The sequence below is a fragment of the Dietzia sp. NPDC055343 genome, from assembly GCF_053645265.1.
In genome coordinates, this window is the sequence record NZ_JBSHMJ010000001.1 from 1 (window position 1) to 57,671 (window position 57,671).

A 57,671-nucleotide genomic window follows, 5' to 3' on the forward strand; every position below is an offset into this window, starting at 1 on the left:
GCCCGGTCCCATTCCGAACCCGGAAGCTAAGCCTGCCAGCGCCGATGGTACTGCACTCGCGAGGGTGTGGGAGAGTAGGTCACCGCCGAACACAATTTGATAGACAGCGGGAGGGACACCACGTCCCTCCCGCTGTTTCTATTTGTCATGAATGTCTATCTGTAAACCCGAACCCGAGCCGGCACCCCGGCGGACGTAAGGTGAACGACGTGAACGAACCCCGGTCAGACAGCGCAGACCAGTCGCCCAGCCGCGGTGACCGCGACGTACCCCGTCGTGGTGACCGGGCCGAGACCTCCGGTCGACGGGACAACAGCTCCTACGGTGAACGTCGCGGCAATCGGTACGACGGCACCGACCGCGGCGCCGGCGATGGCGGAGCGCGTCGCGGCCGGCCGTCGGACGGTGAACATTCCGGCTCACGCGCCAGCGATGATCACCGGGGCGGCGGCGACCGTCGTGCCGCGGGCGCCCGCCGGGAGGACGGTCCTCGTCGTGACGGGGGCGGCCCCCGTCGTGCTTCCCGGCCGAACGACCACCGGGGCGGGTCGCGGACGCGGAGTGGCGGCGTCCGCTCCGAGGGCGACCGTCGGCACGCCGGAGACCGGCGCGAGGGTTCTGATCGCCGATATGGTTCGGATCGCTCCGGGGCGGGGCGTCCCGGCCAAGATGCACGGGCCGCGGCCCGAGCTGACGAGCCTGCGCTTCCCGAGGACATCGAGGCCGCGGATCTGGACATGGAGATCCGACGGGATCTCCGAAGCCTGGACAAGGCCAATGCCGAGATCGTGGCGAAGCATCTCGTCGCGGCGATGTTCTTCGTCGACGAGGACCCCACGCTGGCTCTGGCCCACGGTCGAGCTGCCAAGAACCGTGCCGGCCGCATCGGCGTCGTGCGGGAGACGCTGGGCGTACTGGCGTATCGCGCTGCGGAGTGGGCTGAGGCTCTCGGGGAGCTGCGTGCCGCTCGACGAATCTCGGGCGGCCCCGGACTGCTGGCCATGATGGCGGACTGCGAACGTGGTCTCGAGCGACCTCAGCGGGCTATCGAGATCGCCCGCGGTGAGGAGTCGCGCATGCTCGAGGGCGAGGATCTCGTGGAGCTCCGCATCGTGGAGGCCGGGGCCCGCGTGGACATGGAGCAGCTCGATGCGGCCCTGGTGACGCTGCAGGACGCCGGAGTGTCGGCGGAGGCGCAGGGTGAGTCCGCCGCGCGTCTCGACTACGCCTACGCCGAGGTGCTGCTCGCCGCGGGTCGCAAGTCCGAGGCCGCGGAGTGGTTCGGGTACGCGGTGGCGGCGGACCCGGAGCAGAACACCGACGCCGAGGCGCGACTCGCAGAGATGGGGGACTGATTCGGCGGTGAGTACGTCCAGCCTGTCCAGACTTCACGATGCTCTTCTCGTCGACCTCGACGGCACCCTGTTCCGGGGGAGTGAGCCCATTCCGGGTGTGGCGGAAGGTCTCGAGCAGTCCGGCCTTCCCGTCGTCTACGTGACGAACAACGCGAGCCGCGCCCCGGCGGATACTGCCGCTCACCTGCGGGACCTCGGCTTCGCGGCCGGGGCGGACGAGGTCATGACCAGCGCGCAGGCCGCGGTCGTCATGGTCGCGGCTCAGGTGCCTGCCGGTTCCAAGGTGCTCGTCGTGGGCCACGACAGCTTCCGGGACCTCGCGCGACAGGCGGGTTTCGAGGTGGTCCTGTCTGCGGATGACAATCCCGACGCCGTGCTTCAGGGACTTTCCAGGGAACTGACCTGGGGTGAGCTCGCCGAAGGCTGCCTCGCGATCCGCACGGGGGTCCCGTGGGTGGCCTCCAATACCGATGCGACCCTGCCGACCGAACGGGGACTGTTGCCGGGTAACGGTTCGCTCGTCGCCGCGATGGAGACGGCGACCGCCCGCAAGCCTCTGGTGGCGGGTAAGCCCGCGGCCGGGGTGCTCCGCGCCGCCGCCGACCTAGCCGGCTCGACGCGTCCGCTTGTCATCGGTGACCGTCTCGACACCGATATCGAAGGTGCCGTCGCAGCGGGTATGCCGTCGCTGATGGTCCTGACCGGAGTCCACGGTGCCACGGACCTGCTGTCGGCGCCGCCGGCTCGTCGGGCTACCCATCTCGCCCGGGATCTGACCGCGGTGAACGTGGAGGGCGAGGACTTCCTGATCGCCTCCGCAGCCGAGATCGGCGTGTCCGCCCGGGATGGGGTCCTCCATGTGGACTCGGTGCCCGATCACCTCGGGGATGTGCCGCTCGCCCGTTCCGTGATCCGGATGGCCTGGGCGCAGGATGTCGACCGTGTGGACGGCGATACCCCGGGCATCACGTCCCGGTTGACGGATGCGGGTTTCGTCGTCGGCTAGCGTGGAGTCGTGAGCTCTCCCGCACCGCACCCTCGACCCGGGCCCTCGGGGCCCGACATCGACGCGCTCCGCGTGGCATTCGACGACCTCCTCGTTGAGTCCGCAGGGCTGGCCGGCCAGAGCGGCGGTGAGGAGATCGGCGCCGTTCGAGACGACCAGGTGGCGGCACTCGATGCGGCGCACGAGTTGCTGTCCGACGCGCTCTCGGCACTGGACTCCCAACGCTGATGGCCGCACGCCGTATGCGACTCGACGCCGAGTTGGTCCGCCGAAAGATGTGCGACAGCCGGGAACGGGCAAGGGATCTGATCGCCGCCGGCCGGGTGATCGTCAATGGTGTGGCGGCGAGCAAGCCGGCGACCCAGGTGGAGCCCACCACCTCCATCGCGCTGACCGCCTCCGACGAACCCGACTGGGCCTCGCGCGGCGCCCACAAACTGCTCGGCGCCCTAGACGCCTTCGACGTCGTCGTCGACGGGGCCCGCTGCCTGGATGCGGGAGCGTCGACCGGTGGGTTCACCGACGTGTTGCTCAGTCGTGGGGCCGGCCGTGTCGAGGCCGTGGACGTCGGGTACGGCCAGTTGGTGTGGAGACTGAGGAGCGACGAGCGCGTCGGTGTCCACGACAAGACAAACGTTCGATCGCTCACCCCCGAGGACATCGGGGGACAGGTCGACCTCGTGGTCTCGGATCTCTCGTTCATCTCTCTGGCCCTGGTCCTGCCGGCGTTGGCCCGCTGCGTGCGCCCGGAAGGAGTCCTGCTGCCCATGGTCAAGCCCCAGTTCGAGGTAGGACGCGACAGGGTCGGGCAGGGAGGAGTCGTCCGCGATCCGGCGCTGCGGATCGAGGCGGTGACCGAGGTCGCCAGAGTCGCTGCGGAGAACGGGCTCGAGGCGATGGACTGCGTTGCGAGCCCACTGCCCGGCCCGTCGGGCAACGTCGAGTACTTCCTGCACTTGCGTAAGGTCGACGCCGGACAGACCGTGGAATGTGGTGACTCCGCGGTGGCCGCGATCCGTAAGGCTGTAGAGGAGGGGCCCAGATGAGCACATCGGAGCCGTCAGGCCAGGGTCGTCGGATCCTGCTCGAGCCAAACTTCGGCCGCCCGGACATCGTGGCGACCGTGGCGCAGGTCGTCGAGGCGTGTGCGGGACACGGGATCGCCGTGCGGATGCTGGAGGACACCAGTGCTCATGTGGCCACCGGTATCGGCGTGGAGACGGTTCCGGACACGCCGGACGCTGCGGACGGGTGTGAACTCGTCCTGGTGCTCGGGGGTGACGGGACCTTCCTCAGGGCCTGCCAGTACGCCAACGCGGCAGACGTGCCGGTGCTCGGGGTGAACCTCGGGCACATCGGCTTCCTCGCCGAGTCAGAGGTCGAATCCCTCAGCGGTGTGGTCGAGCAGATCGCCGCCCGCGACTACCGGGTGGTCGAGCGGATGACCGTGGAGGCGACCGTTATCCACGGCGACGAGGTACTCGGTCGGGACTGGGCGCTCAACGAGGTCAGCATCGAGAAGACCTCCCGTCAGGGGGTGCTCGAGGCATCGGTGGAGATCGACGGCCGGCCGGTGAGCGACTTCGGATGCGACGGCATGCTCGTCTCCACCCCGACCGGCTCCACGGCGTACGCGTTCTCCGCCGGCGGTCCCATCGTGTGGCCCGAACTCGACGCGATCCTCGTCGTCCCGAACAATGCCCACGCGCTGTTCGCCCGCCCGATGGTGGTCGCTCCCACCTCGCGGGTCGCGGTCGAGACCGGCGTGCGGTCCGGTTCTTCGGCGGTGGTGCTCGACGGGCGCCGGACGATCGACGCGCCGGCGGGTAGCCGGGTCGAGGTAATCCGAGGTCGGCGGCCGGTCAAGTGGGTCCGACTGGACGAATCACCGTTCACCGACCGGCTGGTGACGAAGTTCGAGCTTCCCGTCACAGGGTGGCGCGGGCGGTCAGGTGTCCGTCCCCTCGCCTAGGGTGGGTGCGTGCTCACGGAACTCCGGATTAGCGGCCTCGGCGTCATCGACGAGGCCGTCGCCGACTTCTCGCCCGGCCTGTCGGTTCTCACCGGGGAGACCGGGGCGGGAAAGACGATGGTGGTCACGGGCCTGAGGCTGCTGGCTGGCGGCCGCGCCGACCCCGGTCGCGTACGCCGTGGTGCGGACAAGGCGCTCGTTGAAGGCCGGTTCGACCTCACGGCGGCTTCCACGATGGACGAATCCGATCGGCGGGAACTCGACGGACTGCTCGAGGACTCGGATGCCGAGTTCGATGAGGACGGCAGCGTCATCGCCGTGCGGCGCGTAGGTGCTGACGGTCGCTCGCGCGCCCGGCTCGGGGGCCGATCGGTTCCCGCCGGGACCCTGGGACGCTTCTGTGCCCCGCTGCTCGCGGTTCACGGACAGAATGACCAGCTTCGCCTGCTGCGGGCGGATCATCAGCGTGATGCCGTCGACACCCATGGCGGGGACGCGGCCAGGGCTGCCCTCGAGGCCTATCGCGAGACCTTCCGCCGCTGGCGCCGGGCCGAGGCGTCGCTGGCCGAACGCACGGGCAGAGCCCGCGAGCTCGCGCGCGAGGCGGATCTGTTGCGGATGGGGCTCGAGGAGATCGACGCGTTGGCCCCGCAGTCGGGCGAGGGCGCCGAACTCGACGCGCTCATCCGTCGGCTCACCGATTCGGAGGAATTGCGGGAGATCGCCGGCCGGGCACACGAGGCCCTCGCCGGCGACGGCGAGACCGCGGAGCCGATGGTCGGGGTCCTCGATCAGCTCCGTCAGCGGCTGTCGGGCGCTGACGACCCGGCGCTTGATCCCATCGCCACCAGCATCGGCCAGGCCGTGGCGGCCCTCGGCGACGCAGCCACCGAACTCGGCCTCTACCTCGCTGAACTCCCGGTCGATGCGGCGGATCTCGACTCGGCGCTCGAGCGCCGGCACGATCTGCGGGCATTGACCCGCAAGTACGGCACCGATGTCGACGACGTGATGGACTGGGCCGAGAAGGCCAGGGTCCGGTTGACCGAGGTCGACACCTCGGACTCCGCGGTCGCCGAGCTCGAGGCCACCGTCGCGCGGCTGGCCGCCGAGCTGGCCGACCGGGGCGCAGCGCTGACGGACGTGCGGCGTGCAGCGGGCGCGGACCTCGCGGACCGCGTCTCCGCCGAAATGGCGGACCTGTCGATGGGCGGAGCGCGGCTCACGGTCCGGGTCACCCCTTCAGGGGACGGCCTGGAAGGGGCGACCGAGTCCGGTCTCGACGATGTCGTCCTCGAGCTGGACGGCCCCTCGGGCGCGGTGCCGCTGGGCAAGGGGGCGTCCGGAGGCGAACTCTCTCGCGTCATGCTCGCCCTCGAGGTGGTGCTCGCCGAGCGCTCCGGGGGAGGGACCCTGGTGTTCGACGAGGTCGACGCGGGGGTCGGCGGACGAGCGGCGCTGAGTATCGGTAAGCGTCTGGCCAGGCTCGCCCGAACCCATCAGGTCATCGCTGTCACGCACCTCGCACAGGTGGCCGCCTACGCGGACACCCACCTGGTCGTGCACAAAGACTCCGACGCGGACGCGGGCGACACCGTGGTCTCGGGCGTCCGTGCGGTCGCCGATACCGACCGGGTCACCGAGCTGGCACGGATGCTGGCCGGCATGGAGGACACGGACACCGGGCTCGCCCACGCCCGCGAGCTGCTGGAGACCGCCCAGAGCCAGAAGTCTCAAGCTCTGGTCGACCGTTAAGCCGACACGCCGGGTCGACCTCCCTGTTCACAGGAATCACACGCGTGATACTCGTGCACATGAAGATGTCGGGTCTGCTCAACCGTCGTTCCAATGATCTCGCCGGTGTCGTCGGTGCTGTCCGCCAGGTCCCCGCGGGGGCACCGGCTCCGAAGAGGCTCGGCGGCAAGGACGTCGTCGTGCTGGACCTCAACCGCACGTCCGCTGCGACCGCCCGGGCGCTGGTCGACGCCGGGGTGGCCGCGGTCGTCCACGTCGCTCGTCCGGGAGAGGAGATGTTGCCGCGCGCGGCATTCCGCATCCTCGCCGGATCCACGGTGCCGGTGATCGAGGACGCGGACCTGTCCGAGGTGGCGGACGGCACCCGTGTCCGCATCGACGAGGGCGTGGTCTACGCGGTCAAGACCGACGAGGAACTGGCCACCGGACGCGAGGCCGACTCGACCGATCTGCTCGCCGAGGTCGACGCGGCAGAGAGCTCCTACGTCGAATCCGCGCTGGCTCACCTGGCCAATTCCACCGAGTTCCTGAGCATCGAGCACCAGCTCCTCCTGGACGGGGAGGGGCTACCGGAGATCGACGTGGACTTCGTCGACCGTCACGTGGTGGTGGTGACCGGCTCGGAGGCCTCGAAGGATCAGTTGGCGGACCTCAAACCGTTCATCCGCGAGTACCGGCCCGTCCTGGTGGGTGTCGACGGCGGCGCCGAGTTGCTGCGCGCAGCGAAGCTGACCGCCGATCTCGTCGTCGCCACCCCCACCGCGGTCTCCGACGAGGTTCTCACCGACGGCGCCGTCCTCGTGGTGCCCGCGGATCGCGACGGTCGCGCGGAGGGCCTGGAGCGCATCTCCGAGCTGGGGATCGGTGCGACGACCTTTCCCGCCGCGGCGACCGCCCGCGACATGGCGCTGCTGCTCGCCTACCACGGCGGCGCCGAGATGATCGTCGCCACCGGCGAGGCCCGGGGGCTCGAGAACGCCTTCGGCGCGTCGTCGTCCCCGTCGTCGACCATGGTGGACACCACCGTGGCGTCCCGCCTTGTCCATGCCGAGGCCTGCGCGACCCTCTACCGCTCGCGTGGTGCCGGGATCGGCCTGGCGCTGGTCGTGCTGGCCGCTCTCGTCGCCGTCGCGGTGGTGGTGCTCATGCGCGATTCCGCGCAGGACCTGCTCGTCTGGGCTGTCGAGAGCTGGAACTCCTTCGCGCTGTGGGTCCAGGGGCTCATCCGGTGATCTCCCTGCGTCGCCACGTCCTCACCCTGGTCGCGGTCTTTCTCGCGCTCGCGGTGGGGGTGGTACTCGGATCGACGTCCGTGGCGACGTCCATCCGGGACGCGGTGGTCGACAGGGAGGAGACGACCGCCGGGCAGCTCGAGGCCGCCCAGCGGGAACTGGACCAGAGCCGACTGGCGAACGATCGACTCGGCGCCCTGGCCGCCGATCTCACCCCCGCTGTGGTCGACGGTCGACTCGCGGACCGGCCTGTGCTCGTCGTGGTGGCCCCCGGTGCTTCGGCCGAGGACGTCGACGCGGTCACCGAGGCGATCTCCCTGGCGGGTGGGATAGATGCCGGCCGGATCCGACTGACGGACCGGGCTGTCGACCCGGAGGCCGACTCCGAGTTGGCGGCCCTCGTGGCCAATCTCCCCATCGGGGACGCACCCGCCGGGGACGCCGACATGGGAGCCCAACTGGGTACGGCTCTCGGGCGGGCCGGCCTTCTGCGCGGCGAGGACGCCGAGCCGCACCTCGACGACGAGGACCGGGCGACAGTGCTCACCACGTTGGCCGACGCGGAGATGATCGCCTACGAGCCGGGGACCATCCGTCCCGGCCAGCTGGCCGTGCTCGTGACAGGGCCCGGGGGCGACGAGGCGGCTGCTGTGCGGACCGCCTCCCTGGCCCGGACGCTCGACAGCGAGGGCGCAGGCGTGGTCGTGGCGAGCGCGATCGGTGCCGGGGCGGGTCAGGACGCCGTCCTGGTACTCCGGTCCTCGGGGCAGGAGGACGCGTCGACCGTGGACAACGCGGGCACCGCGGCCGGGCGCCTGGCCACGGTCCTGGCGCTGGCGGAACAGCTCGAGCGCGGGCAGGGTGACTATGGCCTGCGACACGATGCGACCGCTGCGGCGCCGTCGCTCCCCCCGACGCAGACTCGGTGATAGCCTGAAGCCCCGTGGGGTGCACCGGAGCCGCACCAGCTTTCATCCATTCCGGAGTCTTGACACGGGAGTCCCCTTGGCACTGAACCGAGCCGGATCGCGGTCCGCGACCAAGCATATTTTCGTCACCGGTGGCGTGGCGTCGTCGCTGGGCAAGGGGCTCACCGCCTCGAGTCTGGGGCAGTTGCTCACCGCCCGCGGGCTCCGGGTGACCATGCAGAAGCTCGACCCGTACATCAATGTCGATCCCGGTACGATGAACCCGTTCCAGCATGGTGAGGTGTTCGTCACCGAGGACGGCGCGGAGGCGGACCTCGACCTCGGACACTACGAGCGGTTCCTCGATCGGGATCTGAGCGCCAATGCCAACGTGACCACCGGTCAGGTGTACTCGGCGGTCATCGCCAAGGAGCGTCGCGGCGAGTATCTCGGCGACACCGTGCAGGTGATCCCGCACATCACGGATGCCATCAAGGAGCGCATCATCGCGATGGGCGCCCCCGACGCCGAGGGCCGGACCCCGGACGTGGTGATCACCGAGGTCGGTGGGACCGTCGGCGACATCGAGTCGCAGCCGTTCCTCGAGGCATGCCGGCAGGTGCGCCACTCGGTCGGCCGCGAGAACATCTTCTTCCTCCACGTCTCCCTGGTGCCGTACCTCGCGCCGTCCGGTGAGCTCAAGACCAAGCCCACCCAGCACTCGGTGGCAGCCTTGCGCTCGATCGGCATCGTGCCGGACGGGCTGGTGCTGCGATGCGATCGTGACGTCCCCGACGCGCTCAAGGCCAAGATCGCGCTCATGTGCGACGTCGACCTGGAGGGTGTGGTCTCCACCCCTGACGCGCCGAGCATCTACGACATCCCCAAGGTGCTGTTCTCCGAGCACCTGGACACCCACGTGATCCGCAAGCTCAACCTGCCGTTCCGCGACGTGGACTGGACCGTCTGGGGCGACCTGCTCGCGCGCGTGCACGAGCCGCGCGAAGAGGTCGAGATCGCTCTTGTCGGCAAGTACATCGACCTGCCGGATGCCTACCTCTCGGTCACCGAGGCCCTGCGTGCGGGTGGCTTCGCCCACCACGCCCGGGTCAACATCCGGTGGGTCGAGTCCGACGTCTGCGCGACCGAGGCGGGCGCGCGGGAGGCACTGCGGGGCGTCGACGGCATGCTGATCCCCGGCGGGTTCGGTATCCGTGGCATCGAGGGCAAGCTCGGCGCCATCTCGTGGTCGCGCAAGAACCGCATCCCGTTGCTCGGGCTGTGCCTGGGCCTGCAGTGCTCGGTCATCGAGGCCGCCCGCTCGGTCGGGCTCGAAGATGCCTCGTCCACCGAGTTCGAGCCGGACACCCAGCACCCGGTGATCTCGACGATGGCCGATCAGGTCGACGCGGTGTCCGGCAACGCGGACCTGGGCGGCACGATGCGACTGGGCGCCTACCCGGCCGTTCTCGGCAAGGGCTCCCTCGTGGCGGAGGCCTACGGTGCCACGGAGATCTCCGAGCGCCACCGTCACCGCTTCGAGGTCAACAACGCCTACCGCGACAAGGTCTCCGAGTCGGGTCTGCAGTTCTCCGGCACGTCCCCGGACGGCCACCTGGTCGAGTTCGTCGAGTACCCGCGTGACCAGCACCCGTTCTTCGTGGCCACGCAGGCCCACCCGGAGTACAAGTCCCGGCCCACCCGTCCGCACCCGCTGTTCGCGGCGTTCATCAAGGCTGCGTTGGACTACGAGAACGAGATGCGTCTGCCCGTCGAGCCGTGGCGCGAGGGTCAGCAGGGCGAGACCGCCGTGGCGGACGACGACGGCTGAGCCATGTCGGATCCAGGTACTCCCGGTTCGCATGACTACCGGACGGTGGCGAGTCGCGAGATCTTCGACGGCCGCGTCGTCCGCCTGCGCGTCGACACCCTGACCATGCCGGGCGGGGGCACCGCGGACCGGGAGATCTGTGGCCATGACGACGCGGCGGCCGTAGTCGCGCTGGACTCCGAGGGGCGGATCGTCCTGGTCCGCCAGTACCGCCACGCCGTGGGAGAACGCCTGTGGGAGCTGCCCGCAGGCCTGTGCGATGTCGAGGGCGAGCCGCCGGTGGAGACCGCGCGGCGCGAACTCGTCGAGGAGGCCGGGGTCGAGGCCGACGACTGGCGGTCGGTCGTGGAAATCGTCCCGTCCCCGGGTTTCAGCACCGAACGTGTCCACGTCTACCTGGCCACCGGCCTACGTGACGTCGGTCGGCCGGAGGCCCGGCACGAGGAGGCGGACATGGAGGTCACGCGCATGCCGCTGGCAGACGCCGTCGACGCGGTCCTGGACGGTCGGATCGTCAACGGCATCGCCGTGGCGGGCATCCTCGCGGCCCGGACGCTGCTCGACCGAGCCTGACGGCTCGTCAGAGCATGGTCGAGACGGTGACCGTGGAGTCGCAGATCCGCGGGTATCTCGATCACCTCGTCGTCGAACGGGGGGCCTCGACCCACACCCTCGCCGCCTATAGGCGCGACCTCGACCGGTACCGGCGGCACCTCGACGCGGCGGGGGTGACGGACCTCGGGGCGGTGAGCGAGTCCCACGTCGAGGACTTCCGCACCGCCCTGTCCACCGCGGACCCCGAGGCCGGCCGTCGAGCACTCGCGCCCAGCTCGGTCGCGCGGGCACTCGCGGCGGTGAGGGGCCTGCACCGTTTCTCGACACGGGACGGGGCGACCCCCGTCGACGCGGCTGCGGCGGTCACACCCCCCAGCCCGCCCCGCAGGCTCCCCAAGGCCGTACCGGTGGACCGGATGATCGCGATGATCGAGGCCGCCGGCGGGACGGAGACCGATACCGAGCCCGCCCGCCTTCGTGACCGCGCCATGCTCGAGTTGCTCTACGCCTCCGGGGCACGCGCCGCCGAGCTGATCGGACTGGACGTCGATGACCTCGACGGACTCGACCGGCCCGAGGGGGGTGCGGTGATCCTGCGCGGAAAAGGCGGTAAGGAACGCATCGTGCCCCTGGGGCGGCCGGCGTGCGAGGCGGTGAACGCCTACCTCGTGCGGGCCAGGCCCGCACTGGCGGTGAAGGGCGGAGCCGCCCTGTTCCTCAACACCCGCGGCGGCCGTCTCTCCCGACAGACACTGTGGAACGTCGTGTCCGCTGCGGCGCGACGCGCGGGCTTGGCAACCGATGTCTCGCCGCACTCTTTCCGGCACTCGTTCGCCACCCATCTTCTCGACGGCGGCGCGGACATCCGGGTGGTCCAGGAGCTCCTGGGACACTCGTCGGTCACCACGACCCAGGTGTACACGCTCGTCACCGTCGACACGCTGCGCGAGGTCTGGGCCGAGTGTCACCCGCGGGCACGGTAACGTGGCCGGGGATACGGCCCGGGTGCGGGTGAGGGCGACGAGAGGAGACGCGGGTGGCGCAGAACACTGGGGCGATGGACCCCGCACTGTTCTCCCGCGCGGAACTGTTGGGAGCCGACGACCCGGCAGCAGGTGAGGGTTTCTCCGCGATCCCCGACCCCGAGCCGCTCACCACGCACGGCCCGGCGATCGTCCTGTCGATGTGCAACCAGAAGGGCGGCGTCGGCAAGACCACCAGCACCATCAACCTCGCGGCCGCGCTCGCCGAGTACGGGCGTCGGGTGCTCGTGGTGGACCTCGACCCGCAGGGCGCGCTCTCCGCGGGGCTGGGGATCCGGCACCACGAACTCGAGTTGACCGTCTACAACCTGCTGGTCGACTACAGCGTCTCCACGGAGGAGGTGCTGGTGCGCACTCGGGTCGAGGGCGTGGACCTCATCCCGGCCAACATCGACCTGTCGGCGGCCGAGATCCAGCTGGTCAACGAGGTCGGGCGCGAGCAGGCCTTGGGTCGGGCGCTGTACCCGGTGCTGGACCGCTACGACTATGTGCTGGTCGACTGCCAGCCCTCGCTCGGACTGCTCACGGTCAACGCGCTGGCCTGCTCCGACGGCGTGCTCATCCCCATGGAGTGCGAGTACTTCTCGCTGCGTGGTCTGGCACTGCTCACCGACACGATCGACAAGGTGCGCGATCGGATCAACCCGCGCCTGCACCTGACGGGCATCCTCATCACCATGTTCGACCGCCGCACCGTCCACGCGCGCGATGTGCTGGGTCGGGTGGTCGAGGTGTTCGGCGACAAGGTCTTCGACACCCTGGTCACCCGGACCGTCCGGTTCCCGGAGACGACCGTGGCCGGCGAGCCCATCACGACGTGGGCGCCGCGTTCGGGCGGCGCCCAAGCGTACCGGGCGCTGGCCCGCGAGGTCATCCAGCGCGGTAGATGAGCGGCCCGGTGTCCGACGTACAGGCCCCTCAGGGGGAGGGGACACCGACGGTCGACGAGGCGGTCGCTCCGGGGGAGGCGGTCGCCCGCGCTTTCACCGTTCACCTGACCAACTTCACGGGCCCGTTCGACCTGCTCCTCAAGCTGATCGATTCCCGCCGCCTCGACGTGACCGAGGTGGCGCTCCACGCCGTCACCGACGAGTTCATCGCCCACACGCGGCAGCTGGGGGCGGAGGCCGGACTCGAGGAGGTCACCGAGTTCCTCGTGGTGGCCGCGACGCTGCTCGATCTCAAGACCGCGCGCCTGGTGCCCTCGGGTGAGGTCCAGGACCCGGAGGACCTGGCACTACTGCAGGCCCGCGATCTGTTGTTCGCCCGGCTACTGCAGTTCCGGGCGTTCCGGCGGGTCGCCGAACTGTTCGCCGAACTCGATCGCACCGCGCGCCGCGCGTACCCGCGGACCGCGGGCCCGGACGAGGAGTTCCTGGGCCTGCTGCCCGAGGTCGAGCTGGGGGTGGATGCAACCCAGCTCGCCACCATCGCCGCGGTGGCGTTTCGGCCGCGCCCGGTCGACGAGGTGGGTGTGGCGCACGTCCATGCGCCCGCAGTGTCGGTGCCGGAACAGGCGGGCCGGGTCCTGGAACTGTTGCGGTTCCGGGGGCACGGGGAGTGGGTGGACTTCCGTGAACTCGTCTCCGGGTGTGAGGAATCCCTCGTCGTCGTCGCACGCTTTCTGGCGCTGTTGGAGTTGTACAGGGCGCGGGCGGTCGCGCTCGCCCAGGACGAGGCGCTGGGCGACCTCCTGGTGAGTTGGACGGGCGAGGAGGCCGACGAGGTGACGCGGGGAAGGGACGAGTGGACGTGAGTGACGACGACGACAACGCCGGAGCCCCCGGCACGGACACGGGCCTGGCGGCGGACCCGGATCCCGATGCTCCGCCCCTGCGCGCTCGACTGGAGGCGCTGCTGCTGGTGGTGGACCAACCCACGCCGGAGTCGGCACTGGCCTCGGCCGCCGGTGCATCGGTCGGTGAGGTGGACGCCGCGCTGCGGGCCTGGCGCGATGAACTGACGGCGACGGGCAGCGGGATGGATCTGCGACGCACGGGCGAGGGGTGGCGCCTCTACACCCGTCGCGAGCTCGCCCCGTATGTAGAGCGGCTCCTGACGGACGGCACGCGGTCCACGCTCACCCGCGCGGCGCTCGAGACCCTCGCGGTGATCGCCTACCGCCAGCCGGTCACGCGTTCACGCATCGCGGCGGTGCGCGGCGTCAACGTCGACGGCGTGATGCGGACCCTCGTCGCGCGCGGATTGGCCGTGGAATGCGGCACTGACGCCGATACCGGGGGCATCCTGTATAGGACCACGGAGCTATTTCTGGAAAGATTGGGCCTCGTGTCGCTCGATGAGCTTCCGGACATCGCCCCGTTGCTACCGGACGTCGACCTGGTCGATGAGATGAGTGACGATCCCGCGGAGGATCCGCGGATCCCCGTGGGGCGGCGCCGGACGTCGGCGACCGCACCCGAAACCGAACCCGACCACGAAGAGATGTGACATCCCCATGACTGAATCCGCTGGCCGAGAAGGCGCACCGGTCCGGCTCCAGAAGATCCTCGCCCAGGCAGGTGTGGCCTCCAGGCGCGCCTCCGAGGACCTGATCGCGAGGGGAAGGGTCGAGGTCAACGGCCGGGTCGTCCGCGAGATGGGCATCAAGGTCGATCCCGCGACCGCGGTGATCCGCGTGGACGGCACGAGGATCGTCCTCGACGACACCCTGGTCCACCTCGCCCTGAACAAGCCGCGCGGCTACCACACCACGATGTCCGACGAGCGGGGACGGCCCTGCGTGGGCGACCTGGTCGCGGACCGCATCGACGCGGGGCAGCGACTGTTCCACGTGGGTCGGCTCGACGCCGACACCGAGGGCCTGCTCCTGGTCACCAACGACGGAGAGCTGGCGCACCGGCTCATGCACCCGTCGTACGAGGTGTCCAAGACCTACATGGCGACCGTGACCGGTGTCGTGGGCAGGGGAGTGGGTAAGCAGCTGCGGGACGGTGTCGAGCTGGAGGACGGCCCGGCGAAGGTCGACCAGTTCTCACTACTCGACGTCCACGACGGCAAATCGCTCGTCAAGGTGGTCCTGCACGAGGGACGCAAGCACATCGTCCGCCGGATCCTCGCCGAAGTGGGGCACCCGGTCGAGGCGCTGGTGCGGACCAGGTTCGGCGCGGTGGCGCTCGGTGACCAGCGCGCGGGGAGCTTTCGCAAGCTCAACCGTAAAGAGGTCTCCGACCTGTACGCGGCGGTGGGGCTGTGAGCGCGTCACGTCCGAGCCGCCGTATCGCGATCGACGGGCCCGCCGGAACGGGCAAGTCCACGCTCGCACGTACCCTCGCCGGGCGTGTCGGTGGTGCCTATCTCGATACCGGCGCGATGTACCGGGTGGCGACCCTGCACGTGCTCCGTGAGGGGATCGACCCCGAGGACGGCGAGGCGGTGAGCGCCGCGACCGCGGATCTCCCGCTGGAGATCGGTACCGACGCCGGGGCCGAGCGGATCCTGCTGGATTCCGAGGACGTGAGCGAGGAGATCCGGACTGCCCCCGTCACCGCGAACGTCTCCGCGGTGTCCGCAGTCGCGCAGGTGCGGGAGAATCTCGTGAGGTTGCAGCGCCGTCTCGCGGCCGGCGGCGGCACCGTGGTCCTCGAGGGCCGGGACATCGGGACTGTGGTCCTGCCCGACGCGGAGGTGAAGGTGTACCTCACCGCCAGCCCCGAGGTGCGGGCCCGGCGGCGTACCGATCAGGACCGGGCCGCAGGACGCGCGGCCGAGTACGACGAGGTGCTCGCCGCGGTCATCGAGCGCGACCGCAAGGACTCCACGCGCGCGGCGAGCCCGCTTCGGCCGGCGGCCGACGCCGTGGTGATCGACACCTCAGACCTCACCCTCGAGGAGGTGCTCGACCGCCTGGTCGCGCTCGCCGAGGGAACCGAGGCGTCGCAGGGCGCCACCGTAGAAGGGAACGCACAGTGACCGGCACCGAGGATTTCGACCTGCCCACCGGCCCGGCCGAGGAGACCGTCGAAGACGGGTGGAGCGACGAGACCGACTGGGAGTCGATCGCGGCCGAGTACGCGGACCAGATCGGGACGGAGGCCGAAGGCGTCGAGATCCTGCCGACCGTCGCGATCGTCGGCCGGCCCAACGTCGGAAAGTCCACCCTGGTGAACCGGATCATCGGACGGCGTGAGGCGGTCGTCGAGGACGTTCCCGGCGTGACCCGGGACCGCGTGTCCTATGAGGCGCTGTGGAACGGCCGGGCGTTCATGGTGCAGGACACCGGCGGCTGGGAGCAGGACGCCAAGGGGATGCACCGGTCGATCGCCCAGCAGGCGGAGATCGCGATGGGGACCGCCGACCTCATCGTGTTGGTGTGCGACGGCACCGTGGGGATCACCTCTGGGGACGAGACCGTCGCCAAGTCGTTGCGCCGGTCCGACACCCCCGTGATCCTCGCGGTGAACAAGGTCGACAGTGAGAAGGCGGAGCTCGAGTCCGCCGAGTTCTGGGCGCTGGGCCTGGACCAGCCGTATGCACTCTCGGCCGCGCACGGACGGGGCACGGGCGACCTCCTGGACGCGATCATGAGCGGGTTGCCGTCCAAGGCGACGATGCGGGAGGTGACCGACGTCCCCCGACGCGTCGCGCTGGTGGGCAAGCCCAACGTGGGCAAGTCCAGTCTTCTCAACAAGCTCACCGGCGAGGACCGCTCGGTGGTCGACAACGTCGCTGGCACGACGGTGGACCCGGTGGATTCGCTGGTCGACCTCGGTGGCCGGACCTGGCGATTCGTGGATACCGCGGGCCTGCGCCGAAAAGTCAATCAGGCCTACGGACACGAGTACTACGCGTCCCTGCGGACCCGCGGCGCGATCGAGGCGGCCGAGGTGGTCGTGTTGCTCCTCGACGCCTCCGAGCCGATCACCGAGCAGGACCTGCGGGTCATCTCGATGGTCGCCGACGCCGGGCGCGCATTGGTGATCGCGTTCAACAAGTGGGACCTCGTCGACGAGGACCGGCGTTACGACCTCGACCGGGAGATCGACCGCGAGCTGTCCAAGGTTCTGACGTGGGCGCATCGCGTCAACATCTCCGCCCAGACGGGACGGTCACTGGCCAAGTTGGTCCCCGCGATGGAGACGGCCCTGGAGTCGTGGGACAAGCGGATCCCGACCGGACCGCTCAACACGTGGATGAACGAGGTCGTGGCGGCCACGCCTCCCCCGATGCGGGGTGGGCGTCTGCCCAGGATCAGGTTCTGCACCCAGGCGACCACCCGGCCGCCCACGTTCGTGTTCTTCTCGACCGGGTTCCTCGAGGCGAATTACCGCCGATTCCTCGAGCGACGGCTGCGGGAGACCTTCGGGTTCGACGGTTCCCCGGTGCGCGTCAATGTGCGGGTCAAGGAACGCCGACAGCGGAAGTGACCCCGATTTCCAGTTGCGACCGGGGGTGCGATACTCTGTTGCAGTCGCCGCGGTGAGAGCCGCGGGAGACGGGCTGTGGCGCAGCTTGGTAGCGCACTTGACTGGGGGTCAAGGGGTCGCAGGTTCAAATCCTGTCAGCCCGACACTAAAGCCCTGGTGGGAATTCCCGCCAGGGCTTTTTGTCATTCCTGCGCGTGAGGCGAATTCTGGGGACGTTGCAACACCTGAGTGCATTTGAGATGTTGCGTTGTGGCTGTTGAGGGCTCTTCTTGGGAGTGTCCGTCGGCGCATTCGCGCACTTGGCCGGTGGCGGCGGCGTAGCGGCATTCGACCGGTGATGAGCGTGCCGCGATCAGGGCTGCTTTGGCGTCGGGAATGGAATCGATGGATGTTGCTCGCGCGGTCGGTGCCAGTTCGTCGTTGGAGTATCGGGCCGGGATGGCTGCCGGGCTGTGAGTACGCCACCCAGAGGGATGACTCGTACGTCCATGGCCGAGCGGTGCGGGTACCACTTGTTGCGGGCTCGAGCGATGGATCGTCGCCGAGCTGCCGTGCCGGTTGAACCGACCTCGGCGTCTTCGGCCCTGTGGATCTCGAGCACGTAGCCCAGGAGCACAACGGCCGCCCCTGCACGACCCTGAACCTAGACACACCCGCCGGGCGGATGCGAGACCTTTCAGCCTCAGTTTAGGGATCATCGCGCTGCGACGATCTATAGAACCCACGTGACCGTTGTGTCCCGGGTGCAGATGGAACCCGATCCGCGCCACAGGATCTCGAGGTGGCGTGGTCGGCCAGCAGAGGCGTGAGCGGCGCCCAAGTCTGCAAGTACCGATACGTCTGTGCGCTCATCAGGGATGGCTTATATTTCTGGGGTACCGTTAGGCCAGCTGGGAGGCAAGAGGGCCGGAGGGTCATTGAGGTTTGCCGGAAAGCGACCGCCCATCCGTTCACGTCGTCCGCCCGGCTATCCGATAGCCGAGAGAAGTGAGGACCCACGTGTCAGAGACGTACCGCGACGCCGCTTCGCAGTCAGCCGCTACGCAGCTGGAGATCAACCCGGTGTTCGCACGTCCGGGTGAGGCGACTTCCCTGCCCAAGTTCAAGATGCCCGAGGACATGATGTCCGGTGAGACGGCCTATCAGATCGTCCACGATGAGGCCATGCTCGACGGGAACTCGCGATTGAATCTCGCGACGTTCGTCTCCACCTGGATGGATGAGAACGCGCAGAAGATCTATGCCGAGACCGCCGACAAGAACATGATCGACAAGGACGAGTACCCGGCCACGGCGGCCATCGAGGATCGTTGCTGGCGAATTCTCGCCGACCTGTGGAACGTCCCGGACACCGAGGACACCATCGGAACCTCCACTGTCGGGTCCTCCGAGGCCTGCATGCTGGGCGGGCTCGCGCTCAAGCGCCTGTGGCAGGAGAAGCGCAAGGCAGAGGGTAAATCCACCGAGAAGCCCAACCTCATCCTGTCGGCCGGCGTCCAGGTCGTCTGGGAGAAGTTCTGCAACTACTGGGACGTCGAGGCCCGCTACGTGCCGGTCACCGAGGAGCACCTCGTGCTCGACGGCTTCGAGCTGGAGAAGTACGTCGACGAGAACACCATCGGTGTGGTTGCCATCCTCGGCCAGACCTACACCGGTCTTTACGAGCCGGTGAAGGAGATCGCCGCAAAGCTGGACGAGATCCAGGCCTCGACCGGTCTCGATGTGAAGATCCACGTCGATGGTGCCTCGGGAGCGATGGTCGCCCCGTTCTGCCAGCCGGAGCTGGAGTGGGACTTCAAGATCGACCGCGTCAACTCGATCAGCACCTCGGGCCACAAGTACGGTCTGGTCTACCCCGGCGTCGGCTGGGTTGTGTGGCGGAACAAGGCCGTCTGCCCGGAGAGTCTGATCTTCCACGTGAGCTACCTGGGTGGCGACATGCCCACCCTGGCACTGAACTTCTCGCGTCCGGGTGCGCAGGTGCTCTTGCAGTACTACCAGTTCCTGCGTCTGGGCCGTGAGGGCTACCGGGCGGTCCAGCAGGGATCGATCGACGTCGCGACCTACCTGTCCTCCGAGATCGGGAAGATGGGTCAGTTCACCCTCGTCAGTCGAGGTGACACGATCCCCGTCTTCGCGTGGAAGCTCAACCCGGGTGACCGGAACTGGGACCTGTACGACCTCGCCGATCGTCTGCGGATGCGCGGGTGGCAGGTGCCCGCTTACCCGATGCCCGACAACCTCTCCGACATGGTCGTCCAGCGCATCGTCGTCCGCCTCGGCCTGAGCCGGGACCTCGCAGGCCTGCTGCTCGACGCCATCAAGGAAGAGGTCGATTTCCTGGAGAACCTCGATGCGCCGATCCCACGCGAGCGTCCCCGGACCAACTTCACGCACTGACGTGAGCCGGGGCCGAGCCCGTTGCGCCCGGCCTGGGCGCGACGGACGCGCCCTCAGCGGATGAACCGCCCGGGCCGGAGGTTTCCGGCCCGGGCGGACTTCCGTCTCCGACCCCCTGCACTCTTCTGACCCGCTGGATGGTGGACATTTCCATGACCCGTTCCCGAGCTGGCTCTGCCGCCGGCCGAGCGCTCCCGATCCTGGTTCCGACGCTGACCAAGCAGTCCTGGTCCTTCATGATCGGATCAACGTTGTTCGCGGTGGGCGCGGCAGTGGCGATCTGGGATCTCGGCTCGTCGAACCTGACCAACATGCTCTGCTTCATCGGAGCGTGGTTCTTCACCGCCGCAGGACTCATGCAGACGATCCTCAGCGGGCCGGCCACGACCGAAGTCGACTACGGGCGGGGGAGGATGTTCCGGGCAGTCTGGCTGGCCGCAGCCATCCAGAGCGTCGGCACGATCCTCTTCAATGTGAGCACCAGTGCGGCTCTGAGTGCACAGACCGTGCAGGCTGATGAGCGACTGGTGTGGAATCCGGACGCCGGCGGTTCTGTCGCCTTCGTCATCAGCGCCGCGTTTGTTTACGTCGCCTACTATCGCGAGCGGTCCACCCTGTGGGAACCGGGCCAGTCCGGGTGGTGGTCCGCGCACATCAACATGGTCGGCTGTATCGCTTTCGGCGTCTCCGCGGTAGGTGCGTTCGTCCTCTCGAACGGCTCGCTCGAGAACGCGACGGTGGCCAATTGGGGCACCTTTATCGGTGCAATCTGCTTCTTCTCCGCCTCGGCTATCGCGCTACCCCAGCTCAGCTGGAACCATCGGGAATCCGAAGCCGCGCCAGCGGCATCCTGAGCCGCGCGCCCACAGTTTTTCAGACAAGATCCATGAGAAAGGACGTGCCTCTCACATGTGCACGCGAGTTTTGTGGCCAGATGCCAACGGGGCGGTCATCGTCGGCAGGAATATGGATTTCCACATGGACCTGCTGACCAACCTCTGGAAGGTCCCGCGAGGGGTCGAGCGGAATGACGGTGTGCAGGGGAACCTCACGTGGACCGCGAAGTACGGCAGTCTCGTGGCCACCGCCTTTGATCTCATCGCCACTGACGGAATGAACGAGGAAGGGTTCGCAGGCCACATCCTGTGGCTGACGGAGTCCGACTATGGAAAGCCCGAGCCGACGTCAACGCAGCTCAGCCAGTCGGTCTGGCTGCAGTACTACCTGGACAACTTCGCGACGGTCGCCGAAGCGGTGGAGTGGACCCGGTCCACCGAGGTCGGGATCGCCCAGCTCTTCGACCCCACGGGACACCTCGTCCCCACGCTGCACCTGGCGATCAACGACGCGACCGGCGACTCCGCCATCATCGAATACGTCGATGGCACGCCCACCATTTACCACAGTCGTGACCACAAGGTTATGACCAATTCTCCGACGTTCGACAAGCAGCTTGAGCTCGTAAAGCAGATCCGGGGACTCGGGGGAGACGCACCGCTCCCCGGCTCGACGTTGGCGAGCGACCGTTTCGCGCGGGCGTCGTTCTACGTCGAGAACCAGGTCCAGCCCGAGACCCAGCTCGACGCGATCGCCGCGATGTTCAGCATCATCCGCAACGCAGCCCAGCCTTTCCGCACCCCGGAGCCGGGTAAGCCGGATGCCTCTCAGACGATCTGGCAGGTGGTGCTTGATCTGACCAACAAGCGCTATGTCTTCGAGTCGACGACCCGCCCCAACATCGTCTGGGTGGATCTCGCGGACATGGACTTCGGCGAGGGCTCCGGCAGTAGCCGGCTCGACCTCGTGGGACGGATGGCCCTGGAGGGCGGACTCGCGGGAAACGTGTCCGAGGAGTTCCACGAAGTGGACGACTTCACCTCTGAGGTGCTCGCCACCGGCGTCCGGGCTCTTGAGTACATAGCCCGGAAGCAGGACGAGTTCGCCGTGCTGGCAGCCTCCGTGCAGAACCTGGTCGGCACCCGGAAATGATGCAGCTGGGACGCAGGGGCGCCGGCCATTGCGTGCCGGCGCCCCTGGGTCGTCTCCGCGGTGACGTCGGAATTCGGTAGCAGCGCGAAACGGTGACGGCCCCGGCAGCAGAGCGCGAAACCACGGGTGACGAGGAGATTCCGATGACGACGAAACTGACGATCGGCACGGTCGCCGGTGAACCCGGGGCTGACGCGGTGCTGGATGCGAGACGCTTCAACCGCCACACCTTTTGGTGTGGTCAGAGTGGTAGCGGAAAAACCTACGCGCTGGGCGTCGTGCTCGAGCAGTTGTTGCTCGAGACGGACCTGCCCATGGTGATCTTCGACCCCAACGCCGACTATGTCCGGCTGTCCGAACCGAGGGTAGACGCAGACCCTGCTGACGCCTCCCGATTGACGGATCGCGATATCAGGGTCTTCCGCTCATCCTCGGGGGTAGGGGAGCCGCTGAGGGTCCGCTACCTCGACCTGTCGTCGTCATCCAAGGCGGCGCTGCTCCAGCTCGATCCGATCGCCGATGCAGAGGAGTACAACGTCCTGTTGCGTGCCGACGTGCGCCGCGACGCGTTCGACGAGGACACGGTGGTCGAACGGCTGCGGACGTCGTCCGACCCCGGTGAGGTGCGGCTGTCGTATCGGATGGAGAACCTCGAGGTGCTCGAGTGGAGCCTGTGGTCACGCGGTTCCGGTTCTGTCATCGACGAGATCGACCGGCGTCCGCGGGCGACGGTGATGGACCTGGGCGGGTTCCCCCACCCCTCGGAGTCGAAGGTCGCGGCGTTGGCGGTACTGGAGCACTTGTGGGAGCGACGGGAGGAGCGGCGACCGCTCCTCATCGTGATAGACGAGGCGCACAACGTGTGTTCACCCGCGCCCGAGACCGACGTCGAGCGTGCCCTGACCCGGCAGCTGATCCAGATCGCCGCGGAGGGACGGAAGTTCGGCCTCTGGCTCCTGTTGTCGACCCAGCGTCCGGGCAAAATCCACCCCAATGTGCTGTCCCAGTGCGACAACCTGGGTCTCATGCGGATCAACTCGCCGCGAGACCTGACGGAGCTGGCCGAGGTGTTCGGCTTCGTCGGAGACGATCTGATCCAGCAGGCGAGCGGTTTCCCACAGGGGCAGGCTCTGTTCGCCGGGGGCTTCATCTCCGCGCCGAGCGTCATCCAGATGGGTCGTCGTCTGACAGAGGAAGCCGGAGGTGATGTGATGGTGCCGATTCCCGGGATGGAAGGGGAACAGGCGTGACTCGTCCTTCGTTATATCCGTTGTGGTATCCCGTGACATCGAGGTGCCATTGTGGGTACCGGGCGAGGAGGGTGCATGGAACGCGAGAGCACGGCGCGCACGGCACGGGATCGGATCGTCTCCGACGTCGACAGGATGTGTCACGGGGAGGGCGACCCCCCGATTTCCGAACTGTCAGACCGCGCCGCTCTACTGGTGGCATGTGGCCTGGTGGAACCACGGATAGCTGAAGTGGTTCGCGCCCGGCTGCACCGCAATCTCGCGTTCCCCACAGTCGGCGGCTTCCACCAGGTCAGGGTCATCGAAGAGCAACGCCATGATCTACGGCGGATCATCGACTCCCCGGCACCGTCGATGCTTCGGATGGCGCTTCGCACCCGATTGGCTGACCTCGATCGTAAATACATGGTCTTACGTACGGGCTTCACCAGGGGCGCCGGGGTCTTCGCGTTCCGCATCAAGGACATCCGGGCAGATCGCAGGAGAGGTGTCCACCTGGACACCGACGACCGAGGGCGTCTGTTCGATGCGTTGGCGTCGACTCCGACCATGGCACCGGTGCCACTGGTGCCTCGCACCCTGGGGGAACTCGGAACCGTCGCCGCCGCATTCGGGCAACGCGAGATGGGACGGGTGGTTCTTCCACAACGGATGCAGTCCGTCGTTCAATCGCTGCCGTCGCTGCCTCAGATCCGTTCGGATCGTCGGAGGATCCCGGAGATGTACACCGCGATGCTCATGGAGGTCGGGGGTCTGTATGACCGGCTGTCGGCGGCCTTCGTACGCGGTGGTCGCTCCGTGGAGGAGATCCGCCTCCAGTTCGATGCGGAGAGCGAGGTCATCGGACTTTCCGGCGATCTGTGCCGTCTTCGCGAGGCCGCGGCGTCGGCCGGGGTGCCACCGGCCGGTGACGGCTTCACCACACTCACCGGTATGGGGGCGTTGATCGACGGGGCCTGGGCCGAGGTGGTCGAGCGGGCCGTAGCGCTTCGAGAGCTGGTGGAATCCGTGGAAACACGTGCCGACACGGCTGTCGCCGAAGCGGAACGGCTCGCCGGGATCGCCAGGGCGAACGGCGTTCGTCCGCCTTCGTCACGTCACCAGCCGAGTCACGCTGACCTTGCCGCCGAGCATCTGGCGGCCCGGGCGGGGGACCGGATGCTCTCGACAGAAGCGATGCGCAGATTGCGTGGGCAGATCGACCCGGATCAGTAGTGCCCGCGACCGGCGGGGCGAGGGCCCCGGCCTGTCGTGTTCTGCGTACGGTGGGAGCATCTGTTCGTGACCGGGAAGGACGCCGCGCGTGGGATTCGCCAACCGCTTCTGGAAGCTGATGGGCTCCACCCAGGGCCGGGACACCTCACGTGCGCAGAGCGCGGTCGAGGCCTCGCATGATTTCGACGACTGGGCGGCCGGATTGGCCGACGGCGAGTTCGCGGACACCGCCCACCGGTTGAAGCTCTTCGGCGAGTCCGCGGAGGACCTCGCCCGGTTTCTCGCGCTGGCCAGAGAGTCGGCCACCCGGACGGTCGACCTTCGACCGTTCGACGTCCAGCTCCAGGGCGCGCTGAGAATGTTCGAGGGAGACGTCGTGGAGATGGCCACCGGTGAGGGCAAGACGCTCTCCGGTGCCATCGCGGCAGCCGGCTACGCCCTCCAGGGCCACACGGTGCACGTGATCTCGGTGAACGACTACCTCGCAGTCCGCGACGCCCGGTGGATGGGACCGATGTTCGAGCTCCTGGGCCTTTCTGTCGGCTTCGTGACAGAGGGGGCGACGCGCGAGGAACGGCGCGCGGCGTATGCCAGCGATATCACCTACGGTTCGGTGTCGGAGATCGGATTCGACGTGCTGCGCGAGCAGCTCGTGACCGATCCCGACGACCGGATCTCGCCGGCCACCGATGTGGCGATCGTGGACGAGGCCGACTCGGTTCTCGTGGACGAGGCCCTGGTCCCGCTGGTTCTCGCCGGTTCGAAGTCGGGAGACGCGCCCACGGGAGAGGTCCTGGCGGCGGTGAGAAAGCTCCGTCCCGGACGGCATTACGAGACCGACTCGGAACGACGCAACATCTATCTGACCGATGATGGCGCGGAGGCCGTCGAGAAGGAACTGGGAATCAACGACCTCTACGACGCGGACCATGTGGGCAGCACTCTCGTCCAGGTCAATGTGGCGTTGCACGCGTGCTTCCTCCTGCGGCGGGATGTCGACTACATCGTCCGTGACGGCAGAGTGCAGTTGGTCAATGCCTCGCGTGGTCGCGTGGCCGAGCTGCAGCGCTGGCCGGACGGCCTCCAAGCAGCGGTCGAGGCCAAAGAGGAGGTGGCCGTATCGGAGTCGGGAGAGATCCTCGACAGTCTCACCGTCCAGGGGTTCATCGGTCGTTACGCCAAGGTCTGCGGGATGACGGGAACCGCGTTGGCCGCCGGCCCCCAGCTACGGGAGTTCTATTCGCTCGGGGTCTCGCAGATCGAGCCCAACCGGCCGAACATCCGATTCGACGAGGCAGACCGGACCTACATCGATTCCGACAGTAAGACCCGCGCCATCGTCGATCATGTCGCCTCGATACATGAGACCGGGCGGCCCGTGCTCGTCGGCACACATGACGTCGCCGAGTCCGAAGCGCTCGCGGCCCGGCTGGCGGAGAAGGGCGTCGAGTGCGCCGTGCTCAACGCCAAGAACGACGAGGAGGAAGCGACGATCATCGCGGAGGCCGGTGACATCGGCAATGTCACGGTATCCACGCAGATGGCCGGTCGAGGTACGGATATCCGTCTGGGAGGATCCGATGAGTCGCGTCGCGATGAGGTGGTGGAACTCGGTGGCCTGCACGTGGTCGGGACCGGCAGGCACCGTACCGAGCGCCTCGACAACCAGCTCCGAGGCCGGGCCGGACGTCAGGGCGATCCGGGCAGCTCGGTCTTCTTCGCCGCCATGGACGACCCGGTCGTCACCTCCGCCCTCGAGCCGGAGAAGCTGCCCACCGCCCACGACCGGATCTCCGGGGTACTCAAGGGCAATCGCGGGCGGGATGCCGTGGATCATGCGCAGCGGGTCACTGAGGGACAGATGCTGGAGATCCACTCCAATACCTGGCGTTACAGCCGACTACTGGCGGAGCAGCGTGACATCCTCGCCGAGAGACGCTCGACGCTCCTGCTCACTGACAAGGCGTTCGAAGAACTGACAGAACACGACCCGGAGCGCAGCGCGCGCCTGGTCGACGCCCACGGTCGGGACGCCGTGGTCCGGGGCTGTCGGGAGATCATGCTCTGGCATCTGGACCGGGGCTGGGCCGAGCATCTGGAAGCGATGAACGACGTCAGGGAATCGATCCACCTTCGCGCCCTGGGTCGTGAGAACCCACTCGATGAATTCCACCGGATCGCTATCGATCACTTCCGGGATCTCGCCTCCGATGCGGTCACCGAGTCGGAGAAGACCTTCGACGAGATCGAGTTCTCCGACTCCGGTGTGGATCTCGCGGCCAACGAGATGGCGCGGCCCACCTCGACCTGGACATACATGGTTCACGACAACCCGATGGCGGCCGGCGGAAGTGTCTTTTCCGGGATGATGTCCACGTTCCGATGAGCACGGCACGCGACGGCAGGCGAGAAACCGATCTGCGCGAATGGCGAACCGGCGAGGGCAAGGTTCTCGGGGCCAAGATCCCGCCGCCCCGGGGAGGACACCTCTCGGCAGCGGTTCCACCGGGGCTCGGCGCCGAGGTGTCGCCCCGCGCAAGAGGGGTGAGCGACCGATTCTGGACGCTTCCCAACGCGATCTCGCTCTGTCGTATCGCCCTGATTCCCGTCCTGGTCGTGGCGGTCCTGGTGTGGGACGCACCGACGCTGGCACTGTGGTTGCTCGGGGTGGTCGTCGTCTCCGACTGGCTCGACGGCAAGATCGCGCGATTGTGGAACATGCGGTCGACCTGGGGGGAGAAGCTGGATCCGATCGCTGATCGGATCCTCGTCGCGGTCGTCCCCGTCACGTTCGTGATAGCCGGCTATATCCCTCTGTGGGTTGTCGTCGTGCTGCTCGTCCGTGACGCGTTGCTGCTGGTGACGCTGCCGGTCTATCGCCGGCGGGGACTGGAGCCGGAGGTGACCTACCTGGGCAAGGCGGCGACGTTTGCGCTGTTCTGGTCCCTGCCGCTGATTCTGGCGGGTAATGCGGGGGTCGTGGGAGCCCCGGGTCTGGAGGTCGTCGGCGAAGCATGTCTCTACTGGGGCGTCGGTCTCTATGTCTGGAGTGGGGGCATCTATGTCTGGCAGGCACGCAGAACCACTGTGGCTCTTCCCGCTCGTGACGGATCGACTGATGTGAGGGCGTCCGACGGTGTGTAATGTCGCCAGATGGAATCTGTAGTGAGCCACTCGAGAAGGGCACGTCAGTGAGCGATCAGAACATCCCCGACCAGCTCCGGTACACCGATGAGCATGAGTGGGTGGAGCGGGTGTCGGATACCCGCGTCCGCATCGGCATCACCGAGTACGCGCAGTCCAAGCTCGGCGATATCGTCTTTGTCCAGCTCCCTGAGGTCGGCGGGGAGACGGAGACCGGTGAGTCCTTCGGCGAGGTCGAGTCCCCCAAGAGCGTCTCCGATCTGTACGCACCGCTGACCGGAAAAGTCGTCGAGGTCAACTCGGCGCTCGAGACTTCTCCGGAACTGGTCAACTCGGACCCGTACGGGGAGGGTTGGATCATCGTCCTGGAGATCTCCGATGTCGACGACCTCGAGGCGCAGCTCGAGCAGACCCTGGACTCGGACGGGTACGCCAAGATCACGGAGGGGTGAGCGGATCGACTGGTCCGCCCCCCGGCCCCGCGGATGGGTAGTCCGGCATAGAATCAATTGCAGCGCACCGTGAGCCCCACGCCCGGGCTCAGACGAGGAGAGACGAACGTGACCGAGAACAAGAACATGCCCGAGGCGACCGCCGAGACCACCTCCGTGTTCCGCGCGGAGCTCCTCAATGAAACCGATCAGCAGGCGGCTCAGTCGGACTCGTCGGTGACCGGTGTCGAGGGGCTCCCCGAGGGGCAGGCCCTTCTCGTGGTCAAGCGTGGCCCCAACGCCGGATCGCGCTTTCTGCTGGACCAGGCCACGACCTCCGCCGGTCGGCATCCGGACAGCGACATCTTCCTCGATGACGTGACGGTGAGCCGACGGCACGCGGAGTTCCGCAGCGAGGGTGGCAGCTTCACCGTCGTGGACGTCGGGTCGCTGAACGGTACCTACGTCAACCGCGAGCCGGTCGATTCCGCGTCGCTCGCCAACGGCGACGAGGTGCAGATCGGCAAGTTCCGTCTGGTGTTCCTGACGGGTACGCCCGGGCAGTGACCGCAGCCGGTCATGGCGCCGCCGGGGAGGAGTTTCTCTCCATCGGCGGGGTCATCGCACTACTGACGCCGGAGTTTCCGGATCTGACGGTGTCAAAGGTCCGGTTCCTCGAGAACGAGGGGTTGGTGACGCCGCAGCGGACGCCGAGTGGTTACCGGCGGTTCAGCGTCGAGGACCGCGAACGACTCCGGTATGTCCTGACGGCGCAGCGTGACCGGTATCTCCCGTTGAAGGTGATCCGGCAGGAGCTGGATGCCCTCGACGCGGCGATCGCCGACGGATCGACGACCACTCTGCTTCCGCGCCCCGGATCCGAGGGCGTTCCGGGGTCCGAACCTGACGATTTCCGCAGCGATGCGCTGAAGCGGATGACCCGCGAGAACGTTGTCGAGCAGGCCGGCGTGGAGGCGGAGTTCGTGGACTCCCTGATCGACGCCGGACTCATCACGGCCGGACAGGGTGGCTTTTTCGATCCCGAGTCGGTGCTGATCGCTCGCGCCGCCCACGACCTGGGCGCCCATGGTGTGGACGTCCGGCACCTGCGGGGCTTCCGGACGGCGGCGGATCGCCAGACCGGCCTCATCGCTCAGATCGCCGGGCCGGTCGCGCGCCAGGGGGATGCCGATGCGCGCGACCGTGCCGCAGAGTTGGCTCGTGAGATCGCGGCGCTGTCTGTTGCGCTTCACTCGACTCTCGTGACCGTCGCCGTGCGCCACGCGCTCGAATCCTGAACCTGCCGGCCCGCCCGGCGCGCGCTCCGCTCGCCGGGCCGCGGATGAAGGCTACGCTGGAGATGTCGAGAGGCGGAGACAATGGTGAGCAATATGCGTGAGGTCGACGTGGTCGGAATCCGTTTCGAGGAGCCCGAGTACGCACCCGTCCTGGTCCTGCATGAGAAGGAGGGGGGCCGGTACGTGCCGATCTGGATCGGCGCGTCCGAGGCCGCCGCGATCAGTCTCCAACAGCAGGGCGTCAAGCCGAGCAGACCACTGACCCACGACCTCGTGGTGACTCTTCTCGAGACCTTCTCTCAGTCCCTGGAGCAGGTCGAGATCGTCGGGGTGTCCGAGGGGACGTTCATCGCCGAGCTCGTGTTCGGAACGACGAGGGTCTCGGCGAGGCCGTCCGACGCGGTGGCCGTGGCGCTGCGCACCTCTGCACCGGTCCTGGTGAGCAAGGAGGTACTCGACGAGGTCGGGATCTCTCTGGTGGAGCAGGGCGAGGAGGAGGTCGAGGCCTTCCGCGAGTTCCTCGACCAGGTCAGTCCCGATGACTTCCTCGGAGAGGGCGGGCCGACCGAGGATCCCGGAAGTCCGTCGTCCTGAGTGTGCTGACCTGCAGTTTTTCAAGTCACATGAGTCACTTGACTACCTTCTCCCAGGCAGGCGAAGACTCTAAAGTTCAACTTGAGGTTGAGGTTTACCGCGTGTCCTATTGATCGAGGGGGACGGCAGGCATAGCGTTGCCCTCAGTGAACTACACCGATGGTGTTCACGCGTCCAGGATTCGGGCCTCGCGGCCCGGTACCGTGCGGCCACGAAGGTGGCGGCACCCGCAGCTTGAGGGAGCAAACGTGGCCGACCACCCCCGGATTCCGGAGCCGACCGTCGTTGCAGAGTCGAACAATCCCTTCGGGGATGTGAACGAGGCCACGCAGGCCACGTTCGACGAGGTGCAGCCCGGGCTGTTCCCGGACGACGGGATCCCGGACGGAACGAGCGGATACCGCGTTCCGATTGCCTGCCAGATCGCGGGCATCACGTACCGTCAGCTGGATTACTGGGCTCGTACGGACCTGGTGGTGCCGTCCATCCGCAACGCGGCCGGGTCGGGAAGCCAGCGCCTGTACTCGTTCAAGGACATTCTCGTCCTGAAGATCGTGAAGCAATTGCTGGATACAGGCATCTCGCTGCAGAACATCCGCAAGGCCGTGGATCAGATCCGGTCGCGCGGTGTTCAGGACCTGGCCACGATCACTCTCTTCTCGGACGGGCGAACGGTGTTCGAGTGCACCTCCAAGGAAGAGGTGTTCGACCTCCTGCAGGGTGGACAGGGAGTATTCGGGATCGGCATCGGCGGTGCCATGCGCGAGCTGGCCGGGTCTATCTCGGAATTCCCGGCGGAGACCGTCACCGAGGACGACATCGTCGCCCCGTTCGAGGACGAGCTCGCCGCCAGGCGGCGTGCGCGGGCGTCACGGCGTACCGGTTAGGGCGCCCGCGTCGTCTAGACTCGGGGACGCGTTCACGCGACTCACGGGAGAGTCCCGCGGCCTCGTGCCGCGGGCGCCGAAGGAGCAACTCCTCTCCGAGAATCTCTCAGGCACCCGGACCGTGTAGTCGACGAGCGCCTCTGGAGAGCGGTGGAATCGACCACCCGCCCACGGGGAAAGTCGGCCGGCGGTCCGGTCGGCGAATCTCTCAGGCGCCGGCGTCAGTCGGCAGGGGACAGAGCGGAGAGGGTAGCACCGGCCCGCCGGCCGCCCATCCCGGGTGGCCCCGCCCTTCGAGGAGCACCTGTGACGACGACCCCGCACACCGCCCGGACCGGAGGCGAGTTCGTCTCCCGCCATCTGGGGCCCGACGACGACGGGCTCGCCCGCATCCTGGACACCATCGGGGTGTCGTCTCTCGACGAACTCGCGGACAGGGCTTTCCCGTCGGTGATCGTGGACGAGGTGGGGTCTGACGGTCGCGCCGCCGGAATCGATGCCCTCCCCGAACCACTGTCGGAGGCGGACACGCTCGCGGCGCTGCGAGCATTGGCGGACCGCAACACGGTGGCGGTGTCGATGATCGGTCAGGGCTACTACGACACGCTCACCCCGCCGGTCCTCATCCGGAACATCATCGAGAGCCCCGCGTGGTACACGGGCTACACCCCGTATCAGCCGGAGATCAGCCAGGGGCGACTCGAGGCCCTGCTCAACTTCCAGACGATGGTCTCGGACCTGACCGGTATGGACATGGCCAACGCCTCCATGCTCGACGAGGGCACCGCGGCTGCCGAGGCCATGACGATGCTGCGGCGGGCCAACCGTTCGTCCAAGAGTCACCGTTTCGCCGTCGACGTCGATGTCTTCGCCCAGACCGCGGCGATCCTCGCCACTCGCGCCGAGCCCCTGGGCATCGAGATCGTCACCGCGAATCTCATCGACGGCGGCCTGCCGGAGGGCGAGTTCTTCGGCGCCCTCGTCCAGACCCCCGGCGCCTCGGGCCGGATCGCGGACGTGTCCAAGCTGATCGAGGAGTGCCACGAGCGCGGCGTGATGGTCGCCGCTGGAGTGGACCTGCTGTCGGCGACCGTTCTGACCCCGGCGGGGGAGAAGGGTGCGAACGCGTGCTTCGGCACCACCCAGCGCTTCGGTGTGCCGATGGGGTTCGGCGGCCCGCACGCCGGTTTCCTGGCCTGCCGGACCGCGCACGCCCGTAACCTCCCCGGGCGTCTGGTGGGCGTGTCGACGGACGCGGACGGGCGCGTCGCGTACCGGCTCGCGTTGCAGACGCGGGAGCAGCACATCCGCCGGGACAAGGCCACGTCGAACATCTGCACCGCGCAGGTACTGCTCGCGGTGCTCGCCGCGATGTACGCCTCCTACCACGGTGCCGAGGGACTCACAGCGATCGCGCGGCGCGTCCATGCGCACGCGGCGGTGCTGGCGGACGGGCTCGTGATGGCCGGCGTCGAGGTGGTCCACGATGATTTCTTCGACACGGTTCTGGCGCGCATCCCGGGCCGTGCCGACGAGGTGCTCGCCGCGGCGGCCGAGCGCGGGGTCAACCTGTGGAAGGTCGACGACGACCACGTGTCCATCTCCTGTGACGAAGCCACGACCGGGGACCACGTCTCCCTCGTGCTCGAGGCCTTCGGAGCCCGGGTCGAGGACGTGGCCGACGCCGCCGGCCTCGAAGTGATGGTCGACCCGACCTACGGTGACCGCACGAGCTCGTTCCTCGAGCACGAGGCGTTCGTCCGCTACCGCACCGAGACCGCGATGCTTCGCTACCTGCGTGCGCTGTCGGACAAGGACATGGCGCTGGATCGCACCATGATCCCGCTCGGCTCCTGCACGATGAAGCTCAACGCGACCACGGAGATGGAACCCATCACGTGGCCGGAGTTCAATCGGCTCCACCCGTTCGCGCCGGCGGACCAGAACGCCGGTATCCGGCAGCTGGTCGGCGACGTCGAGCAGTGGCTCGTCGACATCACCGGGTATGCGGCCGTCAGCCTGCAGCCGAACGCGGGGAGCCAGGGCGAGTACGCGGGTCTGCTCGCGATCAGCGCCTACCACCGGTCCCGCGGGGACGACGACCGCACTGTGTGTCTCATCCCGTCCTCGGCCCACGGCACCAACGCCGCCTCGGCGGTCATGGCGGGCATGAAGGTCGTCGTGGTGAAGTGTCGCGAGAACGGCGACGTGGACGTGGACGACCTCAAGGCCAAGGTCGACAAGCATGCGGGTGAGCTCTCGGCGATCATGATCACCTACCCGTCGACCCACGGGGTCTACGAGCACGATATCGAAGAGATCTGCGCGATCGTCCACGATGCCGGCGGCCAGGTGTACATCGACGGTGCGAACCTCAACGCGCTCGTGGGTGTGGCTCGTCCGGGCCGTTTCGGTGGCGATGTCAGTCACCTCAACCTGCACAAGACGTTCTGCATCCCGCACGGCGGAGGCGGCCCGGGCGTCGGGCCCGTGGCGGTGGCCGAGCACCTGCGCGAGTTCCTGCCGGGTCATCCGCATGTGGACGGTCTGGGCTCGGGCGGCGTGGTGGCCGCGGCGCCCTTCGGCTCGGCGTCGATCCTGCCCATCACCTGGGCCTATATCCGAATGATGGGGGCCGACGGCCTGCGGCGGGCCACGCTCACCGCGATCGCCAGCGCAAACTACCTGGCCCGCCGGATCGGCGAGCACTTCCCGGTCCTCTACTCGGGCGAGGGCGGCTGGGTGGCACACGAGTGCATCCTCGACATCCGTCCACTCATCGACTCGGTGGGCGTATCGATCGACGACGTCGCCAAGCGGCTCGCGGACTATGGCTTCCACGCCCCCACCATGAGCTTCCCGGTCCCCAACACCCTCATGGTCGAGCCCACGGAGAGTGAGGATCTCGCCGAACTCGACGCGTTCTGCGATGCGATGGCGTCGATCCGGGCCGAGATCGACCGCGTCGCGGCCGGGGAGTGGCCGGTCGACGACAATCCGCTGCGCGGCGCCCCGCACACCGCGGAGAGCGTGTCCGCGGACGAGTGGGGCCACCCGTACCCCCGCAGTGTCGCCGGCTATCCGCTCGGCACCACGTGGCGGCCGAAGGTGTGGCCTGCGGTTCGTCGAATCGACGGCGCCTACGGCGATCGGAACCTGGTCTGCTCGTGCCCGCCGTTGGAGGCGTTCGCCGACGACTGACCGGCTCCGGGGCCCGTTGATGTCGGACCCGCGTGACACCGTGCGGGTATGACCACGACCGGACCCGGCCACATTCCACCGCTTCCCGAGGCCTGCGCCGACTGGTGCAGGGTGCAGCCGCCGGCGCTGCTGGTGGCGGACGAGTACGTGGGGGTGGATCTCGACCTCTGGAATCTGAGACTGGCGGAGAAGGGCGTCGACCTGCGGCTCGTGGGTGGGGGTCCGGATGGTGGCCGGGTCGAGACAGGTACCGGCTATCTGCGGCGGAGCGACCTGTGGGCTGCGGGGAGACGGGCGCGGGGCAGTCTGGAGGAATCCGTGGTCGCGTTGTACATGTGCGCGGCCTGGTTGTCCTCGCATCCCACACGCTCGGGGATCAGGCGTGGCCTCCCGGATTTCCGGGCACCCGATCGGGACCGGGCCGGGTGGCGATCCGTCTCCTCCCACGGCTACCCGCTCGTCCTGCATGACGTCGTCGACTGGCTCGACGCCCCCGCGGAGGCGATGAACCTGCTGCGGCACGGTGCCCCCGAGGGGAGGGCCGGCCGAGGGGTTCCCGACCTCGGCTACCCCTTGGCGTCGCTCTATCTGTCCTCGCTCGCGATGGCGTGGTCCGATCAGCGCATCGTTCCTGTCGACCCCGCGGGGATCGGGACGTTGATCCACTCGGGTTGGACCGAGGTGGACTCCGCGTCGCGGCTCACCCCTCGTCGGTTCCAGCGCTACCTGGACGTGGTCGAGGAGTGGGCGGCGGAGTGCGCCGTCGATCCCCTGGTGGTGGAGATGTGGCTCGTCCGGGTCTGGCATCATCGCCGCTCGCGGACAGCGGACGCGGCCGCGGTCGCCCGGCCTCCTCGGGACAGGCGGCCACGGTGAGCAGTCCGAGGCGATAGTGTCCGGCCATGAGGCTCCGCAGCAGGACGGTCGACATCCAGGTCGGACAACTCGATGTGCTCGTGTGGGATGCGGTCGAGCCGCTACCCGGTGGACAGCCGGCGCCCACGGTACTGGCTCTCCACGGCTTTCCCGAGAGTGCCCACGAGTGGCGGCCTGTGGCGGAGCTTCTCACTCGCAACGGTGTGCGGGTCGTGGCCCCGTTGCAGCGCGGGTACTCGCCCGGGGCCCGGCCGGCCGAGGTCGGGGACTACGCGATCGAGCGCCTGACGGAGGACGTCCTCGCCGTTGCGGGGCATCTGGAACTCGGGCCCGTCCATCTCCTCGGACACGACTGGGGCGCGTCCGTGGCATGGTGGCTGGCAGCGCACCGGCCGACCGCGCTCGCGTCGTTGACGGCGGTCTCCGTTCCCCACCTCGGAGCATTCGCGGACGCGGTGGCGACGGATCCTGACCAACAGCAGCGCTCGGCCTATTTCGCTCTGTTCCGCCAGCAGGGAAAAGCTGAGGACGTTCTGCTGGCGGACGGGGCACGGCGGCTGCGGGAGATGTTCGCCGGCGACGTCCCCGAGGAGCTGGTGGCCGAACACCTGAACGTGGTGGGTGTTCGAGCCGGATTGACCGGAGCGCTCAACTGGTACCGGGCGATGCGGAGATACGAGTTGCCGGACGTGGCCGTGCCCACGACCTTCGTCTGGGGAGACCGGGACATGGCGATCGCACGCAGCGGTGCGGAGGCCACGGCGAGCCGGATGGCCGCCGACTACCGGTTCGTCCCGGTCCGGGGAGGGGGACACTGGTTGCCGGAGCAGTACCCTGAACTGATCTCCGAAGAGGTGCTGGCCCGGATTCGTCGGAGCACCGTGTGATCGATACGCCAGCGTCCCCGGGGCGGGACCGGCTCAGTCCTGCCGGAGCTCGCGCTTGAGGAGCTTGCCGGACTGGTTGCGGGGGAGTTCATCGACAAAGACGACGCGCTTGGGCACCTTGAACGGTGCGAGGTGGGCGCGGGTCCCGTCGATGATCTCGGCCTGGGTGGCGTCGGCGCCGACCTTGAGGACGACGACCGCGGTGACGGCCTCGATCCACTTGGGATCCGGGGTGCCGATCACGGCGACCTCGGCGACGCGCTCGTCCCGGTAGACCGCGTCCTCGACCTCGCGTGATGCCACCAGGACCCCGCCGGTGTTGATGACGTCCTTGATGCGGTCGACGACCTCGAGGAAACCCTCGGAGTCGCGCACGACCAGGTCCCCGGAATGGAACCATCCGCCGCGGAACGCCTCCTCGGTGGCCTCGGGCTTGTTCCAATAGCCGCTGCACAGCTGGGGCGAGCGGTACACCACCTCTCCGCGCTCCCCGTCGGGGACCTCCGCCCCCGTCTCGTCGACGACACGGGCCTCGACGAAGAACACTGAGCGACCGGCGCTGGCCGGGCGGGCATCGTGCTCCTCGGGCCGGAGTACACAGGCGAGCGGGGCGACCTCCGACTGGCCGAAGCAGTTGTAGAAACCCAGGTCCGGGTACTTCGTCCGGAGCCGCTGGAGGACGGTGACCGGCATGATCGATGCGCCGTACTGCGCCTTGGTGAGGCTGGACAGGTCGCGCGTCTCCAGATCCGGATGCGAGGCCAGCGGGACCCAGACCGTCGGCGCCAGGAAGAGGGACCTGATGCCGTCCTCTTCGACGCGGCGGAGGATCTCCGGGATGTCCGGCGCGGCCATCAGATGCACCGTGGCGCCGAGCGAGAGGTACGGCAGCGCGAAGACATGCATCGCCGCCGAGTGATAGAGGGGCATCGCGACAAGCGGCTCGTCGTCGATGTCGAAGTCCAGCGCCAGGATGCAGCTCACGTACTCGTGGATGAGCGCGGAATGCGTCATCATCGCGCCCTTGGGCCGCGAGGTGGTCCCCGAGGTGTAGAGAAGCTGCGCCAGGCTGGTGCCGGAGGCGGGGGAGTCCACGGGCGTGGTCTCACCGGACGCCAGTGCGGTGCCGAGCACCGTACCGTCGACGTGCCCGCCGGCGGCGGGCTGAAGGTCGAGTGAGCTGAGGCCGGGCAGGTTGCCGAGCACCGCATCCAGCGTCGGCGCCTGCGCCGGGTCGACGAGCACCAACGACGCCCCGGAATCGGTGAGGAGGTACTCGAGTTCTCCGCCGGTGAGCGCGTAGTTGACAGGGACGTGGGTGTAGCCGGCGCGCGAGGTCGCGAGGAAGGCGATGAGATACGCGTCGGAATTGACCCCGTAGGCCGCGATGCGGGAGCCCGGTTCCAGGTCCCGCGAGGTGAGCTCGGCTGCGACCCTGTCCACGGCGGCGTCGAGTTCCGAGTACGACCAGCGGCGGTCGGCGAAGGTCAGGGCGACCCGATCGGGGAATCGGGAGGCGGAACGGCGAAGCACGGCATCGACGGTCCCGGCGCTCGCGGCCGACATGACGGGGAGAGGGGGTGTTGTCATGTGGTGACCCTATAGCGGGTGCCCTACTCCCGTTCGGGCGACGTCAGTCTTCGGCGCGGAGAATCTCGAGGACCTCCGGCGGGATGTGCCCACTGGCCTCGCGTGGGGTCCAGTGCTCGCTCGGAACCCATTGCGAGCCACAGCCCCGGCAGGCGAACAGCGGCTCCCCGCGACGCTCCACGGGGGTCGCGTTCCAGTTGCACAGGTCTCGACACGACCGGACCCGCAGAGGTGCGAGATCGGGGTCGGAGCGGCGGCGCGCGAGCGACCGCAAGGAGGAAAGGGAGGCCATGACATGGGCCAGGCTAGTCCCTTCCGTCGCCCGAGCACGGCGACGCGCGCCCGAACGGGGGCGGGACCCCGGGTAGCCTGGCCGGGCGCTGAACGAACGGAGAACACCATGACCCCATGCCCGTGCGGAGGCGCGGACTACCGGCACTGCTGCGGACCCCTCGTCGATGACGGGGTCCCGGCGAGGACCGCCGAGCAGCTGATGCGGTCCCGCTATACGGCGTTCGCGCTGGAGCGACCGGACCATCTCTGGCGCACGTGGCACCCACGGACCAGGCCCGAAACCGTGGAGGTCGGCGGGACGAAGTGGACCGGGCTCACCGTCCTGGAGGTGGTCGCGGGAGTGGATGACGACGACGGCGGCGTCGTCGAATTCGAGGCGCGCTTCACCGACGTGGACGGTCCCGGCATCATGCGGGAGCGATCCGAGTTCCGGCGCCGCGGCGGACGCTGGGTGTATCTGGACGGCGCGTGATCCGGGCGGCTCAGGATGCGGACGAGTTGGTCGTCTGGACGGCGGGATCGGCGGGCTGGAGTGTGACGGTGACCGAGGCCAGCGTCCGCGGCGTGGTCACCTCGAGACGACCGATGCGGTCCGTGGCGGGCATCTTCCACGCCACCATGCCCCGGATCTCCTGACCCGGTGAGGTCATGACGGTGGGGACGAGCGGGTCCGGTATCAGCCCGGCCGGGTCCTCGATCCGTTCGAACTGAGCACCGGAGGGGGAGTAGGCCGTGATGGTCGTTGGTCCGATCTCGGGTTGTCCGGCGGACTGGACCGCGCGCACGTCGACTGCGAGCACCGTGTCCGCGTAGGCGCTGGCGGGGACTATCCGGAGGTTCGAGAGGGTGACGGTCGCGTCCCAGGATTCACCGGCGACCGGGAACGGGCGGTCGAACTGCCGGGATGTCGGCACCGGACCCGCAGCCGAACCGGCCGGGGCGTGGGTGGGGCGATGCTCGTCGGAACCGAACGGGGACGACGAGCAGGCGCCGGAAACGGCTGCCGTGGCCGCGAGTATGGCGGCGAGGACGACGCGGCGCATGGGACGCTCCTGGGACGGGCCGTACACCGGGCCGGTCCCGGCAGAGTCACATATTACTGTTCGCCGGGCCCGGAGTCGTCAGCAGAGTGCAGGTCGCGCCATTGTTTGCCGGCGACGCGACGAGCGAGATCCGAGTAGACATCATCCAGTTCCGCCACGATCTCGGCGAGTTGGATCTTGAAATTGACCGGGACGAAGACCCTGTCGACGAATTCCGACTCGGCCACGATGGTCTTGCCGTCGAAGACGTACCGGCACCACTGCGAGTCACGATTGAGGATCGCCACTTCCGTCTCGGCGGCGGCGGCGTCCTCCACCGTCGCGACCAGCGGGCTGCGGAACACGATGAGGGGCATCGATCTGTGTGCCCGGACGAACAGGACCACACAGCCGGCGGGAACGGTGAACACGTCATGCTCGTCCGCCTCGACGCGGCCGTGGTACACCTCGGACAACGCCGCGCCCAACGCCCGGGTCGCCTGGTCCGGGTCGGTGATCGTGATCGGCCGGAAATCGACGTCGTCGGCCACCGGAGCTGCCGGGCCGGCGGTGGCCGCCAGAGCCGTCTCGTGATGGTTGTGCGGGCCGGCGCCGGGGCGGCTGCCCTGAGCGGCCGCATCGGAATCCACCACGTCATGCAGGAACACGGGGTGGGGGATCCCGAACACACGCTCCATGGTCCCGGCCACCAGGTGCGAGAGATGACTGGCCTCGTACGCGGGCAGTCGTAACCGGGGGCCGGCGGTCGACGACAGCTCGTTCGGGATCTCCCAGCCCAGGCCCGCGAGCTGGTCGAGTTGGGCGGTACGCAGCGGGACCGGGTCGTCCTCGGTACCTCCACCGGACACCTCCGCCTCGACCGAACCCGGGCCGGCGGCCGCCCCGGGGGTGTCGGCAGCGTCCGATGCGGTGAATCGGATGAACGGCGGTTGCCCGACATGCGAGCCCAGTACGGGCACAGTCAGGTCGACGATCGCGCCGGGGACGAGGTCACGCAGAAACCCGGCCAGGCGGACGGCGAAGCGCTCCCACCCGGCCGCGATCGACGCATCCACGTCGAACTCGAAATCCGGCATGCCTCGCAGTCAACCACCGAGTCACGCTGTCCGTCAGCGGTTCGCGAGTGTCCGACGCGGGCGTTCAGGCTTCGGCCCCGGCGTGGCCTCTCTGATAGTCCGCCCAGTACTCGTCGGAACCGTCGAACCCCACCCGGATACCGCCCTGATGCTCGAGGATCGCCGGCTCGATCGGGGCGATCGACCGCTCCGAGGCGAGGGCCGACGCCACGTCGTCGAACTGCGACAGGGTGTGAAGCTGTACCCAGGTGGGAGGCAGGAGCATGGACCGCCCGGAGCGGAAGTCGCCCAGCAGATCGGCCGGACGCGCCCACATCGTCAGGTCGACCTCGGTCGTCTGATCGTCGGGCTCCTGGCCGACGGGCAGTGCCGCGAGGAAGAACCGGGTGTCGTAGCGACGCTTCTCCACGGCGGGGGTGATCCAATGGTCGAACGGGCGGAGGCGGCCGGCTGCCAACGAGAGTTCTTCGGTGGCGAGGAAGTTGCTGAAGGTCATGCGATGGCCCTCGAGTTCGGCGCGCGCCGCGTGATAGCGCCCGGCGTCCGAGACCGGGGAGCCGTCGAGATGATCGGCCAGCAGTACGCCGCACTCCTCGAAGGTCTCCCGCGCGGCGGCACAGACGAGCCGACGGGCCCGGGCTTCCTCACATCCGAGGCGGTCAGCCCACCAGTGCGGCTCGGGGCCGGTCCAGGCCAGGTCCGGATCGTCGTCAGCGGCATCCACTCCGCCGCCGGGAAATACCGTCATCCCGCCGGCGAACGCCATTCCCCTCACCCGGCGGGCCACGAACACCTCGGGGCCCGCGTCGGAGTCACGGATCACCATCACAGTGGAGGCGTCCTTCACGGGACGCTCGGTGTTGTGCTCTGCCTCGCTCATGAGGCCAGTCTGACCCGTCGCCGTGACGAGGCCGGCAACGGGGTGCGGTTCCGAGCCTTCCGCGCACGCTCCCGGGGGAGGTTTTCAGCGCGATTCGGCGCCGACCGCGGATGCGGCGGCCAGGGTCCCGTGGAGCACCCGCCGCACATGTTTGCGGAGTTCCCCGCGGTGGTCGAGATCAGGCGATCGATCGACTCCGGAGCGCACGATCGTCATGTACATGACGTCGAAGACGGTCTGGGCCGGACCGGTCAGCCGCGCGGCGGTCGCCGTTCCACCGCAGTGCCGCGCCAGCACTTCGGCGATGCTGCCGCGGAGCTCCACGAGGATCTGCTGGGCCTCGTCACGGTGCGGACCGGGCTCGCCGAAGAGCGTCTCCCGGTGGTAGGCGGCGACGTTCTCGGGTTGCCTCTCGAGTGCCCGGACCAGTGGTTCACACAGTTCGACGAGATCCTCGACCGGGTCGCCGGTGTCAGGGACGGATTCGACCATGAGCCGGAAGTCCTCGTTGGCGATCATGCACAGCAGTTCGCCCTTGGATCGGGCGTAGCGGAACAGGGTCCCCGTGCCGACCTCGGCGAGTTCCGCCACCTCCTGGGTGGTCACGGACGAGTAGCCGCGCGAGGAGAACAGCTGACGAGCCGCCTGGTGGATGCGCCGCTGCTTGTCCGCCTTGTTCAGTTCGCGTCGCCCCGGTTCGCGCGTGGAGCTCAACTGAACCACTCGGTCGGCTTGCCCGCGACCAGGAGAAGCGTGAAGACGATCGCCACGACGATCACCGTCACGATGAGAGCGAGGATCGGGGAGCGAAGAGCGGTCGCGAGGAGCCGCTCCGGCAGCGACCGGGGGGACTCCCCGTCCTTCCCCAGCCGCCAGGGGCCGGCGAGCAGCCCACGTCGCTGGACGGACCTCTCGAACGGGTAGGTGGCGTAGGGGATGATCGCGGAGGCCAACCCGAGGACTCCCGTGCCGAAGGACCAACGTTTGTCGATCCAGACGGCGACGGTCGTCACCGCGTAGCAGAGGAACACGAACCCGTGGATGCTGCCGCCGACAGTCGTGGCCCACTCCAACCCGAAGGCGTACTTGCCGATCATGCCGAGGATCAGCAGGGTCCACGTCACCATCTCGGCGAGCGCGAGCCTCAGGTACAGGGTGCGGGGGGTCACAGGTGTCCTCCAATGATCGTGTCAGGGTCCGCTCGATATCGTACGGACTCTCTGACCAGCCATTCGGAGCAGGCTCCGGAAGCGTTCACCCGCGCAGCGCGATCGAGGCGAATCTGGCTTCGCCGGCCTCGTCACTGGCTGCCAGATCCACCACGGCCTCGATCGCCCAGCCGTGGTCCCCCTGCGGATCGTCGAGAACCTGGCGGACGCGCCACGTGCCGGCATCGACCCCCGGGCCGGACTCGGTGACGGAGAACAGCGCAGGGCCTCTGGCGCCGGGTCCTGTCCCGATCTCGTCGTACTCGTCCCAGTACGGGTCGATCTCGGAATCCCAGTCGGGATGCTCGGGGACGGCGTCGTCGAGTTCGACGAGCCGTTCGATGTCGTCCCGGGCGAGCAACTCCACCCGGCGGAACATGGCGTTTCGCACCATCACCCGGAAGGCGCGCCGATTCGCGGTGACAGGCCTGGACGCGCCGGCCGATTGACCGAAGGCCAGCTCCGCGACCTGTTCAGAGGACACGTCGGGATCGGTGAGCAGCTCCCATTCGTCGAGCAGGCTCGAGTCGACCTGACGGACCAGCTCGCCCAACCACTCCACGAGGTCGTCGAACTCCTCGGACCTCAGGTCGGCGGGGACCGTCTGGCGGAGGGTCCGGTAAGCGTCGGTGAGATAGCGCAGGACCGCCCCCTCCGAGCGGCTGAGACCGTATGCCGAGATCAGGTCGGAGAAGGTCATGCCCCGCTCGACCATCACCCTGATGACGGACTTGGGTGACGGCTCGATCCCCGTAACCCAGGGATGCCCGGCCCGATAGGCGTCGTACGCGTCGGACAGGAGGTCGTCGAGCGGTCTGGGCCACGTGATGTCCTCGACGAGCTCCATCCGCTCGGAGTACTCGACACCGTCGGCCTTGAGCGAGGCGATCGCCTCGCCGCGGGCTTCGCGCTGCTGCGCATAGAGAACGGGCCGTGGGTCGTCGAGGACGGCTTCGATAACCGAGACGATGTCGAGATCCGGGGTTGGGGAGTCGGGGTCCAGGACCTCCATCGCGGCCAACGCGAACGGCGCCAGCGGCTGGTTGAGGGCGAAATCGCGCTGGAGGTCCACAGTGAGTCGAACGTGCCGTCCGTCGTCGTCGGGCTCTGCCAGCCGCTCCACGATGCCCGCGGTCTCCAAGCCACGGAACAGCTCGATCGAGCGCAGTACGTGGTGGCGTGTGCGGGCCCGGGTCTCGTGGGACGAGAGCAGGAGGTGCCGCATGTGGCCGTAGCAGCTGCCCGGCCGCGAGATGACGTTGAGCAGCATCGAGTTGCTGACCTCGAACCGGCTGGTGAGCTGCTCCGGCTGGGCGCCGACGAGCTTGTCGAAGGTCGATTGTGACCAGTTGACGAAACCCTCCGGCGGCTTCTTCTTTGCGGTCCTGGCCTTCTTCTTGGGGTTGGCCAGGGCCTTCGCCGCCGCCTTGGCGTTCTCGATCTCGTGCTCCGGGGCCAGCACCACCACGAACCCCTCGGTGTCGAATCCGGCGCGCCCTGCGCGCCCGGCGATCTGGTGGAACTCCCGGGCCTTGAGGACTCGCTGACGGCGGCCGTCGAATTTGGTCAACCCCGTGAACAGCACCGACCTGATGGGGACGTTGATCCCCACCCCGAGGGTGTCGGTGCCGCAGATGACGTTGAGCAGGCCATCCTGCGCGAGCTTTTCGACGAGGCGGCGATACTTGGGGAGCATCCCCGCGTGGTGGACACCGATCCCGTGGAGCAGGAGCTTGCGGAGGGTCCGGCCGAACGACGTGGTGAAACGGAACCCGCCGATCTCGTCCGCGATGGCTCGTTTGCGATCACGGTCGGCCACCGAGAGGGACGTGAGCGCCTGGGCCTGCTCGAGCGCGGCAGCCTGGGTGAAGTGCACGATGTAGACGGGTGCCTTGCCCTCGCGCAGCAGGATCTCCACCGACTCGTGAACGCCGCTGAGGGCGTAGTCGAAGCTCAGCGGGACCGGACGCTGCGTGCCGCCGATGTGGGTGCAGGGCCGACCGGTGCGTTCCTCGAGGTCGGCCTGCAACCAGCCGACGTCTCCGAGCGTGGCGGACATCAGCAGGAACTGCGTGTCGGGGAGCTCGATGAGCGGCACCTGCCAGGCCCATCCACGGTCGGGCTCCGAGTAGTAGTGGAACTCGTCCATCACCACTTGGCCGATCTCGGCATCGGCCCCCTCGCGAAGCGCGATGTTGGCGACGATCTCGGCGGTCGCGCAGACGATCGGCGCATCGGGGTTGACCGAGGCGTCCCCGGTGATCATTCCCACGTTCTCGGCGCCGAACACCTCGCACAGCGCGAAGAACTTCTCGCTCACCAGGGCCTTGATCGGCGCGGTGTAGTAGCTCCGCACGCCGCGGGCCATCGCGGCGAAATGCGCACCCAGCGCCACCAGCGACTTACCGGACCCCGTGGGGGTGGCCAGGATGACGTGGCTGCCGGCGGCGACCTCGAGGACCGCTTCCTCCTGTGCCGGGTACAACTGCAGGCCCCGGTCCGCGGCCCACGCCACGAACGCGTCGTACACCGCCTCGTCGTGGAGGCCGGCGGGAACGTCGTCGAGGTCAGCGAGCAGATCGGGCAGATGCACCCGTCCGAGCCTAGTCGCCCGGCCTCGTCACTCGCCCGGCTGCGGTCCGCCGTCGGAGTCGCCGCCTGACTGCTGGGCGAGGAAGCGCTCGAACTCCGCACCGATCTCGTCGCCGGAGGGCAGCGGCTTGCCTCCGGGATTGAGCGAGTCCGAGCCCATCCGTGCCTCCATGAACTCGTCGTACTGCTTCTCCATGTGCTCGATGGCCGTGAGGATCTCCGCGTTGTGGGCGATCTGCGCGTTCACCTGGGACGTGAACTCCTCCGCTGACTTCTCCAGTTCCTCGGTGGGCAGATCGAGTCCGCCGACCTTGGCGATGCTCCCGACCAGGTTGAGCACGGCCGCCGGGTAGGCGGTCTGCGAGAGGTACTGGGGCACGTGAACGGTGAATCCCGCCGACGGGATGCCGTGCTCGGACATCCGGAGTTCCAGGAGGGAGCTGACGTTTCCAGGCACCGAGAACTCACCGGGCCAGGCGGTGAAGCCACGGATCAGGTCCACGTCGCTGGCGTGGGCGCTGGCGTTGGTGGGCCGGGTGTGGGGCACGCCGAGGGGGATCGAACCGAGCCCGATGGACATGCGGACGCCGAACGCCCCCGCCAGATCGATGACGGACTCGGTGAAGCCGTCCCACCGCAGGTCCGGCTCGAGACCGGACAGCAGCAGGAAGGAGCTTCCGTCCGCGTCCTTGACGGCATGGATCTGAATCGTGGGCTCGTCGTAGCTCGCGAAGTGGTCGAAGGAGTACTTCAGATGCGGGCGCCGTGATCGATAGTCGACGAGCTGATCCGCGTCGAACTCGACGATCAACTGCGAGTCCAGGGAGTCACGGAGGTGCTCGGTGGCGCCCTCGATCGCCTGCCCCGCATCGGAGAACCCCTCGAGTCCGTGCACGAGCACCGGCCCCCGGCCGTCCGCGGACCGCAGATCGGGAAGGGGTTGGATCAGTCGGTACAGATCGCTGTGCCTGGCCATGTCGACTCCTCTCATCACCGCACCTCGTCAACGGGGCGACGAAGCTCGCGCGGTCGTCCATTCGGGACGGGTACTCACCCCTTTGCCAACGTCAGGCCGCGGCGGATGATTCCCCGCGCGCACCGCTTCCTCCACAGGCGCGCGTCACAGACGTCCGCAGGAGCGGGCGGCGCGACCCGGATGCATGAGGGTTGGGGCGGTGGAGGACACCCGCGGACCGCGCTCCCAGATCCGGGACGGGGCCGCGCGAGGAGAGACGGGTGGACGGCGATGACGACACGAGGCCGAACCGGAGACGACGGTCGGGACGAGCGGGAGCGGGTGGTGATCAGTTCGCCGGAGGAGATGATCGCCTCCGTCCCGGCGATGCTCGGTTTTCCTCCACCCCCGGGGTCAGTCGTGCTGGTGGGCGGGAGGATGTCCGACGGCGGCAACGCGCCGGTCATGCGGGTGGATGTGCCCGGGCTCCAGGACGAGGACACGATCGCCCCCACGGAGGGCGAGTTGTTCGATGAACCCGGTCTCGATGCTCCGGACGGGGAGCCGGGGCTGGTCGGCAGGATCGATCCGGGCCCGGCCCAGAGCCTGGCCCAGTTCTGCGCGCGGGAAGGGGTCCGGTCCGTGCACCTGATCGTGGTGCGGGAGGACTGCATCGACGGGCATCTCGCCGCTCAGCGGGCGATGGACGCTGCGGCCGCGTTCGACTACTGGCTGGGGTTGGCGGGCACGGAGGTCGTCAACGCCTTCGGGGTGGAGGAGTTCGCGGCGGGTGCCCCGTGGGTGGATCTGTTCGGGATGGTCCGGGGAATCCAACTCGATCCCGACGCCACGCATCTGGCTGCGGTGTACGCGTTCCAGGGACGGTCGGTCGCGGCATCGAGGAGCGACATCGAGCGCCTGTACCTGACCCGCGACCCGGACGCGAGGGACACGGATGGAGGCGGCACCGATGCAGCGGCGACGGCGGGGACGTCCGCGCTGGTGGCGCGGCACGACTCCGCCGCCGCGCGCCTGGGAACCGGGGAGCGGGTCGACGACAACGAGCTTGCCGTGATCGGACGCGGCCTGCTGTCGATCGACGTCCGTGACGAGGTCTATCGGAACCTGGCCCAGCGCCCGCTGACCGACGACGACGGCCGCCGCCTGCTCTGGTGGGCCCTGGCTCGTCGACGACCCCCGAAGGAGCGTTCGGTGGCTCTGCTCCTCCTCGGTGCCGCGGCCTACTTCGCGGGAAGTGGCGTCCATGCGAACGCCGCACTCTCCGCAGCGGTGACGGCCGATGGCGCGAATTCGCTGGCGCGGCTCATCCTGAACGGTCTGATCGAAGGGATCGCACCGGAACGCCTCAGGCAGGTGGCGGCTGCATGAGGAGCTCGCGGCGCCGGATCAGGGCAGCGGTGAGAGGGGAGGGGCCGTGACGAGATGCTGACAGGCGGGGCCTGCCGCAGGGGCTCCGCGTCGACTGGTTCGCGCACAGCCCGCCCGGCACTGATCTTCCGGGTGCTCGGCGGGCTGTGCGTGCGTGCTCGTGTCGCTCGCCGTCAGCGGCGGTGTCGTCAACGAGCAGCCGAGTGAGCGCGATCTCCGAGCGCCTCGGTGAACTTCCATGCATCCTCGACGACCGTGCGTAGATCGGTACGGCCGGGCGTCCAGCCGAGCTCGGTGATCGCCCTGGCGCTGGACGCGACCAACACCGCGGGATCTCCGGCCCGTCGAGGCGCGATGACGTCCGGGATCGGGCGGCCCGTGACCTCGCGACAGACGTCGATGACCTCACGCACCGAGAACCCCTCGCCACTACCGAGGTTGAGGATCCGGTGGACGCCCGGGGAGTTGGACTCGAGGGCGAGGACGTGCGCATCGGCGAGATCTGCGACATGGATGTAGTCGCGGATGCAGGTGCCGTCCGGGGTGGGCCAGTCGTCACCGAACACCTTGATGTCCTCGCGGTGTCCGAGCGCGACCTGCAGAACCAGCGGGATGAGGTGGGTCTCCACGACGCGGTTCTCGCCCGCGGCCCCGTAGGCGCCGGCCACGTTGAAGTATCGCAGGCTGGTCGCCGCCAGCCCGTGGGCCGCGGCGTACGAGCTGATCGCGTGATCGATCGCGAGCTTGGTCGCCCCATAGGTGTTGGTGGGCCTCGTCGGCATGTCCTCGGTGATCGGTACCTGCTCGGGCTCGCCGTAGGTCGCCGCGGTGGAGGAGAAGACGAGGTTCCCGACGCCGGCGGTGCGCATCGCATCGAGCAGCGTCAATGAGGTGACGACATTGCCCTGCCAGTACTCGCCGGGCTTCTCCACCGACTCGCCCACGAGGGAGCGAGCCGCGAAATGCAGGACCCCGTCGAAGGACGGGTCGAGGACGTCCCCGACGCTCTCGGCGACATCGCCTTCGATGAAGGTCGCGCCCTCGGGGACACCCTCACGATTGCCGGTCGACAGGTCGTCGAGGATCACCACCTCGTGACCGCGCTCGACGAGGACGGTGGCGCAGACCCCGCCGACGTATCCGGCGCCGCCGGTGACGAGGAGCTTCACGGGAGGAGCTCGACCTGGATCGCGTGGGCATGATCCCCGTCGATCTCCACTGTGTGACCGGACCCGGAGTTGAGCTCCACGAGGTGCCCGCGACGGGTGGCGGTGACGGTCTTGAGGGGCTCAACGCCGGTGGCCCGGAACTCGGAGATGAGCTCGGTGTCGATCTGGACGTTCTCGCCGATCGCCTGGATGCGCACCTGGTGGGGCACGTCGGGTTCGAGTTCCGAGAGTCGGATGTACGTCAGCTCCTCACCCGTCGCGGAGCTGTACCCGATCCGCTCGAGACCGGGGATGGGGTTGCCGTACGGGGAGGTACGGGGATCGTCGAGCACCTCGATGAGGCGACGCTCGACGTCGTCACTCATGACGTGTTCCCATCGACACGCCTCGGAGTGGACCTTCTCCAGTTCCAGTCCGATCACATCGACCAGGAGCCTTTCGGCGAGGCGGTGCTTACGCATCACGTCCACCGCGAGCTCCCGGCCGTGGGGAGTGAGCTGGAGATGGCGATCCGGGGCCACCAGCACAAGCCCGTCCCGCTCCATGCGCGCGACCGTCTGGCTCACGGTCGGGCCACTCTGCTCGAGGCGCTCGGCGATCCGCGCACGCAGCGGGATGACCCCTTCCTCCTCCAGCTCGTAAATGGTGCGGAGGTACATCTCGGTGGTGTCCACCAGGTCCTTCACGCTGCAGTCCTCCGAGTCGAAAAGCCGGTAGAGAGATTGTCCTACTGATCCGCGGGCGACCCGCGCCCGTGGATCTCGTCGGCACCGAGCCTACCGTCGCGGCACCGACCGGGGTGGAGCGCTCTCAAACCCGGGCCGCACCGCAGTACGTTGCGTAGATTCGCGGGTGACGCAGACCTCGGTTCAAGCCGGGGAGGCGAGGCCGGGAACCACCCGGCGGAAACGGGAGGACGGTGACCATGACGGGCATCCGGGACGGAGTCGCGGCGGGGGTGGTGTGGAGTCCGTCGTTGTTGGAATACCGCCACTCGGCGGACCACCCGATGAGTCCGAGGCGACTTGATCTGACGATGTCGCTGGCCACCGAGCTCGGTGTTCTCCAGGGAGTGGAGCTGATCGATCCCGGATCGGCGACGGACGAGGAGCTTCTCCGCGTCCATACCTCGCGATATATCGACTCGGTCATAGCCGCCGGCGATCTGCCGCCCGGTGAGCACGTGGGAATGAGTCACGGGCTGGGAACCGCCGACAACCCGACGTTCCCGGGGATGCACGAGGCCAGCGCGGCTGTGGCCGGTGGAACACTCGCCGCGGCGCGCGCGATCGCGGACGGTGTCGCCACGCGGGCGGTGTCGGTCGCGGGTGGGATGCACCATGCGATGCCGGCTGCCGCCGCCGGCTTCTGCGTGTACAACGACGCCGCGGTGGCGATCAGCTGGTTGCTCGACAACGGCTACGACCGCGTCGCCTATGTCGATATCGACGTCCACCACGGCGACGGGGTCCAGACCGCCTTCTACGAGGATCCGCGGGTTCTCACGGTCTCGTTGCACCAGCACCCCGCCACGCTGTGGCCCTCGACGGGCTGGGCGTCCGAGACCGGCGTGGGCCGGGCCGAGGGCATGTCCGTCAACCTCGCCTATCTGCCCGCTGTCACCGATCCGCTGTGGCTACGCGGTTTCCATGCCGTGGTGCCCGGGCTGTTGCGGGCATTCGAGCCGCAGATCATCGTCCTGCAGGCCGGATGCGACTCGCACCGCGAGGACCCGCTCGCGGACCTGTCGCTCAGCGTCGACGGGCATCGTCGGTCCTATCTGGACATGGTCGCGTTGGCGGACGAGATCTGCGAGGGTCGGCTCATCGCGATCGGGGGCGGCGGGTACGAGCTGGTCCGGGTGGTCCCGAGGTCGTGGACCCACCTGATCGGGGCCGTGCTCGGTGTGCCGGTGGACCCGGACACCGTAGTGCCGGAATCGTGGCGGACGATGGCCGGCCGACTCACCGTGCCGGACCGGGTGCCGCAGTCCATGAGCGACGGGGAGATCCCGGAGTACACCCCGTGGGAGCCGGCCGGGGCCGACCGGGGTGTCGAGATCGACCGGTCGCTGGCTCGACTGGACCAGTCCATCCTCGATACCAGGCGCTCGGTGTTCCCACTGCACGGGCTCGACCCCGACGATCCGAGGGACTGACCCCATGGGTGACCGCCCCGTGGTCAACCCGCACGACGACCATTGACCGACCGATGAACTCCGCCCCTGGAGGACCACACATGGCGCACCCCGGAGACACTCCGACCGGCGATCCGATGAACCAGACCTCCACGACCGGTGGGCCCCCGGCGGTGGAACCCCCGGAGCACGCCTCGACCGACACCTCGGTGGACGTCTACCCGGACGGGTATCCACACGAGTGGGCGGCCGACGTCCTCGGCTCCGACGGCCGAGCGGTCCGGGTCCGGCCGATCCTCCCCGAGGACGCCGAGAAGATCTCGCGATTCCACACGAGCTTGTCAGAACGGACCCGCTACCTGCGGTATTTCGGATCGCGGGATGTTCTCTCGGATCGGGAACTCCGGCGGATGACCAACGTGGACTACCGCGATCGGATGGCGTTCGTGGCGGAGCTCGGTGCGGAGATCATCGGGATCGCGATCTACGAGCGGCTACCCGACTCGACGTTCGCGGAGGTCGCGTTCACCATCTCGGACCAGCACCAGGGCCGGGGCCTGGGGTCGATCTTCCTCGAACATCTGGCCGGCGCGGCCGCGGAGTGCGGTATCGACCATTTCGAGGCTGAGGTCCTGTCGGAGAACCGCTCGATGATCCAGGTCTTCCGTAGGGCCGGGTACGAGATCTCACGGTCGTTCGACGGCTCGACCCTGCACCTGGAATTCGCCATCGACCCGACCGAGGCGCTGACCAACGTCCGGAACTCCCGCGAGGCTGCGGCCGAGTCGCGAAGCGTCGCCCGGGTTCTCAACCCCGCGTCGGTGGCCGTGATCGGAGCGTCGGACCAGGTCGGCAAGATCGGCCACACGGTTCTGCGAAACCTCATCGCCAACGGGTTTTCCGGGCCGGTGTACCCGGTCAACTCGGACGCCAACTCGGTGCAGTCGGTACGCGCCTACGCGAGCGTCCGGGACATCCCGGATCCGGTGGACCTCGCGGTGGTCGCCGTCCCGGCCGCGTCGATGTCGGAGGTCCTCGACGACTGCCTGTCCAAGGGCGTGTCGACCCTCGTCGTCATCTCGGCGGGGTTCTCCGACGTCGGAAGTGCGGGAGTCGTTTCGGAGCGGCGTCTCGTGAGCGAGGCGCGCGCGCACGGCATGCGCGTGGTCGGACCGAACGCGCTGGGCGTGATCAACACCTCCTCCGACGTCCAGCTCAACGCGACCCTGGCGGAACTGGTCCCCGGCCCCGGACGGGTGGGGTTCTTCTGCCAGTCCGGTGCTCTGGGGATCACGATCCTCGCCGCGGCGGCACGGCGTCGGCTCGGTCTGTCCACGTTCGTCTCCGCGGGAAACCGCGCCGACGTCTCGGGTAACGACCTGATGCAGTACTGGGACACCGACTCGGCCACCGAGGTGGTGTTGCTGTACCTCGAGAGCTTCGGTAACCCGCGGAAGTTCTCCCGGATCGCGCGGCGGATAGCCCGCAACAAGCCGGTCGTGGTGGTGCGGCGCGCCGCCGACGACCTCGAATCCGGCGTCGAGGGGCTCACCGCATCGGCGATCCGCGGACTCTTCCGCGACTCAGGTCTCATCCAGGTCGACTCGATCACCGACATGTTCGACACCGCGACGCTCCTCGCGTATCAGCCGCTACCCGCCGGTGGTCGGCTGGGGATCGTCGGGAACTCGTCGGCCGTGGCTCGCCTCGGTGGTGACTCGGCGCGGTTGCAGGGCTTCACCGTCGCCCATTCGGTCGATCTCGGGGCCGGAGCGAACCCGGAGGAGTTCCGGACCGCGATCTCCGACGCCCTCGACCGTGATGAGGTGGACTCCGTTCTGACGGTCTTCGTACCGCCTGTGGCCACGGAACCGGACAAGTTCGCCGAGGCCATCCGTGCCGCCGCTGCGGAGAGCGAGAAGCCCGTCGTCAGTACGTTCCTCGCCGGGGAGGGTCTTCCGGAGGGGCTGACCGTGACCGATGAGTCCGGCGTCGCCTCGCGCGGATCCATCCCCTCGTATCCGTACCCGGAGCGAGCGGTGTCCGCGCTGGTGCGGGCCCGACGCTACGCCGAATGGCTGGATCGCCCCGCAGAGGAACCCGCCGAGTTCGAGGACATCGACCGCGTGCGTGCCCGCGAACTCGTCGACTCGCTGTGCCACCTCAACGCCGGTACCGACTCGTTCGAGCTCACGCAGGGCCAGGTGCGGGCGCTACTCGAGTGCTACGGCATCGACATCGTCGACTACCGCGTCGCCACCGACGTCGAGCAGGCCGTGATGGCCGCCGACGAACTCGGGTACCCGGTCGCGGTGAAGGCGATGAGCGAGAAATGGCGCACCCGGAGCGATCAGTCGGGGGTCCGGCTCGATCTGGCCGACGCCGGCGCCGTCCGGCACGCGTTCGACTACCTGCAGTCCTCCACCGGGTCGCGCTCACTTCACGTGCAGAAGATGGCCACCAAGGGAGTCGCCGTCACGATCCGGGTCGCCGACCATCCGATCTTCGGGTCGCTGATCTCGTTCGGGCTGTCCGGGCTGCTCTCGGACCTCCTCGCGGACCGGGCCTTCAGCACCCTGCCGATCTCCCCGACGGAGGCCGCGGCATTGCTCGACCGGCCCCGGGCGGCCCCGATCCTGGACGGGTACGCGGGCGACACCCCGGCGGACCGGGGGGCGCTCGTCGACCTCATGGGACGAGTGTCCTGCCTGGCCGAGGATGTACCGGAGATGCGCAAGCTCTCGCTGGATCCGGGGCTGGCCACGCCCAGCGGTCTGTCCGTGCTCTTCGCGAGCGTGCAGCTCGGGCCTCCGCCGTTGTTCAGCGGCGACGAAGGACCGCGCCGACTTCGCTAGAACCAGTCCGCACCGGAAGCGGCCCGCAGACGACGAAACGGCCCCGCCTCCGGGGCCGATTCGGGTCGATGGGGTCCTACGCGGCCCCGGCACCGGAGCCACGACCTCGTGGCGTCAACGTCTTGGTCGCGACGTCGTGGCCGCTACGCGGTCCGCGGTATCAGACGGCGTACGACCGCAGCTTGTCAGCGCGGCGGCCCTCGCGGAGCTTGGCCATAACCTCGCGCTCGATCTGACGCACGCGCTCACGGGACAGGCCGAAGCGCTTGCCGATCTGGTCGAGGGTCCGCGGCTGACCGTCATTGAGGCCGAAACGCAGCGTGATGACCTGCTGCTCACGCTCCTCGAGCGTGGCCAGGACGGCGCGGACATCCGAGTGCATGACGTTGGTCACGACCGTGTTCTCGGCGCTGGTCGCCTCGGCGTCCTCGATGAAGTCGCCCAGCGGCGCCTCTTCGTCCGCACCCACCGGCATGTCCAGGCTGACCGGGTCGCGCGAATGGTCGAGGAGCTCCTCGATCTTGTGCGCGGGGATGCCCGACTCCTCGGCGAGCTCCTCCAGTGTCGACTCGCGGCCGAGCTGCTGGTGCAGCTCACGCTTGATCCGCGCCAGCTTGTTCACCTGCTCGACGAGATGCACCGGAAGCCGGATGGTGCGCGACTGGTCGGCCATACCGCGGGTGATGGCCTGGCGGATCCACCACGTGGCGTAGGTCGAGAACTTGAACCCCTTGGCGTAGTCGAACTTCTCCATCGCGCGGATCAGCCCGAGGTTGCCCTCCTGGATGAGATCGAGGAGTGGCATCCCACGGCCCGTGTAGCGCTTGGCCAGGGAGACCACCAGACGAAGGTTGGCCTCGAGGAGGTGGGCGCGGGCGGCCTCGCCCTCCCGGACGATGGTCGCGAGATCGGCCTTCTTGACGGGGCCCAGGCGCTTCTTGGTGGCCAGCAGATGCTTGGCGTACAGACCGGCCTCGATGCGCTTCGACAGCTCCACCTCGTCCTCGGCGTTGAGCAGGGCGGTCTTGCCGATCCCGTTGAGGTAGACGCGGACCAGGTCGGCGCTGGGGCTCTGGCCGTCCGAATCCGCCTCCGTCCGATGGTCCGAACGGGTGGTGGCTGACGTCATGTCTCCTCCTCCTGCCTTGCCCGGGGGTGGGCCGGCGGTCGGTCGCTGGTGGACGGATCAGGATCGTGTCCGTATTCCGGTCACGTACACCTACAACGGCAGAGGTACCGGGAATGTTCCCGGGTGGATGATTTCGGTCACGACATGTGGCGGAATGAAATACCCGTCACCGTGAGTTCGGGGTGTCGATGAGCAGCGTGAACGGGCCGTCGTTGACCGAGCGCACCTGCATCATCGCGCCGAAGACCCCGGTCGAGACCTCGAGCCCGCGGTCACGAAGACCGCGCACCACGGCCGCCACAGCCAGCTCGGCCACCTCACCGGGTGCGGCCCGGGACCATGACGGGCGCCGCCCCTTGGCTGTCGAACCCATCAGCGTGAACTGGCTGACCACCAGGACCGGGGCGCCGACCTCGACCGCGCTCGTCTCCTCACGCAGGATCCGCAACTCCGCGATCTTGCGGACCATCGTGTCGATGTCCGCCTCGTCGTCGTCGTTCGATACCCCCAACAGCACCAACAGCCCCGGGCCGGGGAGGGCGCCCACCACGGCGTCGTCGACCGTGACCGACGCCTCGGTGACCCGCGAGACCACGGCCCTCACCCGTCGGCCCCCGGCGATGACGCGCCCTCCGGGGCGTCGGCGGGGGACGATCCCCCGGGAGCCGCGGCCTCGGCCCCCGGCGGCAACAAACCGGGGACCCCGGCGGGTACGAGGAAGCCGTGCAGGAACAGGTCGACGACCACCCGACGTACCGGCGCCGCGAGTTCGTCCGGATCGGCGCCCGCCGCCGCGCCCGCGAGGATCACCAGATCCGCCAACGATAGGGCGCCAGTCCGCGCGCCCCGCAGCACCGTGGCGGTGAACTGATCGATCTCGTGTCGCCACCGCGCGCCGGTGACCCGCTCGACCACGACGGTGGCGGGACCCGCCGGCAGGCCGTCCGGGCCGGTGGGCGCCAAGGACTCCGACACGTGCAGATGGACGTCGGGGGAGACGGTGAACACGGTCCGGTCCAGCGCGACGTCCTCGCTGCCATGACGGTGCGCGGCCTCGCGCAGCCACGCGGTGCGGGCGAAATAGGCCTCCGCCTCGTCGCCCAGGCCCGCGTCGAAGGGGTGCGTCAGGTCCTCACACAGCACCGACGACGGGCCGTCGATGCGTCGCAGATACACGTAACCGAACCCGATGCCCGCCACGCCCTCGTCACGGAAGTGGTCCAGCCAGGCGTCGGCCGCCTTCCACGTGGACTCGTCGCGCGGGTCCATCCCCTCGTCGGTCAACCATGTCCACGCGTAGAGGCCCGGATCGGACGAGTCCCTGCGGAGGAACCAGGCATCGACCCCGTCGGCCGGCACCCACGCGGCCACATGCGAACGCCAGTCCACGTCCTCCCGCTCGACCCAGGACGCCAGCAGGATCGCCGTCCCGCCCTCGGCGAGATGTTCCGGAGCGCCGGACACGACCGTCCGACTGGCGCCGTCGAGTGCGAGCCCCGACTCCCGGTACGAGTGACCCATCTCGGACGGGCCCACCACGAACGGCGGGTTGGCGACGATCCGGTCGAAAGTCCGCCCGGCGACGGGGCCGAACCACGGGCCCCGGACGAGCTCGGCCTCCATCGCGTTGATCGCCAGAGTCGCCTCCGCCAACTCGAGGCACCGCGGGGTGATGTCCGTGCCGGTCCCGGCCTCGCCGGACTCGAGCGCGTGCACCAACTGGATGCCGCAGCCCGTTCCCAGATCAAGAACGGAACCGGCGGGGGAGGTGGGCGTGATCCGCAGAAGGGACAGCGTGGCCTGGCCCACGCCGAGCACGTGGTCCGGCCGGGTCCCGGTGCGGACCATCGACCCGTCGACGTCAGAGAACACCCAGCGGGTCCCGTGGCCGGTGTCGACGGGACGGAGGTCGACGAGTGCCTGCACCGCGCCGTCGTCACCGACGGACCACAGGCCCGCCCCGATGCCGGCCCCGAGGTCGACCTCCGGGAGCAGTTCGGTGACCACAGCGCGGGGGAGCGCATCACCCAACACGAACAGACGCACCAGCGCGCCAGCCGCGCCGGAGTTCCGGGCGTGGCGCCGGACGACCGCAGCGTCCGAGCGGGCGAGCGCCGAGACGGCCTCCTGTCCCAGGGCCCGCTCCAGCCCCGGAACGGTGTACCCGTGCTCGCGGAACGCCGCGGCCAGAAAGGGGGAGAGAACCGCGAGGGAGTCGGTGGAACGGGTCACGGGTTCAGGGTCGCTTTCGTCAGTGGTCGCCGCTGGTGGGTTCGTCGGTGTCACCGGTGTCGTCGGCCTCATCGGCCTCATCGGCGTCCTCGGGGCCATCGGTGTCGGCCTCGCCGTCGCCGTGGGGGTCGGTGTGGGCATCGGTGGTCTTGCCCGTCAACCCGGACGGCAGGGCCACCGTCCGCGGCGCGGACAGGCGCCCCGCGTTATAGGTGCGGGCCTGCTGCTTGGGGAGCGGCGGGCGATCGTTGGCGCCGATCACGGCGATCCACGGGATCGGGATCGATCCCGCGACGATCGCCAGCGCGATCCACGGGTTGTTCCAGAGCGCGAGCGCACCCGCAGCGAGCAACAGTGCCGGGATCCGGACACTCATCAACAGGAAATACCGCTTCTTCCGGGCCGCGAGTTCGTCCTGGTACGACTGTCGCGCCCCGGTGATGAGGACGGGGCTCGAGGTGTCATCCCGATCCCCGGACCGCTTTCGTCGGAAGTCGGGTGCCATGGACCCCAAGGTACTCCGGGGTGCGCGCTGGAGCGTTGGCGCGGTGACGGCCGGGTGCGGCATCATGAGGGGGTGAGCACCACCCGGACCAAGACACTCGAGCGTCCCGAGGTCACTACGACCGAGGAGACGGAGGACGACGCCCCGAAGTTCTTCCACTACGTGGACAAGAGCAAGATCGCCGAGAGCGCGGTCATGGGAACCTACGTGATCGCCCTGTGCGGTGAGGTCTTCCCGGTCACCCGCTCGGCCAAGCCCGGTTCTCCGGTATGCCCGGAGTGCAAGCGCGTCTACGAGACCCTGAAGCCTGGTGAGTGATCCCGGAGCGGTCCCGGGCACCGAGGAACTGACCGCAGAACCCATCACCCCGCCGGCCGGCGGGCCGTCGCTGCGCGCCTGGCAGCGCACAGCCCTGCGCAAGTACCTCATGGCCCGGCCCAAGGACTTCCTCGCCGTGGCCACGCCGGGTGCCGGCAAGACGACGTTCGGCCTCCGGGTCGCCAACGAGTTGCTGGCGGACCGGACCGTCGACACGATCACGGTCGTCGCGCCGACCGAACACCTGAAGTACCAGTGGGCGGCCTCCGCGGCCCGTGCCGGGATCGCGTTGGACCCCGAGTACAGCAACTCCTCGGGGGCACTCGCTCCCGAGTTCCACGGTGTGGTGGTGACCTACGCGCAGGTCGCAGCGCACCCGTTCAAGCATCGCGGGCGCACCACGGCACGCCGCACACTGGTGATCCTCGACGAGATCCACCACGGCGGTGACGCGAAGAGTTGGGGCGACGGTATCCGCGAGGCGTTCGAGGACGCCGAGCGCCGCCTCTCGCTGACGGGGACACCGTTCCGCTCGGACGACAGTCCGATCCCGTTCGTCACCTACGAGCCCGACGGTCAGGGTCATCAGCGTTCGAAGGCCGACCACGCCTACGGCTACGCCGACGCGCTGGCCGACGGCGTCGTCCGTCCCGTCGTCTTCCTGGCCTACTCCGGTGAAGCGCGCTGGCGTTCCAACGCCGGCGAGGAGTTCTCGGCCCGCCTCGGTGAGCCGCTCAGCGCGGACCAGATGTCCCGGGCCTGGCGAGTCGCGCTCGACCCGCACGGCGACTGGATGCCGGCGGTTCTGCAGGCGGCCCACACCCGGCTGCGCCAGATCCGCGCGGGCGGTGTTCCGGACGCCGGCGGCCTGGTGATCGCCACCGATCAGGAGCGCGCGCGGGAGTATGCGGCGTTGCTGACCGAGATCACCGGCAAGCCGCCGACGGTGGTCCTGTCCGACGACCCGACGGCATCGAGCCGGATCGGTGCCTTCTCGGATTCGACCGACGAGTGGATGGTTGCCGTCCGCATGGTCTCGGAGGGCGTCGACGTGCCCCGACTCAGTGTGGGCGTCTATGCCAC

The 57,671-nt window shown here is 68.5% G+C and carries 52 protein-coding genes, 1 tRNA gene, 1 rRNA gene, 2 pseudogenes and 1 riboswitch (1 of these 57 running past the window's edge); of the genes and pseudogenes, 41 read left to right on the forward strand and 15 right to left on the reverse strand.

The window, feature by feature from the left end; genetic code table 11:
* The 35 genes and pseudogenes from rrf to ACWIE7_RS00175 form a co-directional block, all read left to right on the forward strand.
* Positions 1-91, forward strand: a 5S ribosomal RNA gene (rrf, locus tag ACWIE7_RS00005); the annotation flags it as partial.
* Between the two features lie 646 nt (positions 92-737).
* Positions 738-1,355 carry a hypothetical protein gene (locus ACWIE7_RS00010; RefSeq protein WP_454068294.1) on the forward strand — a complete coding sequence of 206 codons (618 nt, stop codon included), beginning with the start codon at positions 738-740 and terminating at the stop codon, positions 1,353-1,355.
* 7 nt (positions 1,356-1,362) lie between these two features.
* Positions 1,363-2,361, forward strand: a complete 999-nt coding sequence (locus ACWIE7_RS00015; protein ID WP_454068295.1) for an HAD-IIA family hydrolase — start codon at positions 1,363-1,365, stop codon at positions 2,359-2,361.
* A 9-nt stretch (positions 2,362-2,370) separates the two neighbouring features.
* Complete coding sequence (locus ACWIE7_RS00020; protein ID WP_452098747.1) at positions 2,371-2,589, forward strand: hypothetical protein; 219 nt, start codon at positions 2,371-2,373, stop codon at positions 2,587-2,589.
* On the forward strand, positions 2,589-3,407 hold the full coding sequence (locus ACWIE7_RS00025) for a TlyA family RNA methyltransferase (RefSeq protein ID WP_452098749.1): 819 nt from the start codon (positions 2,589-2,591) through the stop codon (positions 3,405-3,407). The genes ACWIE7_RS00020 and ACWIE7_RS00025 overlap by 1 nt, the downstream gene beginning before the upstream one ends.
* On the forward strand, positions 3,404-4,333 hold the full coding sequence (locus tag ACWIE7_RS00030) for an NAD kinase (protein ID WP_454068296.1): 930 nt from the start codon (positions 3,404-3,406) through the stop codon (positions 4,331-4,333). Before ACWIE7_RS00025 ends, ACWIE7_RS00030 begins: the two co-directional genes overlap by 4 nt.
* 9 nt (positions 4,334-4,342) lie before the next feature.
* Complete coding sequence (gene recN, locus ACWIE7_RS00035) at positions 4,343-6,088, forward strand: DNA repair protein RecN (protein ID WP_454068297.1); 1,746 nt, start codon at positions 4,343-4,345, stop codon at positions 6,086-6,088.
* 59 nt (positions 6,089-6,147) lie between these two features.
* Positions 6,148-7,320: a putative cytokinetic ring protein SteA gene (gene steA, locus ACWIE7_RS00040; RefSeq protein WP_454068298.1), complete on the forward strand. Its 1,173-nt coding sequence runs from the start codon at positions 6,148-6,150 to the stop codon at positions 7,318-7,320.
* The gene (locus tag ACWIE7_RS00045) at positions 7,317-8,249 is read left to right on the forward strand and encodes a copper transporter (RefSeq protein WP_454068299.1); all 933 of its coding nucleotides are present in this window, start codon (positions 7,317-7,319) and stop codon (positions 8,247-8,249) included. Before steA ends, ACWIE7_RS00045 begins: the two co-directional genes overlap by 4 nt.
* Positions 8,250-8,325: 76 nt before the next feature.
* Entirely contained in the window at positions 8,326-10,059 is a 1,734-nt protein-coding gene (locus ACWIE7_RS00050; protein ID WP_454058142.1) for a CTP synthase, read from the forward strand.
* A 3-nt stretch (positions 10,060-10,062) separates the two neighbouring features.
* A complete protein-coding gene (locus ACWIE7_RS00055) occupies positions 10,063-10,632 on the forward strand; it encodes an NUDIX domain-containing protein (RefSeq protein WP_452098755.1) in 570 nt (189 codons plus the stop codon).
* Between the two features lie 14 nt (positions 10,633-10,646).
* Positions 10,647-11,597, forward strand: coding sequence for a site-specific tyrosine recombinase XerD (locus tag ACWIE7_RS00060; RefSeq protein ID WP_452098757.1), 951 nt, complete (start codon positions 10,647-10,649; stop codon positions 11,595-11,597).
* Positions 11,598-11,671: 74 nt separating this feature from the next.
* A complete protein-coding gene (locus ACWIE7_RS00065) occupies positions 11,672-12,547 on the forward strand; it encodes a ParA family protein (protein WP_454068381.1) in 876 nt (291 codons plus the stop codon).
* On the forward strand, positions 12,544-13,413 hold the full coding sequence (locus ACWIE7_RS00070) for a segregation and condensation protein A (RefSeq protein ID WP_454068300.1): 870 nt from the start codon (positions 12,544-12,546) through the stop codon (positions 13,411-13,413). The genes ACWIE7_RS00065 and ACWIE7_RS00070 overlap by 4 nt, the downstream gene beginning before the upstream one ends.
* Entirely contained in the window at positions 13,404-14,108 is a 705-nt protein-coding gene (scpB, locus tag ACWIE7_RS00075) for an SMC-Scp complex subunit ScpB (protein ID WP_452098759.1), read from the forward strand. The genes ACWIE7_RS00070 and scpB overlap by 10 nt, the downstream gene beginning before the upstream one ends.
* 28 nt (positions 14,109-14,136) lie before the next feature.
* Positions 14,137-14,874: pseudogene (locus tag ACWIE7_RS00080) on the forward strand (pseudouridine synthase); the annotation flags it as partial.
* A complete protein-coding gene (gene cmk / locus ACWIE7_RS00085) occupies positions 14,871-15,590 on the forward strand; it encodes a (d)CMP kinase (protein WP_452098760.1) in 720 nt (239 codons plus the stop codon). The pseudogene ACWIE7_RS00080 and the gene cmk, both read left to right, overlap by 4 nt.
* On the forward strand, positions 15,587-17,044 hold the full coding sequence (gene der, locus ACWIE7_RS00090) for a ribosome biogenesis GTPase Der (RefSeq protein WP_452098761.1): 1,458 nt from the start codon (positions 15,587-15,589) through the stop codon (positions 17,042-17,044). Before cmk ends, der begins: the two co-directional genes overlap by 4 nt.
* 69 nt (positions 17,045-17,113) lie before the next feature.
* A tRNA-Pro gene (locus tag ACWIE7_RS00095) sits at positions 17,114-17,187 on the forward strand.
* Between the two features lie 419 nt (positions 17,188-17,606).
* Positions 17,607-17,735, forward strand: a pseudogene (locus ACWIE7_RS00100) (IS30 family transposase); the annotation flags it as partial.
* Positions 17,736-18,091: 356 nt separating this feature from the next.
* On the forward strand, positions 18,092-19,444 hold the full coding sequence (locus ACWIE7_RS00105) for a glutamate decarboxylase (protein ID WP_344994970.1): 1,353 nt from the start codon (positions 18,092-18,094) through the stop codon (positions 19,442-19,444).
* A gap of 152 nt (positions 19,445-19,596) precedes the next feature.
* The gene (locus tag ACWIE7_RS00110) at positions 19,597-20,298 is read left to right on the forward strand and encodes a hypothetical protein (RefSeq protein WP_452098762.1); all 702 of its coding nucleotides are present in this window, start codon (positions 19,597-19,599) and stop codon (positions 20,296-20,298) included.
* Positions 20,299-20,353: 55 nt separating this feature from the next.
* The gene (locus ACWIE7_RS00115) at positions 20,354-21,433 is read left to right on the forward strand and encodes a linear amide C-N hydrolase (protein ID WP_452098763.1); all 1,080 of its coding nucleotides are present in this window, start codon (positions 20,354-20,356) and stop codon (positions 21,431-21,433) included.
* Positions 21,434-21,576: 143 nt separating this feature from the next.
* A complete protein-coding gene (locus ACWIE7_RS00120; RefSeq protein ID WP_452098764.1) occupies positions 21,577-22,683 on the forward strand; it encodes an ATP-binding protein in 1,107 nt (368 codons plus the stop codon).
* A gap of 75 nt (positions 22,684-22,758) precedes the next feature.
* Entirely contained in the window at positions 22,759-23,898 is a 1,140-nt protein-coding gene (locus ACWIE7_RS00125) for a hypothetical protein (protein ID WP_452098765.1), read from the forward strand.
* 118 nt (positions 23,899-24,016) lie between these two features.
* The gene (secA2, locus tag ACWIE7_RS00130; RefSeq protein ID WP_452099054.1) at positions 24,017-26,284 is read left to right on the forward strand and encodes an accessory Sec system translocase SecA2; all 2,268 of its coding nucleotides are present in this window, start codon (positions 24,017-24,019) and stop codon (positions 26,282-26,284) included.
* The gene (locus tag ACWIE7_RS00135) at positions 26,281-27,042 is read left to right on the forward strand and encodes a CDP-alcohol phosphatidyltransferase family protein (RefSeq protein ID WP_454068301.1); all 762 of its coding nucleotides are present in this window, start codon (positions 26,281-26,283) and stop codon (positions 27,040-27,042) included. Before secA2 ends, ACWIE7_RS00135 begins: the two co-directional genes overlap by 4 nt.
* 47 nt (positions 27,043-27,089) lie before the next feature.
* Positions 27,090-27,494, forward strand: a complete 405-nt coding sequence (gene gcvH, locus ACWIE7_RS00140) for a glycine cleavage system protein GcvH (protein WP_344994906.1) — start codon at positions 27,090-27,092, stop codon at positions 27,492-27,494.
* 126 nt (positions 27,495-27,620) lie between these two features.
* Positions 27,621-28,040 carry an oxoglutarate dehydrogenase inhibitor Odhl gene (odhI, locus tag ACWIE7_RS00145; protein WP_230929096.1) on the forward strand — a complete coding sequence of 140 codons (420 nt, stop codon included), beginning with the start codon at positions 27,621-27,623 and terminating at the stop codon, positions 28,038-28,040.
* Complete coding sequence (gene ftsR, locus ACWIE7_RS00150; RefSeq protein ID WP_454068302.1) at positions 28,037-28,771, forward strand: transcriptional regulator FtsR; 735 nt, start codon at positions 28,037-28,039, stop codon at positions 28,769-28,771. The genes odhI and ftsR overlap by 4 nt, the downstream gene beginning before the upstream one ends.
* Positions 28,772-28,864: 93 nt before the next feature.
* The gene (locus ACWIE7_RS00155; protein WP_452099055.1) at positions 28,865-29,365 is read left to right on the forward strand and encodes a bifunctional nuclease family protein; all 501 of its coding nucleotides are present in this window, start codon (positions 28,865-28,867) and stop codon (positions 29,363-29,365) included.
* A 314-nt stretch (positions 29,366-29,679) separates the two neighbouring features.
* Positions 29,680-30,252: a MerR family transcriptional regulator gene (locus ACWIE7_RS00160; protein WP_295647885.1), complete on the forward strand. Its 573-nt coding sequence runs from the start codon at positions 29,680-29,682 to the stop codon at positions 30,250-30,252.
* Between the two features lie 34 nt (positions 30,253-30,286).
* Positions 30,287-30,384: riboswitch (glycine riboswitch) on the forward strand.
* A 174-nt stretch (positions 30,385-30,558) separates the two neighbouring features.
* Entirely contained in the window at positions 30,559-33,453 is a 2,895-nt protein-coding gene (gene gcvP / locus ACWIE7_RS00165) for an aminomethyl-transferring glycine dehydrogenase (RefSeq protein ID WP_454068303.1), read from the forward strand.
* 48 nt (positions 33,454-33,501) lie between these two features.
* Positions 33,502-34,329 carry an 8-oxoguanine DNA glycosylase OGG fold protein gene (locus tag ACWIE7_RS00170; protein ID WP_452098769.1) on the forward strand — a complete coding sequence of 276 codons (828 nt, stop codon included), beginning with the start codon at positions 33,502-33,504 and terminating at the stop codon, positions 34,327-34,329.
* A 26-nt stretch (positions 34,330-34,355) separates the two neighbouring features.
* Complete coding sequence (locus tag ACWIE7_RS00175; protein ID WP_452098770.1) at positions 34,356-35,216, forward strand: alpha/beta fold hydrolase; 861 nt, start codon at positions 34,356-34,358, stop codon at positions 35,214-35,216.
* Between the two features lie 33 nt (positions 35,217-35,249).
* On the opposite strand, the gene ACWIE7_RS00180 is transcribed toward ACWIE7_RS00175, so the two are convergent.
* Entirely contained in the window at positions 35,250-36,806 is a 1,557-nt protein-coding gene (locus ACWIE7_RS00180) for a fatty acyl-CoA synthetase (RefSeq protein ID WP_454068304.1), read from the reverse strand.
* Between the two features lie 43 nt (positions 36,807-36,849).
* Positions 36,850-37,098 (reverse strand): hypothetical protein, encoded by a 249-nt coding sequence (locus ACWIE7_RS00185; protein WP_452098772.1) that lies wholly within the window; start codon positions 37,096-37,098, stop codon positions 36,850-36,852.
* 108 nt (positions 37,099-37,206) lie between these two features.
* Between ACWIE7_RS00185 and ACWIE7_RS00190 the strand changes: the two genes are divergently transcribed.
* Positions 37,207-37,572 carry a YchJ family protein gene (locus ACWIE7_RS00190; RefSeq protein ID WP_452098773.1) on the forward strand — a complete coding sequence of 122 codons (366 nt, stop codon included), beginning with the start codon at positions 37,207-37,209 and terminating at the stop codon, positions 37,570-37,572.
* Positions 37,573-37,582: 10 nt separating this feature from the next.
* On the opposite strand, the gene ACWIE7_RS00195 is transcribed toward ACWIE7_RS00190, so the two are convergent.
* From ACWIE7_RS00195 to ACWIE7_RS00225, 7 genes are all read right to left on the reverse strand, one after another.
* Complete coding sequence (locus ACWIE7_RS00195; RefSeq protein ID WP_452098774.1) at positions 37,583-38,143, reverse strand: hypothetical protein; 561 nt, start codon at positions 38,141-38,143, stop codon at positions 37,583-37,585.
* A gap of 53 nt (positions 38,144-38,196) precedes the next feature.
* A complete protein-coding gene (locus ACWIE7_RS00200; RefSeq protein WP_454068305.1) occupies positions 38,197-39,219 on the reverse strand; it encodes a T3SS (YopN, CesT) and YbjN peptide-binding chaperone 1 in 1,023 nt (340 codons plus the stop codon).
* A gap of 64 nt (positions 39,220-39,283) precedes the next feature.
* The gene (locus tag ACWIE7_RS00205; RefSeq protein WP_454068306.1) at positions 39,284-40,099 is read right to left on the reverse strand and encodes an NUDIX hydrolase; all 816 of its coding nucleotides are present in this window, start codon (positions 40,097-40,099) and stop codon (positions 39,284-39,286) included.
* Positions 40,100-40,183: 84 nt separating this feature from the next.
* Entirely contained in the window at positions 40,184-40,813 is a 630-nt protein-coding gene (locus ACWIE7_RS00210) for a TetR/AcrR family transcriptional regulator (RefSeq protein ID WP_230929033.1), read from the reverse strand.
* A complete protein-coding gene (locus tag ACWIE7_RS00215) occupies positions 40,810-41,268 on the reverse strand; it encodes a DUF3817 domain-containing protein (RefSeq protein ID WP_452098777.1) in 459 nt (152 codons plus the stop codon). The genes ACWIE7_RS00210 and ACWIE7_RS00215 overlap by 4 nt, the downstream gene beginning before the upstream one ends.
* An 85-nt stretch (positions 41,269-41,353) precedes the next feature.
* A complete protein-coding gene (locus ACWIE7_RS00220; RefSeq protein WP_454068307.1) occupies positions 41,354-43,900 on the reverse strand; it encodes a DEAD/DEAH box helicase in 2,547 nt (848 codons plus the stop codon).
* A gap of 27 nt (positions 43,901-43,927) precedes the next feature.
* Complete coding sequence (locus ACWIE7_RS00225; RefSeq protein WP_452098779.1) at positions 43,928-44,875, reverse strand: proteasome assembly chaperone family protein; 948 nt, start codon at positions 44,873-44,875, stop codon at positions 43,928-43,930.
* A gap of 270 nt (positions 44,876-45,145) precedes the next feature.
* Here ACWIE7_RS00225 and ACWIE7_RS00230 point away from each other — a divergent pair, with 270 nt between their 5' ends.
* Positions 45,146-46,243 (forward strand): DUF4192 domain-containing protein, encoded by a 1,098-nt coding sequence (locus ACWIE7_RS00230; RefSeq protein ID WP_452098780.1) that lies wholly within the window; start codon positions 45,146-45,148, stop codon positions 46,241-46,243.
* A gap of 188 nt (positions 46,244-46,431) precedes the next feature.
* On the opposite strand, the gene galE is transcribed toward ACWIE7_RS00230, so the two are convergent.
* Both galE and ACWIE7_RS00240 read right to left on the reverse strand, forming a co-directional pair.
* Positions 46,432-47,412: a UDP-glucose 4-epimerase GalE gene (galE, locus tag ACWIE7_RS00235; protein ID WP_452098781.1), complete on the reverse strand. Its 981-nt coding sequence runs from the start codon at positions 47,410-47,412 to the stop codon at positions 46,432-46,434.
* Complete coding sequence (locus ACWIE7_RS00240) at positions 47,409-48,098, reverse strand: metal-dependent transcriptional regulator (RefSeq protein WP_230929027.1); 690 nt, start codon at positions 48,096-48,098, stop codon at positions 47,409-47,411. The genes galE and ACWIE7_RS00240 overlap by 4 nt, the downstream gene beginning before the upstream one ends.
* 239 nt (positions 48,099-48,337) lie before the next feature.
* Between ACWIE7_RS00240 and ACWIE7_RS00245 the strand changes: the two genes are divergently transcribed.
* Positions 48,338-49,570 (forward strand): acetoin utilization protein AcuC, encoded by a 1,233-nt coding sequence (locus ACWIE7_RS00245; RefSeq protein WP_452098782.1) that lies wholly within the window; start codon positions 48,338-48,340, stop codon positions 49,568-49,570.
* An 80-nt stretch (positions 49,571-49,650) separates the two neighbouring features.
* Positions 49,651-52,404: a bifunctional acetate--CoA ligase family protein/GNAT family N-acetyltransferase gene (locus ACWIE7_RS00250; protein ID WP_452098783.1), complete on the forward strand. Its 2,754-nt coding sequence runs from the start codon at positions 49,651-49,653 to the stop codon at positions 52,402-52,404.
* Between the two features lie 160 nt (positions 52,405-52,564).
* On the opposite strand, the gene ACWIE7_RS00255 is transcribed toward ACWIE7_RS00250, so the two are convergent.
* The 4 genes from ACWIE7_RS00255 to ACWIE7_RS00270 all read right to left on the reverse strand — a co-directional run bounded on the left by ACWIE7_RS00255 (position 52,565) and on the right by ACWIE7_RS00270 (position 56,270).
* The gene (locus tag ACWIE7_RS00255) at positions 52,565-53,533 is read right to left on the reverse strand and encodes a sigma-70 family RNA polymerase sigma factor (RefSeq protein ID WP_230929024.1); all 969 of its coding nucleotides are present in this window, start codon (positions 53,531-53,533) and stop codon (positions 52,565-52,567) included.
* 166 nt (positions 53,534-53,699) lie between these two features.
* Positions 53,700-54,137, reverse strand: a complete 438-nt coding sequence (gene dtd / locus ACWIE7_RS00260) for a D-aminoacyl-tRNA deacylase (protein WP_454068308.1) — start codon at positions 54,135-54,137, stop codon at positions 53,700-53,702.
* Entirely contained in the window at positions 54,134-55,765 is a 1,632-nt protein-coding gene (locus ACWIE7_RS00265) for a DUF7782 domain-containing protein (RefSeq protein WP_454068309.1), read from the reverse strand. Before ACWIE7_RS00265 ends, dtd begins: the two co-directional genes overlap by 4 nt.
* Before the next feature lie 19 nt (positions 55,766-55,784).
* Entirely contained in the window at positions 55,785-56,270 is a 486-nt protein-coding gene (locus ACWIE7_RS00270) for a DUF3099 domain-containing protein (protein WP_452098786.1), read from the reverse strand.
* A 72-nt stretch (positions 56,271-56,342) separates the two neighbouring features.
* Here ACWIE7_RS00270 and ACWIE7_RS00275 point away from each other — a divergent pair, with 72 nt between their 5' ends.
* Entirely contained in the window at positions 56,343-56,588 is a 246-nt protein-coding gene (locus tag ACWIE7_RS00275; RefSeq protein ID WP_230929020.1) for a DUF3039 domain-containing protein, read from the forward strand.
* A gap of 28 nt (positions 56,589-56,616) precedes the next feature.
* Positions 56,617-57,671 carry the 5' portion of a DEAD/DEAH box helicase gene (locus ACWIE7_RS00280; RefSeq protein WP_454058192.1) on the forward strand. It continues 748 nt past the right edge of the window, so only the first 1,055 of its 1,803 coding nucleotides appear in the window; it begins with the start codon at positions 56,617-56,619; the stop codon falls past the right edge of the window.

Coding starts and splice junctions, on each gene's coding strand:
- ACWIE7_RS00010 (WP_454068294.1), top strand. CDS start 738: ATGGAGATCCGACGGGATCTCCGAAGCCTGGACAAGGCCAATGCCGAG.
- ACWIE7_RS00025 (WP_452098749.1), top strand. CDS start 2,589: ATGGCCGCACGCCGTATGCGACTCGACGCCGAGTTGGTCCGCCGAAAG.
- ACWIE7_RS00030 (WP_454068296.1), top strand. CDS start 3,404: ATGAGCACATCGGAGCCGTCAGGCCAGGGTCGTCGGATCCTGCTCGAG.
- steA (WP_454068298.1), top strand. CDS start 6,148: ATGAAGATGTCGGGTCTGCTCAACCGTCGTTCCAATGATCTCGCCGGT.
- ACWIE7_RS00055 (WP_452098755.1), top strand. CDS start 10,063: ATGTCGGATCCAGGTACTCCCGGTTCGCATGACTACCGGACGGTGGCG.
- ACWIE7_RS00060 (WP_452098757.1), top strand. CDS start 10,647: ATGGTCGAGACGGTGACCGTGGAGTCGCAGATCCGCGGGTATCTCGAT.
- ACWIE7_RS00065 (WP_454068381.1), top strand. CDS start 11,672: ATGGACCCCGCACTGTTCTCCCGCGCGGAACTGTTGGGAGCCGACGAC.
- ACWIE7_RS00070 (WP_454068300.1), top strand. CDS start 12,544: ATGAGCGGCCCGGTGTCCGACGTACAGGCCCCTCAGGGGGAGGGGACA.
- ACWIE7_RS00110 (WP_452098762.1), top strand. CDS start 19,597: ATGACCCGTTCCCGAGCTGGCTCTGCCGCCGGCCGAGCGCTCCCGATC.
- ACWIE7_RS00115 (WP_452098763.1), top strand. CDS start 20,354: ATGTGCACGCGAGTTTTGTGGCCAGATGCCAACGGGGCGGTCATCGTC.
- ACWIE7_RS00120 (WP_452098764.1), top strand. CDS start 21,577: ATGACGACGAAACTGACGATCGGCACGGTCGCCGGTGAACCCGGGGCT.
- ACWIE7_RS00125 (WP_452098765.1), top strand. CDS start 22,759: ATGGAACGCGAGAGCACGGCGCGCACGGCACGGGATCGGATCGTCTCC.
- secA2 (WP_452099054.1), top strand. CDS start 24,017: ATGGGCTCCACCCAGGGCCGGGACACCTCACGTGCGCAGAGCGCGGTC.
- ACWIE7_RS00135 (WP_454068301.1), top strand. CDS start 26,281: ATGAGCACGGCACGCGACGGCAGGCGAGAAACCGATCTGCGCGAATGG.
- odhI (WP_230929096.1), top strand. CDS start 27,621: ATGCCCGAGGCGACCGCCGAGACCACCTCCGTGTTCCGCGCGGAGCTC.
- ACWIE7_RS00155 (WP_452099055.1), top strand. CDS start 28,865: ATGCGTGAGGTCGACGTGGTCGGAATCCGTTTCGAGGAGCCCGAGTAC.
- ACWIE7_RS00170 (WP_452098769.1), top strand. CDS start 33,502: ATGACCACGACCGGACCCGGCCACATTCCACCGCTTCCCGAGGCCTGC.
- ACWIE7_RS00175 (WP_452098770.1), top strand. CDS start 34,356: ATGAGGCTCCGCAGCAGGACGGTCGACATCCAGGTCGGACAACTCGAT.
- ACWIE7_RS00180 (WP_454068304.1), bottom strand. CDS start 36,806: ATGACAACACCCCCTCTCCCCGTCATGTCGGCCGCGAGCGCCGGGACC.
- ACWIE7_RS00185 (WP_452098772.1), bottom strand. CDS start 37,098: ATGGCCTCCCTTTCCTCCTTGCGGTCGCTCGCGCGCCGCCGCTCCGAC.
- ACWIE7_RS00190 (WP_452098773.1), top strand. CDS start 37,207: ATGACCCCATGCCCGTGCGGAGGCGCGGACTACCGGCACTGCTGCGGA.
- ACWIE7_RS00195 (WP_452098774.1), bottom strand. CDS start 38,143: ATGCGCCGCGTCGTCCTCGCCGCCATACTCGCGGCCACGGCAGCCGTT.
- ACWIE7_RS00200 (WP_454068305.1), bottom strand. CDS start 39,219: ATGCCGGATTTCGAGTTCGACGTGGATGCGTCGATCGCGGCCGGGTGG.
- ACWIE7_RS00205 (WP_454068306.1), bottom strand. CDS start 40,099: ATGAGCGAGGCAGAGCACAACACCGAGCGTCCCGTGAAGGACGCCTCC.
- ACWIE7_RS00225 (WP_452098779.1), bottom strand. CDS start 44,875: ATGGCCAGGCACAGCGATCTGTACCGACTGATCCAACCCCTTCCCGAT.
- ACWIE7_RS00230 (WP_452098780.1), top strand. CDS start 45,146: ATGACGACACGAGGCCGAACCGGAGACGACGGTCGGGACGAGCGGGAG.
- ACWIE7_RS00245 (WP_452098782.1), top strand. CDS start 48,338: ATGACGGGCATCCGGGACGGAGTCGCGGCGGGGGTGGTGTGGAGTCCG.
- ACWIE7_RS00250 (WP_452098783.1), top strand. CDS start 49,651: ATGGCGCACCCCGGAGACACTCCGACCGGCGATCCGATGAACCAGACC.
- ACWIE7_RS00255 (WP_230929024.1), bottom strand. CDS start 53,533: ATGACGTCAGCCACCACCCGTTCGGACCATCGGACGGAGGCGGATTCG.
- ACWIE7_RS00270 (WP_452098786.1), bottom strand. CDS start 56,270: ATGGCACCCGACTTCCGACGAAAGCGGTCCGGGGATCGGGATGACACC.